This is a genomic window from Streptomyces rapamycinicus NRRL 5491 (assembly GCF_024298965.1).
Taxonomy (GTDB): Bacteria; Actinomycetota; Actinomycetes; order Streptomycetales; family Streptomycetaceae; genus Streptomyces; species Streptomyces rapamycinicus.
Window position 1 is genome coordinate 6344433 of the sequence record NZ_CP085193.1, and the last position, 56302, is coordinate 6400734.

A 56302-nucleotide genomic window follows, 5' to 3' on the forward strand; every position below is an offset into this window, starting at 1 on the left:
CTCTCCAAGCCGATGCCCGATATGGCCAGTGCCGAGGAGGGGGCGTACGAACAGCTAGAACGCGATCAACTGATCAAGGCGATGAGGGGACTTCAGCGCCGTCAGCGCGAGGTTCTCGTGCTGCGCTACTTCGCCGATATGACCGAGGCCCAGGTGGCCGAGACGCTGGGCATTTCGCTCGGCTCGGTCAAGGCGTACGGCTCGCGCGGCATCGCGGCGCTCCGCGTCGCCATGGAGGCTCCGGCATGAACCACAACACATCTGCGACGGACCCGGGGGATTCCGGCCGGCGGCACGGCCACGAGCCGGAATCCAGGGAGCCGACGGGGTCCGGGGAGACCACGGGGCCCATGGAGCCGGTAGAGGCGACGGAGGCCGCGGAGAGCGCGGAGACCGCGGCGGATGGGGAGTCCACGGCGGGCGGGGAGTCCGCCGGGTCCGCGGAGTCTCCGGAGGCCCGTGAGTCGGCCGGGTCCGCGGAGAACCGTGAGCCCGCGGAGTCCGCGGGCACCGAGGAGCGCACCGCGTCCGCCGAGGAGCCCACCGGGTCCGCCGAGGCCGCGGAGGGCAGGAAGTCCGCCGGGGCCGAGCCGGGGCGGGTGACGCCCCTCCGCATTCAGCTGGACGACGACGAGCCCGGTGGTGAGGGCGAGGATGCGCTGCGGCGGCTGCTGCACCGCGCCGTCGACGAGCTCGAGCCGTCCCCCGAGTCCCTCGACCATCTGCGGCGCGCCGTGCCCGCCCGCCGTGCGCGGCGGCGCCAGGCCCTGGTCGGGGCCGCCGCGGCGCTGGTGCTCGGCTGTGCGGCCGTACCGGCGCTGGTGCACGTCGCGACCACCGGCGACAGCTCGAACGGCCGCCCGGCCAACGCCGCCAGCAGCCACCGCACCCCTGAGGCCAGCGGCGGCCGGCACGGCGAGGGCAGCGGCGGCAAGGACGCCGACGGGCCCTCCGACACGGTCGAAGAGCACAAGGGCGGCAAGGGCAAGGACGACGAGAAGGACAAGCCGTCGAAGGGCGAGGAGGGCGGCTCCGGCGGTACGGCCCCCGACCCCACCAACACGCTGAACGCCACCTCTCCCACCTGCAGCCGCGCCCAGCTCACCAGCGGTGGCGCCGGATCGGTCGGAGCGGCCGACGCCGAGGGGCGGGTCTACGGCTCGTTCCGCGTCGTGAACGTCTCGGACCGGGCCTGCACGGTCGAGGGCAGCGGCTCGGTGGGCGCCAGCGCCCAGGGCGGCGCGGACGGCTCGCGGATCCTGGTCGTGGACCATACGGCGGGGGACGCGGCGGCGGGGCTGCCCGACCCCTCCATCCAGCCGGGCACGCTCATCCTCAAGCCCGGCCAGGCGTACGAGGTGAAGTTCGCCTGGATCCCGGCGTCGGGCGGCGGCACCAGCGGCTGCTCCACCACCGGCACCCCGACCCCCGACCCGTCCACGGGCTCGGCCCAGGACGGACCGCAGGACGACCCCAGCACGGGCGATCCGGGCGGCACCCCGGGCGGTGGCGGCGGTGGCGGTGAGCCGCAGGACGCGAGCGTCCTGGTCAGCCACACACCGGAGGCGGGCGACCCGGCCGCGGCGAGCGTGACGGTCGGCGGCGCCTGCGCCGGAACGATCTACCGCACCGGTCTGCTGGCGTCCTAGCGCGCACTGCCTTCCCTCCAAAGCCCGCCGACGTCTCTCCGGAGCCGCGGAGCAGCGGTCTCCCGGGACCTCGAGCCCGACCTCGAGCCCGGGAGCCCCGTGGCGGTCCGGGCGCGCCCTGCGGGCGTCCTGGGGCCGCGGCACGGGGCTCTGTGGGGCGGCCCCGCCGCCGGGGCCGGGACGCGAAGCCCGTACCGTGGGGGTGTGTATCGGTTTCTGCTGACGCCCCGCTGGTGGGTGATCAACGTATTCACCCTGTTGGCGATCCCGGTCTGCCTCTTCATGGGCAGCTGGCAGCTCAGCCGCTTCGAGACGCGTGTCAACACGCACAACCAGCAGCAGGACGAGGCGTCCGCCGCGCGCAAGGCCGCGGCCCGGCCGCTGGGCGATCTGCTGCCGGTCACCGCGAAGACCTCCGGGGAGCGGGCCACCGCCACCGGCCGATACGACACCGCACATCAACTCCTCGTGCCCGACCGGCGGCTGGACGGCCGCGACGGCTTCTATGTGCTGACTCTGCTGCGCGTGGACGAGGTCAAGGACGGGGCCAAGGACGAGGTCAAGGACGGGGCCAAGGACGGGGCCAAGGACGGGGGCAAGGACGGAGCCAGAGGCGAGGGCGAGGGCAAGGACGCGGCCGGGGGCGGCGCCAAGGCGCTGCCCGTCGTCCGCGGCTGGCTCCCCGGCGACGCCGACGATCCGGCGGTCACCGCCAAGGTGCCCGCACCCCCCTCCGGCGAGGTGACCGTCACCGGTGCGCTGCAGGCGTCCGAGCACCAGGGCGGCGACGGGGTGAGCGCGAGCGGCGGCCTCCCCCGCGGTCAGCTGGGCATGATCAGCGCCGCCTCCCTGGTCAATCTGGTGCCGTACCAGGTGTACGACGCCTGGGTCACCTCCGCCGAGGCTCCCGGGGCCCTGAAGCCGGTGCCCCCCACGGCGGCGGAGGGCACCGGGCTCGACATCAAGGCGTTCCAGAACCTGGGTTACACCGGTGAGTGGTTCGTCTTCGCGGGCTTCGTGGTCTTCATGTGGTTCCGGCTGTTCCGCCGGGAGGCCGAGACGGCCCGCGATCTGGCCCTCGGCATCACGCCACCCGAGCCGACGGCTCCGGCGGCGCCGGGTGCGGACCCGACCCCAGATGACGCCGAGCGAACTCGATCTCCAAGCGCAACTGCTTGATCCGCTCCTCGACGACCAGTGAGCCGTGCCCCGCGTCATAGCGGTAGACCTCATGCGGGGTGCCGCGCCGCTCGAGCCGCTCCACATAGTTGTCGATCTGCCGTATGGGGCAGCGCGGGTCGTTCACCCCCGCCGAGATGTAGACCGGCGCCCGCACGTCCTCCACATAGGTCAGCGGGGACGATGCCTCGAACCGCTCCGGCACCTCCTCCGGGGTGCCGCCCAGCAGGGTGCGGTCCATCGCCTTCAGGGCCTCCATCTCGTCGTGGTAGGCCGTCACATAGTCCGCGACCGGGACCGCGGCCAGCCCCAGCGCCCAGGAAGCGGGCTGGGTCCCCAGCCCCAGCAGCGTCAGATAGCCGCCCCAGGAGCCGCCGGCCAGCACCAGCCGCTCGGGGTCGGCGAGCCCGGAGGCCACCGCCCACTCCCGTACGGCCGCGATGTCCTCCAGCTCGATCAGCCCGACCCGGTGCTTGAGCGCGTCCGTCCACGCCCGCCCATAGCCGGTGGAGCCGCGGTAGTTGACCCGCACGACGGCGAAGCCGTGGTCCACCCAGGCCGCGGGGCCCGCCGCGAAGGCGTCGCTGTCGTGCCAGGTCGGCCCGCCGTGGATGTCGAAGACGGTGGGGAAGGGGCCCTCGCCCGCGGGCTTCTGCACCAGCGCGTGCACCCGCCCACCGGGGCCGTCCACCCAGACGTCGGTGACCGGCACCGACTCCGGGGCGGTGAAACCGGGCGGGTCCAGCACCGTCCGCCCGCTCGTCGACCGCACCTGGGGCGGCTTCTCGGCCGACGACCACAGGAACTCCACCGTGCCGTCCGGCCGTGCCGTGGCGCCCGAGATCGTGCCCGCCGGGGTCTCCAGACGGGTCAGCTCGCCGGAGGCGAGGTCGTACCGCCACAGCTCGCTGCGGGCCTGATGGCTGTGCTCGACCAGCAGGGCCGAGCCGTCCGGGAACCAGTCGGCCCCGACGTCACCGGGCAGATCGATCGCCAGCGCGGTCTCCACACCGGTCGTCGGATCCCACACCATGGGCTCCCACCGGCCGCGCCGCTGATGCCCGACCAGCAGCCGGGTGTCGCCCGCCACGGGCGCGAAGCCCATCACAGCCAGGCCCAGCTCCTCCGTGCCGCCCTTGGTGTCGTCCAGCTCCGCGACGGCCGTCCCGTCCGGCCGCAGGACCCGGATCGCCGAGTGCATCGCGTCGCCGTGCTCGGTGTGCTCGACCGCGATCAGCGTCCCGTCATGGGAGAGATCGCCCACTCCGGCGGACTCGCGGTGCCGGTAGATCTCCTCGGACTCGCCACCCGGCCGCACCACATGGATGGTCGAGCCGTCCTCGTCGGTGGACCGTCCGACGACCGCCGTGCCGTCGCGGCCCAGCGCGAGCCCCGCGGGGTAGGAGGGCTCCAGGCCCGGGGTCGCGGGCTCGTCGGCCGGGCGCTCGCCACCCTCGTCGCCCTCGCCGCCGCTGAACGGCTGACGCAGCCACACCCCGAACTCGTCGCCGTCGGTGTCCGAGAACCACCAGATCCACCGGCCGTCCGGCGACAGCACCCCGTCGGTCGTCCCGTTCGGCCGGTCCGTGACCTGCCGCTGGGCACCGGCGGCCCGATCCCATGCGTACAGCTCGTACGTACCCGTGGCGTTCGAGACGAACAGCGAGTGGTCCGGGGCGTCTTCCGCCCAGTCGGGCAGCCCCACTCGCGGCGCCCGGAAGCGCTTTTCCCAGTCCGGCATGGACTCCGTGCTCTCAGTCATGCCCACCATTCTGCTCCGCACCCCGACATGCGCGCTGGCGTCGTCCCGCGCCTGTGGATAACGTTCCCGGCGGGATGGACGCCAGGCCGCACACCGAGGGGGAGCTGATGGCCGACATACGCGCGACGGTGGAGACGTATTGGGCAACGGCCCAGGCCAGGGACTGGCGGGCGTTCGGCGCCACCCTCGCCGACGACGTCCGCTACGAGCTGCCGCAGACCCGCGAGCGGGTGCTCGGCCGGGACGGCGTGGTCCGCTTCAACGCGGAGCACGTGGGTGAGTGGAGCCTGAAGGTCGAGCGCGTCATCACCGACGGCGATCAGGCGGTCTCCTGGGTGAGTTTCAGCGTGGACGAGGAGGAGACGCAGGCGATCAGCTTCTTCACTGCCTCGGCGGACGGCCGGATCCAGACCATCACCGACTTCTGGCCGACGTCGTACGAGCCCCCGCGTGAGCGCGCGCACTTGGTCGAGCGCTTCTGAATACCCTCCCGGTATCCGACGCCGGATACCCGATGTCCGATACCGGATGTCCGATACCGATACCCTCCCGCCCCCTGCCCCTCCGGCCCCCTGTCCCTCCCTTTCGCCCCGTCCCCTTCCCGGGCTCGGCTACTTCAGCAGCACCGGCAGCTCGTCCACGCCGTAGACGATGGAGAGCTTGCGGAACGAGAGCTTCTCCGCCGGTACCGCGAGCCGCATCCCCGGGAACCGCCGTATGAGCGCGGGGTAGGCGGCCCGGAGCTCCATTTTGGCCAGCTCGGCGCCGATGCAGCGGTGGATGCCGTACCCGAAGGCCAGATGAGAGGGGGCCTGCCGGTGCGGATCGACCCGCTCCATGTCCGGGCCCAGCTTCTCGTCCCGGTTGGCCCCGCTCAGTGAGCACAGCACCAGATCACCGGCGGATATCCGGGTGCCCGCGATCTCCATGTCCTCGCGGGCGAACCGCGGGAAGGCCACCTGCACCACCGTGAGATAGCGCAGCAGCTCCTCCACGAACGGGTCCACGACCTCGTCCTGGTCACGTATCGCGGCGAACTGCTCGGGGGCCTGGAGCAGCACCAGCGTGCCGAGCGCCAGCATGCTCGCGGTCGTCTCCAGACCGCCGGTCAGCACCCCGTCTGCGAGCCCGGCCAGCTCATGGTCGTCGAGCTCGTCGCCGTGCTCCTTCACCAGCATGCCGAGCAGCCCGTCGCCGGGCGTCTCACGCTGCTTCCGCACGATCCCGTGCAGATAGGAGAGGGAGTCCGACATCGCGCCGAAGGAGGCGTTCGCCCCGTCGAAGAGGTCGAACCGCGCCGTGCTGTGGCGCTGGAAGTCGTCGCGGTCCTCGTACGGCACACCGAGCAGTTCGCAGATGACCAGCGCGGGAATGGGAAGCGCGAACGACTGCACGAGATCCACCGGGCCCTCGGCCGCGGCCATCTCCTCGAGGCGCTCCTCCACGATGGAGTGGATGCGCGGGGTGAGCCTGCTGAGTCGCCGCATGGTGAATTCGGGCGTCAGCAGGCGTCGCAGTCTCGTATGCGTCGGTGGATCGCTGAAACCGAGGCCTCCCGGATTCTGCTGCGGGGCGACGCCGATGTTCCGTTCCGCGAGGTTGGTGAAATCGGAGCTGAAGCCCTTCGCCTTTCCGAGCACCGCCTTGGTCTCGTCATATCCGGTGACAAGCCAGGCATTGATCCCGAAAGGCAGCCATATCTTGCTGATGGGTTCCTTTGCCCTGGTTCGGGACAGATCGGCAATGGGGTCGAGGCCATCGCGCCTCATCGGTGCCAGTGTGGCGTCCGGGAGGAACGACATCTTGGACAAGTCGAAGCCGTTCTTCTGAATTCTCGTAAAGTACTTGCGGCCCAGCCAGGCGACGATGTTTGAGCGGAGATTCGACATGGCGCAATACTGCCCTGCCGCGCCCGGGTGGCCGTGCCCCGATGCCGGACGCGCCCCGGTGTGATGCGCCACAACGGCGTGTGCGCCCTCCCCGCGTGGGCGCTCGGGGGCAGGCGCACGGGTGGGCATCAACGCGCCGGTGGGTACCAAGGTGGCGCCGACCGCGAAATCGGAGGAAGGTGTAGATATCGGGCGTGAAGCCCGAGCGATGACGGCTGCCTGCGGGAGGCCTGTGGCGCCCCCAGGGATATGAGTGAGGTGAGCGGCCTTGCGGGAGAGGTTCCGTGCTGTCCAGGGCGCGCCCTGCTGGGTGAGTCTGATGGCAGCGGATCTGGACCGCGCGCACCACTTCTACGGAGAGCTCTTCGGCTGGGGCTTCCGCCCCACCCGGCAGGGTCACGGCCGTTACACCATCGCGTACACCGAGGGCGGCGTACCGACCGTCGGCATCGGCGCCTCGTCCCCGTCGGCGGGGGTGAGCCTGCCGGTCATCTGGACCACGTACTTCGCGGCGGACAGCGCGGACGAGGTGGCCTCGCGCGTCCAGGAGCGCGGCGGCACGGTCGCGGTCGGGCCGCTGGAGTTCGGCAGCGGCCGGGTGGCCTGGGCGGCCGACCCGGACGGGGCCAACTTCGGCATCTGGGAGGGCGATCTGACCTCCGCCTGGTGGGGCGAGCGCAGACCTGGCGCGCCCGTATGGCTGGAGCTGCGCACCCGTGACGCCTTCGAGGCGGCGCTCTTCTACGGTCAGGTCTTCGGCTGGGACACCCAGGGGCGGGAGCGCTGCGACGTCCGCTTCGAACACGACCGGGTGGTGCTCCATATCGACGGTAAGGCCGTCGCGGGGCTGCGCGGGGGCGCCATCGAGGCCGCCCCGGACCCGAACGTCCGGCCCCGCTGGCGGGTCTACTTCTGCGTGAAGGACGTCGACGAGGTCGCCGAACGCGCCGAGGAACTCGGCGGCGGCGTCATCTCCCTGCCGGCCGACACCCCCTATGGGCGCGTCGCGGCGCTGCGCGACCCGGAGGGCGGGATCTTCAGCGTGGCGGCCGTGCGGAAAGGGCCCGCGGACGGGGATCCCGGCGGTCGTGGCTGACCGGAGGGGGAGCGGGCTGGGGCCCTCGACGGCTGTGGGCGTCGGCGCCTACGATCGGAAGTACGGCATCGCGTGTCGGTCACCGGCTGGGTGAGGCATGGAGGTGCCCGTGAGATTGCCTTACGGAGGCATTCCACAGTGTCTGTCGAGTTGAATCACACGATCGTCCATTCTCTGGACAACCACGAATCCGCGGAATTCCTGGCGAATATCCTTGGCCTCGAGGTGGGAGAAGAATGGGGCCCGTTCGTTCCGGTGGCGACCAGTAATGGTGTCACCCTGGACTTCGCCACCATTCCCGGCGAGTCGATCGTCATGCAGCATTACGCGTTCCTCATCTCGGACGAGGAGTTCGACGCGGCCTTCGGGCGGATCCGGGAGCAGGGGGTCACGTACTACGCCGATCCCCATCTGAAGCAGCCGGGCGAGATCAACCACCATCATGGCGGGCGCGGGCTGTACTTCATGGACCCGGCCGGTCATGGCATGGAGATCATCACTCGCCCGTACGGCAACGAGGAGTAGCCCGAGCAGTCCGGGGAGGCCGAGTAGTCCCAGGAGGCCCTGAGGCTCCGGACTACGGGTGGGCCGGGGCGCCGTACGCCCCGGCCCACCCGCTCAGTCCTCCTCCGCCCGCTCGCGGTCCCGGCGCTCCCGCCACGCCCGTACGGCCTCGTCGATGTCGAACGGCGCGAGATTGAGCGGCGGGCCGGGCGGGGGCCGCCGGATCGCCTCACGGATCTTGTCATTGACCTCCGAGAGGATCTCCCGCACCATCCGTTCCGACGGTGCCTTCTCCACGGCGGCGAGCGCGTCCTCCGCCTCTTTTCGCAGTACAAGTGACGGTGGCAGAAACGACAGATTCTCGCGAGCCATCTTCTCCTTGACCCACCACAGGTCGTCATAGGGCTTGTCGAGGTTGGGGAGGGGTTTTCCCTTCCCCTGGAGGTTGGCGAACGCGCCGCGTTCCTCCGCCTCGCGGATCTGCCGGTCGGCCCACGTTTCGAAACTGATGCCCGGTGGCTTTCGCTCGGTCACCCTCAGATTCTCCCTCAGGCTGCACGAAACGCGCCACCGGCCGTATGGGAACGGGAGGTCAGAGGTGGGAGGCGAGGACCGGCAGCAGATCCTGGAACGTCCGCCCGGTGGCGGGTGCACCGATCGCCGACATCTGCCAGGCGCTGCCCGCTCCGCCCCCACTCGCGCGGTGAACCTTGGCCATGATCTGGGCCGTGTACGGGCCGCCGCCGCTCAGCGTGTAGCGGGCCAGCTCCTGGCCGTTGGTCTCGTCGACCAGACGGCAGAAGGCGTTCTGGACCTCGGCGAAGGTCTGCCCGGAGAAGGAGTTCACCGTGAACAGGATCTGATCGACATGGACCGGAACACGCTGCAGATCGATCAGGATCGATTCGTCGTCACCGCCCTGGCCCGCGCCGCCGACGAGGTTGTCGCCGGTGTGCCGTACGGATCCGTCGTCGCTCGTCAGATGCTGGAAGAACACGACGTCCACGGCCTCGCGTCCGGCGAAGAGCACGGCCGAGGCGTCCAGGTCGATCTCCTTGGCGGTCAGCCGGGCGAGGAACCCCTTACGCGGTGCGGCCTGCCAGCCCAGGCCCATGCGCACCGCGGTGAGCTCACCCCCGTCGGACTTGGTCAGGCTGATCCGCTGGCCCTTGGCCAGGTTTACCGTCATGTGGTTCCTCTCTCGCTCTGCTGACTCGTCCGGGACGGGCTGTGTGACCTCTCCAGCCGGTCGCGCAGGAACGGCAGGATGCCGCGGTGAAGAAGGGCCCTCAGCCAGGCGTCGCGAGCCGTGGCCACGGCCGCGTCATCCCGGCGCCTGAGGTGGGGCGGGTGCGTGGGTGGATGCCGGTGAAGACGTAGCCGCCCATGAGGGCGCGGACGCGGACACGGGCGCTGGTCGGGGGCCGGGGTTCGGTGGCGTACGGCGGTGACGAGCAGGCAGGCCACCCCCACCACCAGAGTGAACGCCGCGATCGTCGCGCTGGTCAGCCCGGCGGTCAACAGCGCGTCGGCCAGGTCGCGTTGGGAGTCGAGGAGTCCCAGCAGCCCGCCGAGGAGCAGAAAGGCCGCGGTCGAGGCCCCGGCCAGAGCCGGTGTGAGGACGGCGAGCACCGGCAGCAGTCCACGGACGCCTGCCGAGGGGGTGGGTGAGCCGGACAGGGCAGACGCGGTGGACACCGTGGACACCGTGGACGCGGTCGTCGTCGCGGCGGCGCGTTGCCGGAGGTACGCGGCGTATTCGGGCGCGGCGGCCGTCGCGATCAGCTCGCTCGCCACGAGCGCCTGGGCGCGCAGCCGTTGGATGTCCGCGTCCCCGGTGGCCCCGTCGCGCCGCAGGGCCTCACGGATCTCCGCCGTACGCAGCGCCTGGTGCAGCGCCCGCTCGAAGTCGGGCCTGTCCTCGGTCTGTAAGCCGGGTGGGGCGGTCATGTCCGCGCTTCCTCGATGAGCTCGATGAGTGGCAATGAACCGGCCGCCGGGCCCGCCTCAGGGGGAAAGGCCGGGCCCGGCGACCGCGGGAGGGCGTCAGTCAGAGATTGACGCCGAAGTCGGAGGCGATGCCCGCGAGCCCCGAGGCGTACCCCTGGCCGACCGCGCGGAACTTCCACTCCGCGCCGTTGCGGTAGAGCTCGCCGAAGACCATCGCCGTCTCGGTCGCGGCGTCCTCGCTCAGGTCGTAGCGGGCGAGTTCGACGTTGTCGGCCTGGTTGACCACCCGGATGAAGGCGTTCTGGATCTGGCCGAAGTTCTGGCCGCGGCTCTCCGCGTCGTGGATGGAGACCGGGAAGACGATCCTGGCGATCTCGGCGGGCACGGCGGTCAGGTTGACCTTGATGGCCTCGTCGTCGCCCTCGCCCTCACCGGTGAGGTTGTCGCCGGTGTGCTCCACGGAGCCGTCGGGGCTGGTGAGGTTGTTGTAGAAGACGAAGTGCCGGTCGGACGCGACCTTACCGGCCTCGTCGCACAGCAGCGCGCTCGCGTCGAGGTCGTAGTCGGCGCCCGTCGTCGTCCGCACGTCCCAGCCCAGGCCGACGAGAACGGCGCTCAGACCCGGCGCCTCCTTGCTCAGCGAGACATTGCCGCCTTTGGACAGGGAAACTCCCACAATCTCCTCCTCGTGCTCGATGGACCGGAGTCAAAATCTACAGCACTGTAGAAGTTGACGGGGCGAGGGATGGAGGGGTTGGCGAGATCTGGGCGGGACGCAGACGAGGCGGGACGAGGGGAGGCAGGGCGAGGGGGAGGCAGGGCGAGGGGCGGCGGGGCGAAAGCGGGCCGGGGCGCGGGCGAGGCGAGACGGGGCGAAGTCGGTGGCCCATCTGGCCCATCTGGCCCACCGACTCACGCACACCACCGCCCCACCACCCCCCCGCCGCCCATAGGGCCTACCCGGTGGCGAGCGACACCTCGGTCGACTTGATCAGAGCGGTGACCCGGCTGCCCTCGGCGAGCCCCAGCTCCGTCGCCGCGTCCTGGGTGATGGCGGCCGTGAGCTCCTGGCCGCCGCCGATGTCGATGACGACGGTGGCCATGGCGGCCCCGAGAGTGAGGCGGCTGACGGCGCCCGGGAGGCGATTGCGGATGCTCAGCCCCGAGACCTCCCCGGTGGCCAGCGCCACCTCGGTGGCCTTGGCCAGCGCCGTCACCTCGGAACCCGCTCCGATGCCGAGTTCCCTCACGGCGCTCATGGTCATGGCGGCCGTCACCATCTGCCCCCCGGACAGCCGCCCCTGGACCGTGGCCATGGCCTCGCCAGGCGTCACGGACACGACGGTGGCGGGGAGCTGATTGCGGATGCTGAGGCTCATGTGTGCACCACCCCGGAGGCGGAGGTCGAGGGCCTGATACCGCTCACCCTAGGCACCCGCCCGAGGATCCGCGCGCCGAGCACACCGGCCCGGCCCCATACGCCGCCCAGGGCTGGGCGGCGCCCCCGCACCCCCTCAGCCGCACCCAGCCACCCCACCCCCCACGTACGATCGGACGAATGTGCCGCTCTCCCGCCGACCTCGTCCGTGAATTCCACCTGGCCTTCGGCCTCGACGCCCGTGAGACCCCCACCGAGGTCTCGCCCACCGCCAGGACCTCCTGGCCGAGGAGTGCGCCGAAGTGGCCGAGGCGAGCGCCCACAGCGCCCTCGGCCACCTCGCCCACGAACTGGCCGACGTCGTCTACGTCGCCTACGGCACCGCCCTGGTCCACGGCATCGACCTCGACGAGGTGATCGCCGAGATCCACCGGGCCAATATGACCAAACTCGGCCCCGACGGCCGCCCCACCCTCCGAGCCGACGGCAAGGTCCTCAAGGGCCCCCACTACCAGGCCCCCGACATCCCGGCCGTCCTCCGCCGCCAGGGCTGGACCGACGCGGCCGAATAGGTGTCCCGTCCGGCCGGGGCGACTGGAAATCCTCGGTGCGGCGACCGATGGTGATCGCTAACGTGCTCGAAATGGTGACCTACGACGAGCTCACGCAACCGGAACGCCGAGTGTGGGATGCCTTTCCAGCCGGCGTCGCTGTCGACTTCCGCGCCGCGCCCGAGGAGGACCCGGCGGAAGGCGTGGGTTGGGGGTCGGCGCGAACGGTGCGGGGCGAGGTGCTGCGCGCTCTTCTGCTCAGTCACCCCACCACCGCTGGGGAGGTGGCGAAGGTCGACGTCCGGGGAGCGCGGATCTCGGGACAACTGGACCTGCGGCATGGGGACATCACCTGCCCTGTGCACCTGACCCACTGTTACTTCGACGCCGAACCCGATCTGTACGCCGCTCGCCTCGGCGAGCTGCACCTGTGGCGGTCCGTCCTGCCGGGACTGGCCGCGGTCGGAACCCAGTTCGACAGCTTTGTCGCACTGAGCGAGTGCCGAGCGACCGGAATGGTCAGCTTCAGCTTGGCCCGGATCGCGCGCACCCTCTACCTGGACCAGCTGCGGGCCGAATCAGCCCATGCCGAGGAGCAGGGAGTCGCCGTCGCGCTGAACCACACGGTGATCGGCGACGCGGTCGTGGCTACCGGGATGTCCGCCCGTGGCGAGGTCCGCTTGGACGGAGCAACGGTGACCGCTCAGGTTTCGCTGTCTTCGGCCCGGTTGCACAATCCCGGTGGCATGGCGCTGAACGCCGAAGGGCTCACGGTGGGGTCCGACCTGACCGTGCGCGGACTGTACGCCCAGGGCCGCATCACATTGCGCAGCGCCCGTATACCCGGGCAACTGGACCTGACAGAGGCCCGCCTGTCCAACCCTGACGGTATGGCACTGCGCGTCAGCGGCGCCGTCATCGGCGAAATGTGGCTGCGCGGCGCCGCCCCGATCGACGGCATCGTGAATCTCCGCCGCACCCAGCTCCAATTGCTCTACGCGGAACCGGCGTTGTGGCCGGAGCAAGTCCGGCTCGGCGAGCTCACCTACACCACTCTCCTGCCACATCTGCCCGCAGCCGATCGGCTGCCGTTGCTGGAGCGCGAGGAGTACCTGCCACATGCCTACCAGCAGTTGGCCGCCGCCTATCAGCGCGTCGGCGACGACGCGGCCACACGCCTGGTACAGCTCGCCAAGCACCGACGCCACCGCACGACTCTCCCCGCGTACGCCCGAGCGTGGAGCTGGGCCCAGGACATCACCGTTGGCTACGGATTCCGCCCTCTCCGCGCGGCTGCCTGGCTCGGCGCACTCCTGCTGATCGGCACCCTCACCTACGCCCTGCGCAACCCCGCTCCGCTCAAGCCGGGAGAGGCCCCCGACTTGAACCCGCTGTTCTACACCTTCGACCTGCTCCTGCCGATCATCGACTTCGGCCAAGAGCGCGCCTACGCGCCGCACGGTTGGTCTCAGTGGCTGAGCTACGCGCTGATCATCAGCGGCTGGCTCCTCGTGACCACGATCGTCGCCGGCATCACCCGAGCCATCAGCCGGTCTTAAGGCATGTTCGACGAATCCGGGGCCTCATGGCGAACAACGGCGGTTGCCACTCCAATAGCCCGGAAACGAGTCAGGGGCCCGATCCGCTTTCGCGGATCAGGCCCCTGACCTGGTGTTCCTTCAGTCGGGGTGGCGGGATTTGAACCCACGACCTCTTCGTCCCGAACGAAGCGCGCTGCCAAGCTGCGCTACACCCCGAAGCAACGAGCTCTACTTTAGCGGACCTGTGGCCAGAGACGAAATCCGGTTTTCGAGGTCCCGCAGGTCGGGGCGGTCCGGTGGGTGGGGTGGGGTCAGGGGGTCTGGGGGGTGAGGGTGAGCAGAGTGGCTTCCGGGGGGCAGGCGAAGCGGACCGGGGTGTAGCGGTTGGTGCCGCAGCCCGCGGAGACGTGGAGGTAGGAGGTGTGGCCGCCGGCCTGGTGCTGGGAGAGGCCCTTGACCCGGCGGGCGTCGAGGTCGCAGTTGGTGACCAGGGCGCCGTAGAAGGGGACGCACAGCTGGCCGCCGTGGGTGTGCCCCGCGAGGATCAGGGGGTAGCGGTCCGCGGTGAAGGCGTCGAGGACACGCAGATACGGGGCGTGGACCACGGCCAGGGAGAGGTCGGCGCCCGACTCGGGGCCGCCGGCCACCTCGGCGTAGCGGTCGCGCTTGATGTGGGGGTCGTCGAGGCCGGTGAGGGCGATCTCGATGTCCTCCAGCTTCAGCCGGCCGCGGGTGTTGGACAGCCCGACCCAGCCGGCCGCGTCGAAGGCGTCGCGGAGCTCCGTCCACGGGTTGTGAATGGCGCCGACGACCGGGGGGTTGCCGTTCAGGCCGTGCTTTCCGCTGGCCTTCTCCAGCAGATAGCGGGCGGGGTTGCGCGGCTTCGGGCCGTAGTAGTCGTTCGAGCCGAAGACATACGCACCGGGGAACTCCATCAGCGGGCCCAGCGCGTCCAGGACCTCCGGCACGCCCTCCGGGTCCGAGAGGTTGTCCCCGGTGTTCACCACGAAGTCGGGGCGCAGTCCGGCCAGGGACTGGAGCCAGCGCTGCTTCTTGCGCTGGCCGCTCACCATGTGGATGTCGGAGACCTGCAGGACACGCAGGGGGCGCATCCCGCGTGGGAGCACCGGCACGGTGATCCGCCGGAGCCTGAAGGACCGGACTTCGAAGCAGGCGGCGTAGGCGAGACCGGCCGCGCCGACCGCCGTGATTCCCAGGGGTACTCCGTATCGCGCGCGCATGTCGTCCATGGTCGCAGAACGCCGTCGCGGGAGAAATCTTCGGGTGATTCCCGGCCAGTGCTGGCACACTCGACGCCATGACCACCACGCTCAAGTCCAGGCTGCAGGGCGATCTCACCGCGGCGATCAAGGCGCGCGACGAGTTGCGCTCCTCGACTCTCCGGCTCACCATCACCGCGATCACCAAGGAAGAGGTCGCGGGCGAGAGCGCACGTGAGCTGTCCGACGCCGAGGTGGAGAAGATCGTCGCGCGGGAGGCCAAGAAGCGCCGTGAGGCCGCCGAGGCGTTCGAGAAGGGTGGACGCGCCGCGCAGGCTGAGCGGGAGAAGGCGGAGGGCGAGGTGCTCGCCGAGTATCTGCCGAAGCCCCTTACGGATGACGAGCTGAACGCCCTGGTGGCCGAGGCCGTGCGGGAGGCCGCGGCGGGCGGCGCGGAAGGGCCGCGGGCCATGGGCGCCGTGATGAAGATCGTGAACCCGAAGATCGCGGGGCGGGCGGAGGGCGGCCGGGTCGCCGCCGCGGTGAAGCGGCAGCTCGCGGGCGGGTAGTCCCCGCTCGGAGGGCGCCTTGTCGCGTTGTGTTATGGGCCGCGTGCTCAGCGTGCTCCGTGTGCTCAGCGTGCTCCGTGCGTTCCGCCATTGGGCGCATACGTAAGAAGGGCGCACACATAAAGAGTGGGTGCACATATAAGAGGTGCACATATAAGAAGGGGGCCGGACATCTCCGTCCGGCCCCCTTCAGCGCTCGATCACGAGCCACCGCTACCGCGGGAAGTTCCAGCCACCGTTCCCGTTGCCGTTCCCGCCGTTCCCATTGCCGCCGCCGATCAGGTCCGGCGGCAGGGAGATGTCCGGCCACGGGTTGTCCTGGCCGCCGTTGTCGCCGTTGTCGTTGCCCCTGTCGCGGCCCGGCTTGTGGTCGCCCGGCTTCTTGCCGTCGTGGGGCTTGCGCTGGTTCGGGTCCTTGATCTGGACGTTCACGAAGTTCGGCGCCGGCTTGCCGTCGAGCGCGCCGCTCATCGCGTCCTTCCAGATCGGGCCGGGGGTATCCGCGCCGTAGACCTTGTCGTGGGGGACGCCGCCGATGGTGATGTTCTCCATCTTGACGCCCTTGGAGCCCGGGCCGCCGACCCACACCGCACCGGCCATGTTCGGGGTGTAGCCGACGAACCACGCGGCCCTGCGCTCGTCCGTCGTACCCGTCTTACCGGCGCTCGGGCGGCTCTGGAGCCCGGCCTGCTTGCCGGTGCCGTCCTCGACCACTCCGCGCAGCAGCGTGTTGATGGTGTCCGCGGTCTTCTCCGACATCGCGCGGGAGCACTTCGACTGTGGGACCTTCAGCTTCTTGCCGCCGGGGCCGGTGATCGACTCGATGAAGACCGGGGAGCAGTAGACACCGCGGTTGGCGAAGGTCGCGTAGGCGTTGGCCATCGTCAGCGGGGAGAAGCCCTCGGAGCCGAGGGTGACCGAGGGCACCTGGTTGTGCTCCTGGCCGTCGGCGCGCTTCGCCCCCATCTTGTCGGCCATCTGCGTCACCGGGCAGACCCCGATGTCGCTGATCAGCTGGACGAAGTAGGTGTTGACCGACTTGGCGGTCGCCTCCTTCATCCCGTACGGGCCGACCTCCTTCTCGTTCTCGTTCTCGACGGTCGCGCCCTCGTCGTTGCTCCAGGTGCCCTTGCAGGTGGTGACCGGGCTCGGATACTTCATCTTGTACGGCGAGGAGTAGCGCTGGTACGGCTTCTTGCCCTGCTCGATGGCGGCCGCCGCGGTGATCGGCTTGAACGTGGAGCCGACCTGGAAGCCGTAGTTCGAGCCGCCCATGGACTTGTCCGCGGACAGGTTGATCTGGGTCTCGTTCTCGCCGAAGCCGTACGGCCTGGACTGGCCCATCCCCAGCACCTTGCCGGTGCCCGGCTCGACCAGCGTCACCGCGGTGGCCACCGGGTCGGACTGGTAGACATGCTTCTTGATCGACGTCTGGACCGACTCCTGGGCCTGCGGGTCGAGCGTCGTGCGGATCGTCAGTCCGCCCTGGGTCCAGCGCTTGGCGCGCGCCTCCGCGGTCTTGCCGAAGGTCGGGTCGTTGAGCAGGGTCTCGCGGACGTAGTCACAGAAGAACCCGGCGCCCTTGACGGCCGTGATGCAGCCGCTCCTGGGCATGCTGACCTTGAGGCCGAGCGGCTTCTTCTGGGCCGCGGCGGCCTGCGCCGGAGTGATGTCCTTCACCTCGGCCATGCGCCGCAGCACGGTGTCGCGGCGTGCCTTGGCGGACTTCGGGGCGTTGATCGGGTCGTAGCGGCTGGGCGACTGGACGAGACCGGCCAGCAGCGCCGCCTGCTCCAGCTTCAGATCCTTGGCGGACTTGCTGAAGTAGCGCTGGGAGGCCGCCTCGATGCCGTATGCCTGCTGCCCGAAGAAGGTGATGTTCAGGTAGTTCTCGAGGATCCGCTTCTTGCCCAGTTCCTTCTCGACCTTGATCGCGTACTTCAGTTCCTTGATCTTGCGGCCGATGGACTGCCGGGTGGCCTGGGCGACCTTCTCCTTGTCGTTGCCCGCCTCCTCGACGAACACGTTCTTCACATACTGCTGGGTCAGGGTGGAGGCGCCCTGGGAGACCCCGCCGTCCTGCGCGTTGCTGTTGACCGCGCGCAGCACGCCCTTGAGGTCGACCGCCCCGTGCTCGTAGAAGCGGGCGTCCTCGATCGCGACGATCGCCTGCCGCATGTACGGCGAGATGTCGTTCAGCTCCACGATCGTCCGGTCGCGCGAGTAGACCTTCGCGATCTCCCCGCCCTTGGCGTCCAGGATCGTAGTCCGCTGGCTGAGCGGCGGTGTCTTGAGATTGGCCGGAATTCCGTCGAACTCCTCGACCGTTCCCTTGGCCGCGAGGCCGAGCGCCCCGACGGCGGGAAGCGCGAGCCCGGCCATCACGGCACCGGCCAGCGCGCTGACGCCGAGGAACTTGGCGGCCTGTTGAGCGGCGGACAGCCCTCCGCTCGAGCGCGTGTTTCCCATAGGACGCAGCCTACGTCTCGAATCGCCGGACAGGGGACCGGGTGTTCGCATAAGCTGTTTCACGCCAGTCACAGCTGTGTGGCTGAGCCACACCTCCACCCTCACTCAAGTGAGTGATGAGACCTGCCCGGATTGCGGCCCCTGTCCTGAGCTGCCCGTTGTTCGGTGCGTGAACTGCCCGGATTTGCACTAGTAATCGCAAATGTCGTCAGCTCACTCCGTTGGGTGATCTGCCGCGTACCCATAGTCCGTTCGGACCATCCAAGATTGGGCCTGCAGGGGGTGTTGCGCTGTGTCTCGCTTCCGTAACGTCCTCAACTGGCGACGGTGAATATGCCGTTTGTCGCCGTGGGGGAGCTCCGATTCGGGAGAGGACGGCGCCAGCATGGGCTGGGTAACCGACTGGAGTGCGCAGGCCGCCTGCCGCACTACTGATCCAGATGAACTGTTCGTCCAGGGCGCGGCACAGAACAGGGCCAAAGCGGTCTGCACCGGATGCCCGGTGCGCACCGAGTGCCTTGCGGATGCCTTGGACAACCGCGTGGAGTTCGGTGTGTGGGGAGGGATGACCGAGCGCGAGCGGCGAGCACTGCTGCGCCGCCGGCCGACGGTGACCTCCTGGCGCAGGCTCCTGGAGACCGCGCGCATCGAGTACGAGCGCAGCGCGGGGATTCTGCCCTTCGACGACGAGGACTACGAGCGCTTCGCCGCGGTCGGATAGTTCGCCATCACCTCACCCACCTCTCGTCTCGGCACGAGTGGGGGTGCGAGTACGGGCGCGCCTCGTCAGGGGCGGGTACGGGTACGCGCACGCCTCCGAGCACGACCGCGGCCCTGGCCGCGGTCGGCCGTGGGGCTGTGGGGGCGCGTGTGACACGGCGTCGGGTGACCTGGCTCCCTGTGGCATGGCATGGTGGTGACATGGCCTGGTAGTGACATGCCAACAGGCCATCGCGGACCGGGGGTTGGTCCGCCGCCTAGGCCATTGGTGCCGCCTTCGGCCACCGGTGACGCCCTGGGCTGACGGCTCGGCCACGGCTCGGCCGACGGTGACTGTGGCCTGCCTGCCCGCGTGTGGGCCGTGGGTTTGTCTGTGGGTGCCGTAGGCCGCCAGCCGGGCAGCCGTGTCCGCCGGAGCCCCGGAACCTGAGACCCCGGAATCTGAGGCCCCGAAGCCCGAGGCGGAACCTGATACCTCGGAGCCCCAGGCCCAGCTGTGGCGCCCGTGCGCCATGCGGTCCATCACCGCTGTCGCTGTTCGCTGTGCGTGCTGTCTGTCGTGCTGTTGTGCGTCTCCGTCCATGCGAGGGCGGCCGACCGCCCGGCGGGCACCGACTCAGCCCGCCACGCGATTGGTCCGCTCCGGCGGGACCGCGAGGCGTTCGCCGATCGCCCGCAGCCCTGCCAAGTCGTGTACGTCGCCAGGGAGTGCGGCCACTTGGGCCACCGGAACCTCGGGGTGGAGCGCCGTGAAGCGGTCGTGTGTGCGCTGCTCGCGTCCGAGCACCTGCATACGCTCCGCGTGCAGCCGAAGCAGTCCCGCGGCGAGCCGCTCCGCCGACGAGTCCGCCGACGTGGGGGAGACGTCGGGGTCCACTGCCGAGGGGTTCCGCGCTTGAGCATTCCCTGAGGGGGGATCGACAAATCCGCTGTCGGCAAGATTTTCTGCCCCGGCGCCGTTCTTGGCCGGATCGATTCCCTCCGCGGCGTTCGCGAGCGCATCGTCCGGATCCGCGGGCTCGACCGCCAGGGTCAGGATCTCCGCGGCGGCCAACGCACGTTCCGCCGACAGCTGTTCGGCCCCGCTGCCGTGCACCCGGTTCAGTACCAGTCCGGCCAGCGGCATCTGGTCCGCGGCCAGCCGTTCCACGAAGTACGCGGCCTCCCGCAGGGCGTCCCGCTCGGGCGCGGCCACCACGAGGAAGGCCGTACCCGGAGCCTGTAGGAGCCGGTAGGTGGCCTCCGCGCGAGTACGGAATCCGCCGAACATGGTGTCCATCGCGGCAGCAAACGTCTGAACGTCGCGCATCAGCTGCCCGCCGAGCACCTTGCTGACCGTGCCCGTCATCATCGAGACGCCCACGTTCAGGAACTTCATCCCGGCCTTGCCGCCCACCTTGGCCGGGGCCATCAGGACCTTGATGAACTTCCCGTCCAGGAAGGAGCCGAGACGTTTCGGCGCGTCCAGGAAGTCCAGCGCCGACCGGCTGGGCGGGGTGTCGACGATGATCAGGTCCCATTCGTCGCGGGCCCGGAGCTGGCCGAGCTTCTCCATGGCCATGTACTCCTGCGTACCCGCGAAACCGGCCGAGAGCGACTGGTAGAAGGGGTTCGCGAGGATCGCCCGGGCGCGCTCGGGGTCGGCGTGCGCCTCCACGAACTCGTCGAACGTCCGCTTCATGTCGAGCATCATGGCGTGCAGTTCGCCGCCGTTCCCGCCGCCGACGCTCTCCACCCGGCGCGGGATGTTGTCCAGCGCGTCGATGCCCATGGACTGCGCGAGCCGGCGAGCCGGGTCGATGGTGAGGACGACGGCCTTACGGCCGCGCTCGGCGGCCCGTACCCCCAGGGCGGCGGCGGTGGTGGTCTTACCGACGCCACCGGAGCCGCAGCACACCACGATGCGGGTCTGCGGATCGTCCAGCAGGACATCGATGTCCAGCCGGGGTGCCACGTCCATGCTCATGCCGCCTCCTGCGTACGACTCGTTGTCCGTGGCGCCCTTACGGCGGGCGCCGCTCACGCCGGCCACTGCTTGCGCAGATCCGCCGCGAGCCGGTACAGCCCGGCCAGGTCGATGCCATCCGTGAGCAGCTCCAACTCGTGCAACGGCAGTCCCAGGCCGGTCAGCTCGGCGCGCTGCGCCCGCTCCAGCGCCACCCGCTCGGCGTGCTCGCGCGCCTGCTCCAACAGCGGGTCGACCAGCCGTTCGGCCATGCCGCCGCGGCGCGCACCGCCCAGGCCCGCCTGGGAGAGCGCCTTGGCGACGGCCGCGCGCTGCCCATTGGCGGCCACCTCGACGGCCTCGTGGTCGAGGATCGCGGGGCGGACCATGTTGATGATGACCCCGCCCGTCGGAAGGCCGTCGGCGTGCAGCTCGGCGATGCCGTCCGCGGTCTCCTGGACCGGCATCTCCTCCAGCAGGGTCACCATGTGGACCGCGGTCTGGGGGGACTTCAGGACGCGCATCACGGCCTGGGCCTGATTGTGTATCGGGCCGGTCCTGGCCAGCCCGGCCACCTCGTGGTTGACGTTCAGGAAGCGGGTGATGCGGCCGGTGGGCGGCGCGTCCATGACCACGGAGTCGTAGACGAAGCGGCCGTCCTTGCCCTTACGGCGCACCGCCTCGCACGCCTTGCCGGTCAGCAGGACGTCCCGCAGCCCCGGGGCGATGGTGGTCGCGAAGTCGATCGCGCCGAGCTTCTTGAGGGCGCGCCCGGCCGAGCCCAGCTTGTAGAACATATGGAGGTAGTCCAGAAGTGCGAACTCCGGATCGATCGCCAGAGCGTGCACCTCCCCGCCGCCCGGTGCGGTGGCGATCTTCCGCTCCTCGTAGGGCAGCGGCTCCGTCTCGAAGAGCTGCGCGATGCCCTGGCGGCCCTCGACCTCCACCAGCAGGGTTTGCCTGCCATCGGCCGCGAGGGCCAGCGCGAGTGCGGCGGCGACCGTGGTCTTGCCGGTTCCGCCCTTGCCACTGATGACATGGAGCCTGCTCACAGTGGGGAGCCTAACCAGTCCCCCCTCGCCCTACGCACCAGGGCCCGGCGGAGAGGCATTACAGTCGGCCCCATGACCAAGTGGGAATACGCGACCGTACCGCTGCTCGTGCACGCCACGAAGCAGATTCTGGACACCTGGGGCGAGGACGGCTGGGAGCTGGTCCAGGTGGTCCCCGGCCCGAACCCGGAGCAGCTGGTGGCCTATCTGAAGCGGGAGAAGGGCTGATGGCGGGCGGCACGGTCGAGGGCAGGCTCGCCGGGCTCGGTCTGACGCTCCCCGGGGTCGCGGCGCCCCTGGCCTCCTATGTGCCCGCGCTCCGCACCGGCCCGTACGTCTACACCTCGGGCCAGCTGCCGCTGGTCGAGGGGAAGCTGGCCGTGACCGGCAAGGTCGGCGCGGAGGTCACCCCCGAGGAGGCCAAGGACCTGGCGCGGGTCTGCGCGCTGAACGCGCTGGCCGCCGTGAAGTCGGTCGTCGGCGACCTCGACCGGATCGTGCGGGTCGTGAAGGTCGTCGGCTTCGTCGCCTCCGCACCGGACTTCACCGGCCAGCCTGGTGTCATCAACGGCGCGAGCGAACTGCTGGGCGAGGCCCTGGGCGACGCGGGCGTGCACGCGCGCAGCGCGGTGGGCGTGGCGGTGCTGCCCCTGGACGCGCCGGTCGAGGTCGAGATCCAGGTCGAGGTCGCGGACTAGCGGACGCCGGGTCGCGGACCGGCGAGCGGCCCCGCCGGCGGACCGGCGGACGCACGCGCGGGCGTACGTGGACGCGGACGGGTGTGACGGCCGGTGCGCGGACCGACCCTGGCGTGGCGCCGCGGGGGCCACTCGAACATCAGCCCGTAAGCGCATAGCATCCGGCCATGTCCACTACGAATGGCCAGTGGTACCCACCCGAGTGGCCAGAGCGGATCCGGCTCCTGTCGACCGGTGAGCTCACACCGGTGGCACCGCGCCGGGCCGCCACCGTCCTGCTGCTGCGGGACGGACCGTACGGAACGGCCGGGCAGCACGCACCACAGGACGCACAGGGCGGGGACGGGGAGCACACACCGGACGAGCCCGACGCGGCGGAGCAGCCCGGCACGGCGCGGGAGTCCGCGGGGGCGCCGGAGCCCGCAGAGGCCGCGGAAGGCTCTGAAACGCCCCCAGAGGGCGTGCAGGACGCGGCGGGAGGGGCCACCGGCCCCGCCGTCTACATGTTGCGCAGACGCGCCTCCATGGCCTTCGCCGGAGGCGCGTACGCCTATCCGGGCGGGGCCGTGGACCCGCGCGACGAGCGGATGGTCACCTGGGCCGGCCCCTCGCGGGCGCAGTGGGCGCGGCGGCTGGGCCTGGACCCGAGCGAGGGGACGCAGGCGCAGGCCATCGTGTGCGCGGCGGTCCGCGAGACCTTCGAGGAGGCGGGGGTGCTGCTGGCGGGCCCGACGCCGCACACCGTGGTCGCGGACACGACGGGGGACGACTGGGAGGCGGACCGCGCGGCGCTGGTCGCCCGGGATCTGTCCTTCGCGGAGTTCCTGGACCGCCGGGGGCTCGTGCTCCGCTCGGACCTGCTGAGCTGCTGGGCGCGCTGGATCACCCCGGAGTTCGAACCGCGCCGCTACGACACCTGGTTCTTCGTGGCTGCGCTGCCGCGGGGGCAGCGCACCCGTAATGCCTCCACGGAGGCGGACCGGACCGTCTGGATCCGTCCGGGTGACGCGGCCGACGGCTACGACCGGGGCGAGCTGCTGATGATGCCGCCCACGATCGCGACGCTGCGCCAGCTCGCGGGCTACGGCTCGATCGCCGACGCGCTGGCCGCCGCGACGGACCGGGACCTGACGCCGGTGCTGGCCCGGGCGCGGGTGGAGAACGGGGAGCTGGTGCTGAGTTGGCCGGGCCATGATGAGTTCACCAAGCACATCCCGGGAGCCACGGGGGGACCTTCCGCATGACGTACGCATCCGCTCTGCCCGGCCAGCCGCGCGGGGGCACCATCGGTGGCCCGGCCACCGACCGGGCCGTCTGCGTCCTGGCGCCGAACGCTTCGCCCATGACCCTGGACGGCACCAACACCTGGATCGTCGCCGAGCCCGATTCCGACCTCGCCGTCGTCATCGACCCCGGGCCGCTGGACGACACCCATCTCGAGGAGGTCATCGCGACCGCCGAGCGGGCGGGCAGGCGGATCGCGCTGACCCTGCTCACCCATGGCCACCCGGACCACGCGGAGGGCGCGGCGCGCTTCGCCGAGCTGACGCGGACGTCCGTAAGGGCGCTGGATCCGGCGCTGCGGCTGGGGGACGAGGGACTGGAGCTGGGGGACGTCATAACCACCGGCGGTCTGGAGCTGCGGGTGGTGCCCACGCCCGGTCACACCGCCGACTCGCTGTCCTTCCACCTTCCGGCCGACGGCGCGGTCCTTACGGGCGACACGGTGCTCGGGCGGGGCACGACCGTCGTCGCGCATCCGGACGGGCGGCTCGGCGACTACCTGGACTCGCTGCGGCGGCTGCGCTCGCTGGCGGTGGACGACGGGGTGGACACCGTCCTGCCGGGCCACGGACCGGTGCTGAACGACGCCCGGGGCGCCGTGGAGTACTACCTCGCGCATCGCGCCAACCGGCTCGCGCAGGTGGAGACGGCGGTCGAGGACGGCTACGGGACGCCGTCGGAGGTCGTGGCGCATGTGTACGCGGACGTGGACCGGTCCCTGTGGCCGGCGGCGGAGCTGTCCGTCCGGGCCCAGCTGGACTATCTGCGCGAGCACGGGCTGATCTGAGGCCGGCGTCCGGAGCCTCGTGGGCCCGCGGCTTGTGGGGCCGGCCGTTCATGAGTGCCGTAAGGGGCCCGCCGGAATCCGGCGGGCCCCTTACGGTCGGTCTTCGCGTTTCCGTCCGGCGTCAGCGGGAGCGCTTGGCCAGCCGCTCGACGTCCAGCAGGATCACCGCGCGCGCCTCCAGACGCAGCCAGCCGCGGCCCGCGAAGTCGGCGAGGGCCTTGTTGACGGTCTCGCGGGAGGCGCCGACCAGCTGGGCCAGCTCCTCCTGGGTCAGGTCGTGGACGACGTGGATGCCCTCCTCCGACTGCACGCCGAAGCGGCGCGAAAGGTCGAGCAGGGCCCTGGCGACCCGGCCGGGGACGTCGGAGAAGACCAGGTCGGACATCTGGTCGTTGGTCTTGCGCAGGCGCCGGGCGACCGCGCGCAGCAGCGCGGAGGCGACCTCGGGCCGGGCGTTCAGCCACGGCTGGAGATCGCCGTGGCCGAGGCCGAGCAGCTTGACTTCGGTGAGGGCGGTGGCGGTGGCGGTGCGCGGGCCCGGGTCGAACAGCGACAGCTCGCCGATCAGCTCGCCGGGGCCGAGCACGGCCAGCATGTTCTCGCGGCCGTCGGGAGAGGTGCGGTGGAGCTTCACCTTGCCCTCGGTGACCACGTACAGGCGATCGCCGGGGTCCCCTTCGTGGAAGAGTGCGTCACCCCGCGCGAGGGTGACCTCTCCCATGGAGGCGCGCAGCTCAGCGGCCTGCTCGTCATCGAGCGCCGCGAAGAGCGGGGCGCGCCGCAGAACGTCGTCCACGAGTCTCTCCTTGTCGACATGCACAGGGGACCGACGTCCCCATGATGCCGGACGGTAAAACAGTGCGATCAATCACAAGTTTGACGCACTGGCCTGCCGAGCTGTGCGGCAGGGGTCCGATTGGGGGCCTCTTCACGGCGGCCGGGCCGGATGTCAGTGGGTGGGCTTAGGCTGGCCGGGTGTCCAATACGCCGGTGAGAGCACAGGGCAAGGGGGCCGGACGGGTGACCGCACCTCGTAATTCCGCTGTGGGCGAACAAGGTTCCGCCGACTCGACAGAAGCCTCGAAACCGCATAAATCGGTCAAGGGCTCGAAGGGCGCCCGCCCCGAGTCCCGGCTCGCCCTCGTCCGCCGCGCCCGGCGCATCAACCGCGAGCTCGCCGACGTGTATCCGTACGCCCACCCCGAGCTGGACTTCGAGAACTCGTTCCAGCTGCTGGTGGCCACGGTCCTGTCGGCCCAGACCACCGATCTGCGGGTCAACCAGACCACCCCCGCGCTCTTCGCCGCCTATCCGACGCCCGAGGACATGGCCGCCGCCGACCCGGAGGCGCTGGAGCAGCTGATCCGGCCCACCGGCTTCTTCCGCGCCAAGGCCAAATCGCTGCTCGGCCTGTCCGCCGCCCTGCGCGACCGGTTCGGCGGCGAGGTCCCGGGCCGGCTCGAGGACCTGGTCACCCTGCCCGGTGTCGGCCGTAAGACGGCCAATGTGGTGCTCGGCAATGCCTTCGGAGTGCCGGGCCTGACCGTGGACACCCACTTCGGGCGGCTGGTGCGGCGCTGGAAGTGGACCGCCCAGGAGGACCCCGAGAAGGTCGAGGCGGCGATCGCCGCGCTCTTCCCCAAGAGCGAGTGGACGATGCTCTCGCACCGCATCATCTTCCACGGCCGCCGCGTCTGCCACGCCCGCAAGCCCGCGTGCGGCGCCTGCCCGATCGCCCCGCTCTGCCCGGCGTACGGGGAGGGCGAGACCGACCCGGACAAGGCGAAGAAGCTGCTGAAGTACGAGATGGGCGGCCAGCCTGGCCAGCGCCTGCGCCCGCCGTCCGACTACCCCGGCCGTCCCGCCGCCCCTCTGGGGGCCGCCGAGTGACGAGCACGTACGGGGAAGTGGAGGTCAGCGTCCAGGGGCTGCCCGAGTGGCTGCTCCCGGTGGCCCGGCTGGCCGAGACGATCGAGCCGCGCCAGCTGAGCCGGTTTCTGCCGCCCGCGCATGGCGGAGGCCGCCCCTCCGCCGTGCTGGTGCTCTTCGGCGAGGGCCCCGGTGGCCCGGAGCTGCTGCTCATGGAGCGCTCCGGCTCGCTGCGCTCGCACGCCGGTCAGCCCTCCTTCCCCGGCGGTGCCCTCGACCCGGAGGACGGCGATCCGGAGGAGGAGGGTCCGCTGCGCGCTGCGCTGCGCGAGGCCGAGGAGGAGACCGGGCTCGACCCCTCGGGGGTCCAGGTCTTCGCGGTGCTGCCGCGGCTCTACATCCCGGTGAGCGGCTTCGTCGTCACCCCGGTGCTGGGCTGGTGGCGCCGGCCCACCCCGGTCGGGCCGGTGGACCCGGCCGAGACGGCCCGGGTCTTCACGGTTCCCGTGGCGGATCTCACGGACCCGGCGAACCGGGCCACCACCGTCCACCCCAGCGGCCACCGCGGGCCCGCCTTCCTGGTGGGATCAGCTCTGGTCTGGGGTTTCACCGCCGGAGTGATCGATCGCATCCTGCATTACGCGGGGTGGGAGCGACCGTGGGACCGAGCCAAGCGCGTCCCACTCGACTGGCGCGCGTGAGACGGTGTTCCGGTGAATGTGCTGGACATCCTGCTGCTGCTCGCCGCCGTGTGGTTCGCGATCGTCGGCTACCGCCAGGGTTTCGTCGTCGGCGTGCTGTCGGTGACGGGGTTCATCGGAGGTGGGTTGATCGCGATCTATCTGCTGCCGCTCATATGGGACGGCACCACCGACGACAAGGCATCCCCCGGCACCGTCGGTGCCGTGGTGGCGATCGTCCTGGTGATCGTGTGCGCCTCGGTCGGCCAGGCGGCCACCACCCACCTGGGGAACAAGCTGCGGCGGTACATCACCTGGTCACCGGCGCGCGCCCTGGACGCGACCGGCGGCGCGCTGGTGAACGTCCTGGCGATGCTGCTGGTGGCCTGGCTGATCGGCTCGCTGGTGGCCCAGACCTCGCTCCCCACCCTGGGCAGGGAGGTCCGCGACTCCAAGGTGCTGCTCGGGGTGTCCCGCGTCGTTCCCGACGAGGCGAACACCTGGTTCACCGACTTCTCCTCCGTGCTCGCGCAGAACGGCTTCCCGCAGGTCTTCTCGCCCTTCGCCAACGAGCCGATCACCACGGTGCCGCAGCCCGACCCCGCGCTCGCCCAGTCGCCGGTGGCCACGCGGGCGCAGGAGAGCATCGTCAAGGTCGTCGGCACCGCTCCAAGCTGCGGCAAGGTCCTCGAGGGCAGCGGCTTCGTGTTCGCCCCGAACCGGGTCATGACCAACGCCCATGTCGTCGGCGGCGTCAGCGACCCGACCGTGCAGATAGGCGGCGAGGGCCGGCTCTACGACGCCAAGGTCGTGCTCTACGACTGGAAGCGCGATATCGCGGTCCTCGATGTGCCCTCGCTGCAGGCCCCGGCGCTGCAGTTCGCGCAGGACGACGCGCGCACCGGTGACGGCGCGATCGTCGCCGGTTTCCCGGAGAACGGCGCCTTCGACGTGCGCGCCGCCCGCGTCCGCGGCCGTATCGAGGCCAATGGCCCCGACATCTACCGCCGCTCCACCGTGCACCGCGATGTGTACTCGCTGTACGCGACGGTGCGGCAGGGCAACTCCGGCGGTCCGCTGCTCACCCCGCAGGGGCGGGTGTACGGCGTGGTCTTCGCCAAGTCACTCGACGACGCCAACACCGGATACGCGCTGACGGCGGACGAGGTGAGCGAGGACATCCAGAAGGGGCGCACGGCCGACCAGCCGGTGGACAGCCAGGGGTGTGCTCTCTAGTTTCCGGTGTCGCCGTGGCCCCGGGCCGCGCCCGGGAAACTGCTAGCGGCCGCGTGGATGGCGCAGTCGCGCCGAGACCCACCGGGCCCGGCGGCGGATGATGCGGGGAATCCCGATGTTCGGGTCATGGCCTTGGGTAGGCCCGGAGCCGCCCCGCTCGGAAACACTCAGCGCGGCATTGGCAGTAGCGGCGGCCTCGGGGCCGCGGCTGTTTGGTGCGTCACGGTAGTCGTGCGTCCAGCCCATACCTCGGTGTGTGCCCCTGACCCAAGGTCCGTAATCGCCGCTGGCTGCGGCAATTGGCCTATGCTCCAGGCAATTGGCTGTTCGAAAAACAGATGTTCGCCCATGCGTGGAAACGTGGTCGGAATGCGTACGTCCGATGACGCTCAGCGGTCGGGTTCGGGGTCCTTCAGCCAGTTGATCAGCTCGGTGGAGAAGGCCCGGGGGTCCTCCTCGTGCGGGAAGTGGCCGAGCCCGTCGAACAGCCGCCAGCGGTAGGGCGCCTCGACATACTCACCGGAGCCCGCCGCGCTGCGGGTGCGCGTCACCGGGTCGAGTGACCCGTGCAGATGCAGGGTCGGCACCCGCACCGGCCGCTTCATCCGCCGGTTGAACTGGAAACCGTCCGGCCGCGCCAGCGACCGCACCATCCAGCGGTACGGCTCGATCGAGCAGTGCGCGGTCGAGGGGATGCACATCGCCCGCCGGTAGACCTCCACCGCCTCGTCCTCGGGCAGCCGCGGTCCGGACCAGTCCCGGATCAGCCGCCCCACCGCCGCCGCGTCGTCCGCGACCAGCTGGCGCTCGGGCAGCCAGGGCCGCTGGAAGCCCCAGATATGGGAGCTGGCGGCACTCTGCTTGACGTCCGCGACCATAGCCGAGCGCCAGCGGCGGGGATGCGGCATCGAGGCCACCGCGAGCCGCCGCACCAGCTTCGGCCGCATCACGGCGGCCGTCCACGCCAGATATCCGCCCAGGTCATGGCCGACGAGCGCGGCGTCCGGCTCACCCAGCGAGCGGATCACACCGGTGATGTCGAGAGCGAGGTTGGCCGGGTCGTAGCCCCGGGGCGTACGGTCGCTGCCGCCCACTCCGCGCAGATCCATCGCGACCGCGCGGTAGCCGGCGTCGGCGAGCGCGGGCAGCTGGTGCCGCCAGGTCCACCAGAACTGCGGAAAGCCGTGCAACAGCAGTACCAGCGGGCCGTCACCCAGCTCGGCGATGTGGAAGCGCGCGCCGTTGGCCGCGACATCCCGGTGGGACCAGGGGCCGTCGAGCCGTACGACCGACGCGGAGGTATCAGGGACGGTCATGCCGACGAGCGTGTCACATCCCGCGCCGGGCGTCCGCCATTGCTCCCGGCACGCGGATGCGGCTTGACGCTCCCCAGTACGGCGGCCGTCTCCTTGGACGAGGAAATCGACCGCTTCGGCGCCTTGACCTTCTTGAACTTCAGCAGTGCCAGCAGACCCAGGATCCCGGCGAACAGCCAGTAGATCCCGCCCACGATCAGGAAGCACCAGGCGAGGCCGAGGCCGGTCCACGAGCGCATGCCGTAGGCGAGGGCGAAACTCAGCACCGGCAGCGAGAACAGCAGCAGCACCCCGGCCGCCATCCCCGCGCCGCTGCCGACCGCGGCCTTCTTGGCCCCCACCCGGAGCTCGGCCTTGGCCAGCGCGATCTCGTCGTGCACCAGCGCCGACAGCTCGGTGGTCGCCGTCGCCACCAGCTGGCCGAGGCTGCGGTTGCCGCCGTCGTCGGCTGCGCTCATCGCCATCTCCCTCTGCTCTTGTGCGTCTTACCGCTCATGTCTTGTGCGTCTTGCGCTCGCGCTGCGCCGTTCGTGCTTGGTACGTCGTCAGTGCTCGGCACGTCGTCGGTGCTTGCTACGTCTTCTGCGCATTTCTGCGGGTGTCAAGCCTCTCAGATCATGCCGGACCATCGTCGCTGGAGTCGTTCGCGGCAGCCACTTCGGCAAGCCGCCGGTGCTCGGCGGCCTTTGCCTCGTGAATGGCGGCCATCCGCAGGTGGTACGCGGGGCTGTCGAGCTCGTAGATATCCGGGATGCCGTCCATGTCCTCGTCCCGCTCCTCCTCCTGACACAGCCGCTGGTACTTGGTGTTGCGCAGTTTGAGGAGGATCCCGGCGAACAGGGCGGCGGTCAGCGAGCCGATGAGGACCGCCGCCTTGACCTCCTCGGCGAGCGTGGGGTCGCCGAGGAAGGCGAGTTCGTCGATGAGGAGGGAGACGGTGAAGCCGATTCCGGCGAGGGCGGCCACGGCGAAGACATCCGCCCAGGCCAGGTCTTCGTTCAGCTCGGCCCTGGTGAAGCGGGCGGCGCACCAGGAGCCGCCGAAGACGCCGACGGCCTTGCCCACGACGAGGCCGAGGACCACGCCGAGGGTCTCCGGGCGGGTGAAGACATCCGCCACGGCGCCGCCGGAGAGCGGCACCCCGGCCGCGAACAGCGCGAACAGCGGCACCGCCACCCCCGCCGACACCGGGCGCACCCGGTGCTCGACGCGCTCGGCGGGAGAGCGCTCCTCACCCTCCCGTACGGTGCAGCGCAGCATCAGGCCCATCGCGACGCCGGCGATGGTGGCATGCACACCGCTGGCGTGCATCAGCGCCCAGATCACCACGGCGAGCGGGACGTATATCCAGGCCGTCCGGACGCCCTTGCGGTGCAGCAGCCAGAAGAGGGCTAGCGCGGCGACCGACAGGATCAGGGCGACGAAGTTGATGTGCTGGGTGAAGAAGATCGCGATGATGACGATCGCGCCGAGGTCGTCGACGACCGCGAGAGTGAGCAGGAAGGCGCGCAGCGCGGCGGGCAGCGCGGTGCCGATCACGGCGAGGACGGCGAGCGCGAAGGCGATATCGGTGGCGGTCGGCACGGCCCAGCCCTTGAGACTGCCGCCGCCGCTCACGCTGACGATGACATAGACGAGCGCGGGTACGACCATGCCGCAGACGGCGGCGATCACGGGCAGCGCGGCGGCCTTGGGGTCGCGCAGCTCGCCCGCTACCAGCTCGCGCTTGAGCTCGATACCCGCGACGAAGAAGAAGATCGTCAGCAGGCCGTCGGTGGCCCAGGAGGCGACCGAGAGATGCAGATGCAGCGCCTGTGGGCCGAAGGAGAAGTCCCTGATGTCGCCGTAGACACCGCTGAGGGGGGTGTTGGCGAGGACCAGCGCCACGATGGCGGCCACCAGGAGGATCACACCGCCGACGGTCTCGGTGCGCAACGCGTCGATGACGAACGTCCGCTCGGGCAGCGACAGGCGTCCGAGAAACTTGCGGCTGGTGGGCGCGGCCACGGGCGGGCCTCCTGGGGGTCGAGGTGCGGATACACGTGTGGCGTATGCCGACCAGACTTCCCGGCGCTCCTGTCCATCATCTTGTCGCAATTTTTGCGCGGCAGCCACCTGCGGCAGCCACCTGCGGCAGCCACCTGCGGCGATCACCTGTGGCGGCCATCTGCGGCGGCCGCGCGTGACGGCCACCTGCGGCAGCCACCGCGAAGGGGCGCCCCCGCCAGGCGGGAACGCCCCTCGTCTGTTCGGCGCAGGTGCTGGGATCAGTCCTCGCTGGGGGCGGAGGGCAGCTTGCTCTGGATCAGCTCCATGACGGAGGAGTCGGTGAGCGTGGTGACATCGCCCAGCGCCCGGTTCTCGGCGACATCGCGCAGCAGACGCCGCATGATCTTGCCGGAGCGGGTCTTGGGCAGCTCGGCCACCGGCAGGATCCGCTTGGGCTTGGCGATCGGGCCGAGCTGCTTGGCCACATGCGCCCGCAACTCCTCGACCAGGCCCTCGTCCTCGGCCGCGGTGCCGCGCAGGATGACGAATGCGCAGATGGCCTGGGTGGTCTGCGGGTCGGTGGCGCCGACGACCGCCGCCTCGGCGACCTTGGGGTGCGAGACGAGGGCCGACTCGACCTCGGTCGTGGAGATGTTGTGTCCGGAGACCAGCATCACATCGTCGACCCGGCCGAGCAGCCAGATGTCGCCGTCGTCGTCCTTCTTGGCGCCGTCGCCCGCGAAGTAGCGCTTGTCGAAGCGGGACCAGTAGGTGTCCAGGTAGCGCTGGTCGTCGCCCCAGATGGTGCGGAGCATGGACGGCCACGGCTCGGTGAGCACCAGATAGCCGCCATGGCCGTTCGGCACCTCATTGGCCTCGTCGTCCACGACGGTGGCGGCGATGCCCGGCAGCGCGACCTGGGCCGAACCGGGCTTGGTGGCGGTGACGCCCGGCAACGGGCTGATCATGATGCCGCCGGTCTCGGTCTGCCACCAGGTGTCGACGACGGGAGTGGTGTCCGCGCCGATGTGCTTGCGGTACCAGACCCATGCCTCGGGGTTGATGGGCTCGCCGACGGAACCGAGGATCCGCAGCGAGGAGAGGTCGAACTTGGCCGGGATGTCGTCGCCCCACTTCATGCAGGCGCGGATCGCGGTCGGGGCGGTGTACAGGATGGTGACCCCGTACTTCTGGACGACTTCCCACCAGCGGCCCTGGTGCGGGGTGTCCGGGGTGCCCTCGTAGAGCACCTCGGTGGCGCCGTTGGAGAGTGGGCCGTAGACGATGTAGGAGTGGCCGGTGACCCAGCCGACGTCCGCCGTGCACCAGAAGACATCGGTCTCCGGCTTGAGGTCGAAGACGGCGTGGTGGGTGTAGGAGACCTGGGTGAGGTAGCCGCCGGAGGTGTGCAGGATGCCCTTCGGCTTACCGGTCGTGCCCGAGGTGTAGAGGATGAACAGCGGGTGCTCGGCGTCGAACGCCTCGGGGGTGTGCTGCTCCGGCTGGCGCGCCACGATCTCGTGCCACCAGACGTCGCGGCCCTCGCTCCAGTCCACCTCCTGGCCGGTGCGGCGGACGACCAGCACATTGCGCACGTTCTCGGTGCCGGGCCGGGTGAGCGCCTCGTCGACGGCGGGCTTGAGCGCGGACGGCTTGCCACGGCGGTAGCCTCCGTCGGAGGTGATGATGACCCGGGCGTCGGCGTCCTGGATACGGGTGGCGAGAGCGTCGGCCGAGAAACCGCCGAAGACCACCGAATGCGGGGCGCCGATGCGGGCGCAGGCCAGCATCGCGACCACGGTCTCCGGGATCATCGGCATGTAAATGGCGACCCGGTCACCCGACCGGACACCCAACTCGGTCAGTGCATGGGCCGCTTGGGAGACCTCCCGCTGCAACTCGGCGTAGGTGAGGGAGCGGGTGTCGCCGGGCTCGCCCTCGAAGTGGAGGGCCACCCGGTCGCCCAGGCCGTTCTCGACATGCCGGTCGACGCAGTTGTACGCCACATTGAGCTTGCCGTCGGCGAACCACTTCGCGAAGGGCGGGTTCGACCAGTCGAGTGTCTCGGTCGGCGCGGTCGCCCAGGACAGCCGACGGGCCTGCTCGGCCCAGAAGCCCAGGCGGTCCACCTTCGCCCGCTCATACGCCTCGGCCGTGACATTGGCGTTCGCGGTCAGCTCGGCGGGCGGCGCGAAGCGACGCTCCTCCCGAAGAAGGTTGGCCAGGCTCTCGTTACTCACGACATCTCCCATTCCCAGGGTGTCCGTTGTGTCCCAGGCCATAGCTCATCAGCCAACGGCACACCCTGACAAGGGCTGTCGCCGAAAATTGGTTTAGACCTCTAGTCGTGTACGTCACCGTCCCAGCTCCAGGGCGCCCTGGACGGGGTCGCCGCCCCGCTCCGCCACGCCGGAACGGCCGCTTCCGACCCGGGTGGGGGCCGCCGTGGTGGCGAGGCAGACGGGCATCGGCGCGCCATGGTCCGACCCGCCATGGTCCGGGTGGACGGGCAGAAACCTCGTCGTACCCGTGTCCAGGACATACGCCTGGGCCTCCGCCACCTGGAAATACATTCCGTGCAGCGCCAGCCCGCCCTCCGCCACCCGCCGTGCCACACAGCCGTGCTCCATCAGATGGTCGAGCTGCTGTCTCACATTGACCAACGCCAGCCGCTCCACATCGTCGGCGATCGCCCGGCTCGACAGGGCGACCTCGCCGCGCCCCAGCCGACCGATCCGCTCCATCCGTGCCAGCGCCGGTCTACCGTGGCGCAGCCAGCGCTCCAGCGGCGTCCGGTCCCCATTGGGGGACGCCCCGGGCCCGTCCGGGGGCGCCCCAGGGCCGCCGGATGCCCCGGCCCCGCCGGTGGACGTCCCGGGCTGGGACGGTGTGCGGACCGGCGCCGATGAGTCGAGCAGTGCCTGCATCGCACCGCATCCGGAGTGGCCGCACACCGTGATGCTGCTGATCTTCAGCACCTCCACCGCGTACTCGATCGCCGCCCCCACCGAGTCGCAGGAGTCATCGGCGCCCGGCGGTGGCACCAGATTGCCGACATTGCGCACGGTGAACAGATCTCCTGGGCCGCTGGAGGTGATCATGCTGGTCACCAGGCGGGAGTCGGCGCAGGTGAGGAAGAGCTGGCTGGGTCGCTGCCCCTCCCGCGCCAGCCGGGCCAGCTCATCGCGGACCAGCGGTGCCGTATGGCGCTGGAACGCGCTCACCCCGCCGAGCAGCTGACCCCCCGCGTCGCCGCCGGCGGCGACGCTCGCTCCGATGCCCGCGGCCGCCGGGGCCGGACGGGTGCAGTGGTGATCACGCCAAGGCGTCCACGGCCGGCAGGCCCGGGCGCCGTCCGCCTCCGCGACCCGCCGCGCCGCCTGTCCATCGGCCGCTGCCCGCCCGGAGCCCGCCGTAAGCCCGGAGTCCGAAGGCCGCCCGGAGCCCGAGGGCGGCCGGGAGCCCGAGGGCCGGAGGAGCACTGTGAGGAGGGTGATCGCGAGGGCCGCCACGGCGGCCATGAGTCCGGCCCGGAACGGGGCACCGCAGGCCGACGCGATGCCCAGTGAGACGGAGGCGATACCCAGTGAGAGAGGAACGGCGAACCGGAAGAGGGCGGCCGAGGCGGGGAGATCTCCCTGTCTGAAGTGGGAGACCCGGTGGATCCGGTCCAAGAGCTTCAACATTCCCGTCTCCTCCGGGGCTTCGGTCGCGGATGGGCGCGCGGCCGTGGGTCACGGCGTACTGCGGTACTGACTTCCAAGCGTTGGTAAATGAATCGTAATGCTGAGTAAAGTCGCTGGGAAGTCTTTTGGGGGAGAGTGGGTCAGTATTCCCTCTATGGGGTGAATAGTCATTTAAAACGCCTTGTTATCCCCTGTCTCTTTCTCCACTCATGCGAGTTTTGCTCCTATCCGACCGACCGGATCTCCCGGGATGGAGCGCGATACGAGGAACGAGGTGGAGGCATGAGGGTCGGAGGAGGCGGAAGGGCCAGGAGCTCATCGGCGGTCGGGCACCCTGTCTCCAGGGGCAGAAGAACCTGATCCGGGCGGTCGCGAAGCTGGGCTGGCGCTATGACGCGAGCTCACCCGGCGGGCTTCAGGTCTGGCCCCGCAGGATCCACGGCATCTGGGACTTCCCGCTGCAGCAGATCCCGGTGCCGGGCCGCGCGTTCGAGACGCTCTCCATGGACTACAACTTCCTCGCCAACAAGCCGCGCAAGAAGAAGGGCAAGCGGCCCAAGCGCTCCACCTGGGGCCGTCCGATGCGCGACGGCATGCTCGCCGCCTTCGACCGGGCGTACGAGGGCAACCGGGCGCCGCTGTTCATCGGCAATCACTTCGAGTCCTGGAACGGCGGAACGTATATGCGTGCCGTGGAGTACGTCATCAAGAAGGTCTGCCCGCGCAAGGGGGTCCGCTGCGTCTCCTTCAAGCAGCTGGCCGACTGGCTGGATGCGCAGAACCCCCGCGTCCTGGAGAAGCTGCGGGTGCTGGACGTCGGGATGCGGCCACCGGGTGACTGGAAGAACTACCTGGCCGCCGAGCCGGGGCGGACGTCCGATCGCGAAACGGCTCATGAGCGGACGTCCGGGCACCACGCGCGGACGGCTAAGCGGGAGCGGGAGTAGCCGCCGAACTCTCCTCCGGCGCGAACTCCCGCAGCCCGAAGGCGGGGTCGACCTGGGCGGCGAGGTCGGCACCCGTCTTCGCGTTCCCCCAGCTCTGCGCGTTCTTCAGATGGAAGTGCACCATCTGACGGGTGTACCGCTGCCAGTCGCGCCGCTCGTACGAGGCGTCGACCGCGCCTTGCAGTGTCCGCAGTGCCTCGCGATTCGGCGCCTCCAGCTCCTCGAACCGGGGCGCACGGCCCTTCTCCACCGCCCGGATCCAGTCTGAGTAGCCGAACGTGACCAGCAGGTCATCGCCCACCTCCGCGCGGAGGAAGTCCAGGTCGTCCGGGCCCTGCACCTTGTTGCCGACCACCCGGAGCGCCACATCGAAGTCGTGGGCGTACTCCTTGTACTGGCGGTAGACGGAGACGCCCTTACGCGTGGGCTCGGCCACCAGGAACGTCATGTCGAAGCGGGTGAAGAGACCGGAGGCGAAGGAATCGCTGCCCGCCGTCATGTCGACGACGACGAACTCGCCGCGCCCGTCGACCAGATGGTTCAGGCAGAGCTCGATCGCCCCGACCTTGGAGTGGTAGCAGGCGACACCGAGGTCGGATTCGGTGAAGGGGCCGGTCGCCATCAGCCGCACCGACCCGTTGTCGAGCGGCAGGGTGCGGGCGCAGGCCTGGTAGATGGGGTTGTCCTCGCCGATCCGCAGCAGCCTCGAGCCCTCACCCGGCGGGGTCGTCTTGATCATGGTCTCGGCGGAGGAGATCCGGGGGTTCGTACCGCGCAAGTAGTCCTTGATCAGCGGTAGATGGGCGCCCATCGCGGGCAGTGCGGCGGCCTCCGCCTCGTCGAGCCCGAGCGCCACCCCCAGATGCTGATTGATATCGGCGTCGACGGCGACGACGGGGGCGTGGGTGGCGGCGAGATGGCGGATGAACAGCGACGACAGCGTGGTCTTGCCGCTTCCACCCTTGCCTACGAAAGCGATCTTCATGTTCACCTAGCGTAGGTGAGTGATCCCGGGCCATGAGGGATTTACGTGAAGAACACCACTCCAACGAGGGGCGCCCGGCGCGAGGTGCGTAGTGTCGTACTCATGAGTACGTCAGCTGATCCGCTCGCCACCCTGGCCGCGCTGCCCGGCGTGGCCGAGTCCGTGAACGCCGTACGGACCGCCGTGGACCGGGTCTATGGGCACCGGGTGATGCGTCGGCGCAGCAATGAGGTCACCTCCGAGGCGGCGTTGCGCGGGGCACGGGGCTCCGCCGCGCTGGCCGGTGCGGACTGGGCCCTGGAAGAGGTGCGCCGGCGCACCGACTTCGGAGCCGAGGGCGAGCCGCGCACGGTGGGGGCGGCGCTACGGCTGACCGCCGAGGCGGGGCAGCTGCTGAGCATCTGGCGGCAGTCGCCGCTGCGGGTGCTGGCCCGGCTGCATCTGGTCGCGGCGGGCGGGGCGGAGGGCGACGAGAGGATCGGCCGCCCGCGGCATTCGGGTGAGCCGGTGGACGAGCCGCTGATCGGGTCCGATCTGCCGCTGCCGAACGCGGACGAGGTCGCGGGGCGGCTCGATGGGCTGGCCCGGCTGCTGCTCGCGGGCAGCGAGGCTCCGGCGCTGGTGACGGCGGCGGTGGTGCATGGCGAACTGCTCGCCCTGCGACCCTTTGTCTCCCGCAATGGCCTGGTGGCGCGCGCGGCCGAGCGGATCGTGCTGGTCGGCAGCGGTCTCGATCCGAAGTCCGTCTGCCCGGCCGAGGTGGGGTACGCGGAGCTGGGCGCCGCGCCGTACATGGCGGCGCTGGAGGGCTATGCGTCCGGGACGCCGGAGGGGATGGCGGTGTGGATCGCGCACTGTGGACGGGCGGTTGAGCTCGGGGTGCGGGAGTCCACGGCGGTCTGCGAGGCCCTGCAGCGCGGGGCGGCCTGACGCGGATGGGCGTGGTCTGGTGTCGGAGGGGCGCGGGCTGACGCGGGAGGGCGCGGTCTTGCGTCGCAGGGGAGCGGGCTGACGCGGGACGGGTGCGGACTTACGCGCGACGGGGCGGTCTGACGTTGGACCAAGGCGGACCGGCCCCGGACAAGAGTTGCGGCGGTACCACGTGGGCACCGCCGCTGGCACAGCTGCCGGGTTACCATGCGTGCAATCTCATTCGCCCATCAGGTCGGGAACTTCTGCCCGTCACCTGGTGCGGCTGGCCCGTAATCGACGGGTCGACGTCGCGTGGGTGCTCAGCATCTGTGCTCGGTCCGTGGGGCCTTGGCGTCTGGGGCTTTCCTCCCGGATACCCCTGGTCTCGCGGGCCGTCGATTCCTTTGTACTCCTGCGAGAGGTCAATCGGAACCCCTCACCGCAGATCTTTGCTGTTACCCCTAAATGCGGGCATAAAGGGCGCGGCGCCGATTGGTGTACCACAGCAGTCCGGCGGTGGCGGCGGCCGCGCCGACGGCCGCCGCAACGGCGAGAACCGGGCGCGGTGGCATGGAGAGCGAGGGCCTGCGCTGCTTCAGCCGCACCGGGCGGTTGAAGCAGAGCACCGGCCAGCCGCGGGTCCCCGCCTCGCGCCGCAGCGCCCGGTCCGGGTTGACCGTATGGGGGTGGCCGACCGACTCCAGCATCGGGAGATCGGTCACCGAATCGCTGTAGGCGTAACAGCGCGACAAGTCGTAGCCCTCCGACTCCGCCAACTCGGCGATCGCCTCCGCCTTGGTCGGGCCATAGGCGTAGTACTCCACCTCTCCGGTGAACACTCCATCCTCGACCACCATGCGGGTGGCCACCACGCGGTCCGCGCCCAGGAGCTCGCCGATCGGCTCGACCACCTCAGCCCCGGAGGTGCTGACGATCACCACATCGCGGCCGGCGGTGTGATGCTCCTCGATGAGCGAGGCGGCCTCGTCGTAGATGATGGGGTCGATGAGATCGTGCAGGGTCTCCGCGACGATCTCCTTGACCTGCTGGACATTCCATCCCCGGCAGAGTGCGGAGAGGTACTTGCGCATCCGCTCCATCTGCTCGTGATCGGCGCGGCCGGCGAGGAAGACAAACTGTGCATAGGCAGTACGCAGTGCGGCCCGGCGGTTGATCAGCCCACCCCGGTAGAAGGACTTGCTGAAGGTGAGAGTGCTTGACTTCGCAATGACCGTCTTGTCCAGGTCAAAGAAGGCAGCTGTCCGAGGCAAGGAGTGGTTTTCCACGACGCCGAGCATAGGGCCCACCATTCGGCGTAAGCTCAGGCGCGTGGGTTTGCCTGAGAAGGCTCTCGGGTACACCATGGAAGTCACGGATCGTTCGCGACCGTGCTAACCCGGCCCGACTCCTCCCCCCCCCGAGTCGGCCGTGGGGACGACCCCCGCTCTCCCCCCCGGCGGGGGTCGTCGCATGTCCGGACGCATTTTCGGCGTTCTCATGAGATCTTGCTCCCCTTCCTCGGGCCCATGCGGCCCCGCCTCTCCACAGCTTGAGCGGTAACTGTACGTAATCGCTAGGCTGCTCTCCGGAAGTCACTGGTTTAGGTGACTGGGATATTCACAACTGATGAGTTGTCCACGGTTTTGGACCAAGATCCCCAAGATTTTCTGGATCGCAGCACGGTGATTCTCAGCGATGCTCGCACTCGCCGTTCGCGGGAGTGAGAGCGCGTAACGGATATGGGAGGGGATCGTGACTGCATCCATCACACCGGAACGCCCTTCGGCGACCGAAGGACAGCGAAGCAGACCGCTCATCGTCACCGAGGACGAGGCACTTCTCGATGATCTGCTGCGGCTGTGCGCGGCCGCCGGAGCGGAACCGGAAGTGGCGCATGGCGCGCTCACCCGCCGGGGCAGCTGGGAGGCCGCACCGCTGATTCTGGTCGGCGACGACTCGGCCGCCCGGCTGACCGACCGGGCACGCAGACAAGGGGTGCTGCTCATCGGGCGCGATCTGGACGACCACGGCATCTGGCGGCGGGCGGTGGCGCTCGGCGCGGACAATGTGGCGTTCCTGCCCGATGCCGAGACCTGGCTGGTGGACCGGATCGCCGATGTCGCCGAAGGCGTGGGACGGCAGGCCCTGACCGTCGGGGTCATCGGCGGCCGCGGCGGCGCGGGCGCCTCCACCCTCGCCTGCGCCCTGGCGGTCACCGCGGCCCGCTCCGGCCGGCGCACCATGCTGATTGATGCCGATCCGCTGGGCGGCGGGCTCGATGTGCTGCTCGGCGGCGAGGGGACGCAGGGGCTGAGATGGCCCGCCTTCGCCGAGTCGCGGGGGCGGGTCGCCGGAAGCGCCCTGGAGGAGTCGCTGCCCGAGCTGCACGCGCTGCGGGTGCTCAGCTGGGACCGTGGCGATTCGGTCGTCATCCCGTCGGCCGCGATGCGGGCGGTGCTGGCCGCGGCCCGACGGCGCGGCGGGGTCGTGGTGGTGGATCTGCCGCGCCGCGTCGACGACGCGGCGGCCGAGGCGCTGTCCCAGATCGACCTCGGGCTGCTGGTCGTCCCGGCGGAGCTGCGAGCTGTCGCGGCCGCCCACCGGGTGGCGTCCACGGTGGGCATGGTGCTGCGGGATCTGCGCGCGGTGGTGCGTGGCCCGTGCGGGCCGGAGCTCGGCGACGAGGAGATCGCGGAGCTGCTCGGGCTGCCGCTGGCCGGTCAGCTGCCACCGGAGCCCGGTCTGGCGGACGCGTTCGAGGGCGGGGAACCCCCGGGCGGCAGCCCCCGTGGACCGCTCGGCCGGTTCTGCGCCGAGTTCTGGGCGCGCGCCCTCACCGACGAAGGAGGTGTCACCGCATGAGCGCCGTATCGCCGGATCTGCTGGACGCGGTGCGGCTGCGGCTGGCCGGGAGCGGCGCGGAGCCCACGCCCGCGCGGGTGGCGTCGGCCCTGCGCGAGGAGGGTCGGCTGCTCGGCGACACCGAGGTGCTCGGGGTCGTGGAGGCGCTGCGCTCGGAGCTGGTCGGCTCCGGCCCCCTGGAGCCGCTGCTGGCCGCCCGCGATGTCACGGACGTCCTGGTCACCGCCCCTGACGAGGTGTGGGTGGACCGCGGCTCGGGGCTGGAGCGCACGGATGTCACCTTCGTGGACGCGGCCGCCGTGCGCAGGCTCGCGCAGCGGCTCGCCGCGGTGGCCGGGCGGCGGCTGGACGACGCCCGGCCATGGGTGGACGCCCGGCTGCCGGACGGGACCCGGCTGCATGCGGTGCTCCCTCCGGTCGCGGTCGGCTCGACCTGCCTCTCGCTGCGGGTGGTGCGCCCCCGGGCGTTCTCCCTCGCGGAGCTGGAGGCGGCCGGGACGGTGCCGCCGGACGGCGCGCGGCTGCTGCGGGCCATGCTGGACGCCCGGCTGTCCTACCTGATCAGCGGCGGGACGGGCTCGGGGAAGACAACGCTGCTGAGCACCCTGCTCGGGCTGGTCGGGCACCAGGAGCGGATCGTCCTCGCCGAGGACTCGGCCGAGTTGCGGCCCGACCATCCGCATGTGGTCCGGCTGGAGACCCGCCCCGCCAACCAGGAGGGCCGGGGCCAGGTCACCCTGCGGGATCTGGTGCGGCAGGCGCTGCGCATGCGCCCCGACCGGCTGGTGGTCGGCGAGGTGAGAGGCGCTGAGGTCACCGACCTCCTGGGAGCCCTGAACACCGGCCATGAGGGTGGCTGCGGCACTGTCCACGCCAATACGGCGGCCGATGTGCCCGCGCGGCTGGAGGCGCTCGGCTCGACCGCCGGTCTGGACCGGGCCGCGCTCCACAGCCAGTTGGCGGCGGCGCTGTCGGTCGTGGTCCATCTGGTGCGCGACCGCGCCGGGCGGCGCAGGATCGCCGAGCTGCATGTGCTGGACCGGGACCGGGCGGGTTTCGTCACGACCGTCCCCGCGGCCGTCTGGAGCCCCGAGGGATTCGAGCGGGCGGCCGGCTGGCAGCGGCTGCAGCGGCTGTGCGCACGGGGCGGAGGCGCGGCATGACGGGCGCGGGAGCGGACCCGGGGGCGTTGACGCTCTGCGCAGTGACGCTGTGCGTGGGGGCGGCCTTATGGTTGCTCACCGGGCGGGACCGGGAGCTGCGCCGGGCCAGGCTGCTGTTTGCGGGCGGCGGACCCGTCGAGCCCGCGGGAGCCGACCCGGTGCGGCGACTGTCCGAGACCGCCGCCTGGCTGCGGGAGCGCTGGCGGGTCAAGTACGGCGGGCGGATGGGGCGTGAGCTGCTGTGCCTGCCGGTCGGATGTGTGATCGCGCTGCTCGGCGCGTCGGTTCTGCCGCTGCTCGGGGCGGTGCTGGCCACTCCGGTCGTCGGCCGGTGGCTGCGGTCCCGGCGGGGCGAGCGGGATCGTGTGCGCCGCGCCACCGGGGTGATCCAGCTCTGTGCCACCGTGGCGGGCGAGCTGCGGGCCGGGCGCCATCCCGGCGAGGCGCTGCTGGCGGTGGACCCGGGGCATCTGAGGGAGCGTTGGGGGCTGGTGACGGCCGCGGCGCGGTTCGGCGGGGATGTGCCGGACGCGCTGCGGAGGGTGGCCCGGTTGCCGGGCGCCGAGGGGCTGACCGGGGTCGCCGCCTGCTGGCAGGTGGCGGTCGACGAGGGGGCGGGCCTGGCGGCGGGTCTCGACCGGGTGGCGGCGGCGCTGCGCGCCGAGCGGGACCAGCGGGAGAGCCTGGACGCCAAGCTGGCGGGCGCCAAGGCCACCGCCCTCGGGCTGGCGGTGCTGCCCATCGTCGGGCTGGTACTGGGCGGCCTGATGGGCTCCGATCCGCTGCATGTGCTGCTGCACACCCCGGCCGGGCTGATCTGTCTGCTGCTGGGCGGCCTGCTGGAGTGGGCGGGCCTGGTCTGGACCGGCCGGATGGTGCGAGCCGCGCGTGAGCCGGGGCGGCGGCAAGGGGATCCGCACCTGGGCCGAGGCCCAGCGGATCGCCGGGGTGGCCGATGAGCGCCGGTGTTTTCCACAGCCTGGGGATTTCGCTGTCCCTCCTGGCGGCGGCCCTGTGCACGGCGATGGCGATGGCCGAGGCCCGTCGGGAGCGATGCGCCCGACGACGGCTGGCGGCGCTGCTTCCGGGCGCGGAGCACAGGCGGCCGCGGCGGGCCCGGCCGTGGCGGCGGTGGCGCGCCGGGTCCGGTGCGGGCGCTCTGCCCGCCTGGGCCGCCCCGGGCGGCGCGCTGACGATCGCCGTAGTCCTCGTCGGAGGGCCGCCGGGGTGGGTGCTGGGCCTCGCTGCGGCCTGCGGCCTCTGGCGGTGGCAGCGGCGCCGCCGGGCCACGGCTGGGCGGCCCGGCGGTGACCGGCACCTCGAGGCCCTCGCCGCGGGCCAGATTCCGCTGGCCGCCGATCTGCTGACGGCCTGCCTGGCGGCCGGAGCGGGCCCGCGGAGGGCGGCGGAGGCGGTGGGAGGTTCGCTCGGCGGCCCGGTCGGCGAGCGGCTCGCCCAGACCGCGGCGGAGCTGCGGCTGGGCGGGGAACCGGCCCACGCGTGGGGGCGCATCAGCGCCCTGCCCGGAGCGCAGGGGCTGGCACGCGCTCTGGAACGCGCCGGGACAACGGGCGCTCCAGCGGTGGAGCCGGTGTCCCGGCTGGCGGCCGAATGCCGGGCCGAGCAGGGGCGGGAGGCGATGAGACGGGCCGACCGCACCGGTGTGCTGGTCAACGCGCCGCTCGCGGGCTGCTTCCTCCCCGCGTTCCTGCTGGTCGGTCTGGCCCCGGTGATGATCGGGCTGGCCCGCGGCCTGGCGGGCGACGGCCCCTGAGCACGGGCGGGACCACGGCGACAACACAGCGAACGACAGCGGCACCAACGACCGGCGGCACCAACGAGAGCCGCACGAGCGGCGGCTGCACGACATCAGCACGGCGAACGACGACAGCACGACGAACGACGACACCGCGGTCGGTGACACCGCGGACAGGACAAGGGGGGCCGACATGGTGAAGCAGTGGTGGGTACGGCGGTACGCGGCGGCGCGGGCGAAGGCCGAGGCGGGCATGACCACCGCCGAGTACGCGATGGGAACGATCGCGGCATGCGGTTTCGCCGCGGTGCTCTACAAGGTGGTGACCAGCGGGGCCGTCAGCGATGCGCTGCAGTCGGTCATCGGGCGGGCGCTCGATGCGCAGTTCTGAGTCGCCGGGGACGGGGGAGCGGACGGGCCCGCGCGTCAGGAGCGGCGCGCGGGGCACCCCGAGGGCCAGCAGCCCCTGGAGGGCTCACGGCGCCCGGAGGGTCCGCGGCGGCGTCCCAAGGGTCAGTGGCGTCCCGAGGGCCCCGTGCGTGCCCAGGGCGGGCGTCCTGGGGGCCCGGGGCCCCGCGCGGGACAGCGGCTACGTAACGGCGGAGGCGGCCGTAGCGCTCCCAGTGCTGGCGCTCTTCGCCCTGATGCTGATCTGGGGGTTGATGGCCGCGTCCGCGCAGCTTCAGTGCGTGGACGCGGCCAGGGCCGGGGCGAGGGCGGCGGCGCGTTCGGAGCCGGAGGCGGACGCGATGGCCGCCGCCCGCTCGGCCGCCCCTGATGGGGCTCGGGTCGAGCTGTGGCGGGAGGGGGACCTGGTGCGGGTGCGGGTCCGGACCCACGCCACCGGTCCCGGTCCGCTGGCGGTGAATCTGCGCGGCGAGGCCGCCGCGCTCGCCGAGGACTCGGTGGGCGCGGGCGATGCGATGGGCAGCGTCGGTGGGGGCGGCGAGATGGGCAGGATCGGCGCGGACGGCACGGGCGGTGCGTCCCGGGAGGCGTTCCCGTGAGCCCGGGAGGCGGTCCCATGAGCCCGGGCGGAGGTCCCGCGAGCCCGGGAGGCGGTCCTGTGAGAAGGGCGGACGACCGGGGGTCGGCCACCGTCTGGACCGCGGTGGCCGCGACGGCGCTGTGCGTGGTGTTCGCGGCCGTGCTGGCGGCCGGGCAGGCCATGATGGCGCGCCATCGGGCGGGTGGCGCCGCAGATCTGGCGGCGCTCGCGGCGGCGGACCACGGCCTGGAGGGGACTCGTACGGCGTGCGGCCTCGCCCGTCGGGTGGCCTCCGCGCAGGGGGCGCGCGTGGTGCGCTGTGCCCTGAGCGGTGAGATCGCGGATCTCACGGCGGAGGTGCGCACCGGCCCGTTCACCCTCCGGGCCCGGGCGCGGGCGGGGCCCGCGGGCACTCCCGTCACCGGGGTCACCGGATCGCTGCCCCCAACGGGTGGCGGGGAGCGCTCACTCGGCGGTCGGCGGCTGCTCCGGGGCGCCGGCGAGCAGGGTCGTCAGCAGGCGGATGGCGGCCTTCTTGTCCAGCGGGTCGTTGCCGTTGCCGCACTTGGGCGACTGGATGCAGGACGGGCATCCCGCCTCGCACTCGCAGACGGCGATCGCCTCGCGGGTGGCCGCCAGCCAACGGGCGGCCGTGTGGAAGGCGCGCTCGGCGAAGCCCGCACCACCCGGGTGCCCGTCGTAGACGAAGACGGTGGGCAGCAGCGTGTCGGGGTGCAGCGGGATGGACACCCCGCCGATGTCCCAGCGGTCACAGGTGGCGAAGAGCGGCAGGATGCCGATCGAGGCGTGCTCGGCGGCGTGCAGGGCGCCGCCGAGGGCCTGGGGATGCACCCGGGCCTCATCGAGCTGGTCGTCGGTCACCGTCCACCACACCGCCCGGGTGCGCAGGGTGCGCGGCGGAAGGTCCAGCTTGGACTCGCCGAGGACCTCACCGGTGATCAGTTTGCGGCGCAGGAAGGAGACCACCTGGTTGGTGACCTCGACCGAGCCGAAGCACAGCCGCGCGTCCCCCCACGGGATCTCGGTGGTGGTCTCCAGGATGGAGATCGCCGTGGTGTCGCGGGCCGTGGTCGAGTAGGGCGGAGTGGCCTCCTCCACCAGGGCGACCGAGTCGTCGAGGTCGAGCTGCTTGACCAGATAGCTCCGGCCCTGGTGGAGGTGGACGGCGCCCTCGTGGACGGTGGTGTGGGCCGCCGCGGCGTCCACGGTGCCCAGCAGCCGCCCGGTGGCCGCCTCCACGACCTGGACCGGGCTGCCGCCCGCCCCGCGGATGTCGGTGAGGTCGGCGGCGCGCTCACGGCGGGTCCAGTGCCAGGCCTTCGCCCGTCGGCGCAGCAGCTTGCGCTGCTCCAGCTGTGGCATCAGCTCCTCGGTGGCGGGCCCGAAGAGCTCCAGGTCGGGCTCGGTGAGCGGAAGCTCGGCCGCGGCCGCGCACAGGTGCGGCGCGAGGACGTAAGGGTTGTCCGGGTCCAGGACGGTGGACTCCACCGGTTGCCGGAAGAGGGCGTCCGGGTGGTGGACGAGATAGGTGTCCAGCGGGTCGTCCCGGGCGACCAGGATCGCGAGGGCCCCTTCGCCGGTGCGCCCGGCCCGCCCCGCCTGCTGCCACAGGGAGGCGCGGGTGCCGGGATAGCCCGCCACGACCACGGCGTCCAGCCCGGCGATGTCCATCCCCAGCTCAAGGGCGGTGGTCGCGGCGAGCCCCAGCAGTTCACCGGAGTGCAGGGCCTTCTCCAGGGCGCGGCGCTCCTCGGGGAGATAGCCCCCGCGATACGCGGCGATCCGGTCCGGCAGCGAGCGGTCCACCTCCGCGAGCCGCTCCTGGGCGATGAGCGCGATGAGCTCCGCGCCCCGCCGGGAGCGCACGAAGGTGACCGTACGGACGCCCTGGACGGCCAGGTCGGTGAGCAGGTCGGCGGACTCGGCCGTGGCCGTGCGCCGCACCGGGGCGCCCTGCTCGCCGTGGAGTTCGGTCAGCGGCGGCTCCCAGAGGGCGAAGACGACCTCGCCGCGGGGCGAGCCGTCCTCGGTGATCTCCGCCACCGGCACGCCGGTCAGCCGGCAAGCGGCGACCGCCGGGTCGGAGGCGGTGGCGGAGGCGAGCAGGAACACGGGCGAGGAGCCGTAGCGGGCGCAGACGCGGCGCAGCCTGCGCAGCACCTGGGCCACATGGGAGCCGAAGACACCCCGGTAGGTGTGGCACTCGTCGATCACCACATAGCGCAGCGCGCGCAGGAAGGAGGACCACCTGGGGTGGCCGGGCAGGATGCCCCGGTGGAGCATGTCGGGGTTGGTGAGCACGTAGTTCGCGTACTGCCGGACCCACTCGCGCTCCTCGACGGGCGTGTCGCCGTCGTAGACCGCCGCCCGGATGCCGGTGCCCAGCGGGGCGGTGAGGGCGGCCACCGAGCGCCGCTGATCGGCGGCCAGCGCCTTGGTGGGGGAGAGGTACAGGGCGGTCGCCCCCCGGCCGTTGGGCTCCTCCGAGCCGTCCAGCACGGTGCTGAGGACGGGGGCCAGATAGGCGAGGGACTTGCCGGAGGCGGTTCCGGTGGCCACGACCACGGATTCGCCGCGCAGCGCGTGTTCGGCCGTACGCGCCTGGTGGGCCCAGGGGCGCTCGATGCCGACCCCGCGAATGGCGTTGATCACCTCTGGCCGGATCGCCGAGGGCCAGTCGGCATGGGTTCCCGGGCGTGGGGGCAAGTGCTCCGTATGAGTGATGCGCGTGCTCCGGCTCGCCCCGGTGCTCAGGCGACCGAGGACGGCCCGGGGTGAGGGGCGTATGCCCGCCTGCCGCGGGATTTGGTTGTCGGCCATCGACACCGAGTGTGTCACTGGTCTGACGGACAATGGTCTCAAGGCGTCGTGCACGCCTGCTGGTAAGTGATTGAATGCCATCGCGGCTGCCGATCCATGGGGGGCGACCGCTCGATGCAAGGTGCTGGAGGATCCGTGGACCTGTCCCTGTCGACTCGGACCGTCGACGACCGCACGGTCGTCGAGGTCGGTGGCGAGATTGATGTATACACCGCGCCCAAGCTGCGCGAGCAGCTGGTCGAGCTTGTCAACGACGGCAATTACCACCTGGTCGTCGACATGGAGGGCGTCGACTTTCTCGACTCCACCGGACTCGGCGTGCTCGTCGGCGGGCTCAAGCGAGTGCGGGCCCACGAGGGCTCGCTGCGCCTGGTCTGCAACCAGGAGCGCATTCTGAAGATCTTCCGCATCACCGGCCTGACCAAGGTGTTCCCGATTCACACCTCGGTCGAGGACGCTGTCGCGGCGACCGACTGACAAGATCGCCGAAGGAAGACACAGAAGGGGGTTCCGGGCGGCGCTCGCCCGGCCCTCCCCATACGCACGCCCATACGCCCGAGGGGGATGGCATGGCCACCGTCGAACTCCGCTTCAGCGCGCTGCCCGAGCACGTCAGGACCGCTCGTCTTGTCGCGGCGGCCGTGGCGCGCCGGGCGGGGGTGGATGAGGCCGTGCTCGACGAGGTGCGGCTCGCGGTCGGCGAGGCCTGCACACGTGCGGTCGGGCTCCACCTGAGCAATGGGGTGGAGGCACCGGTGCGGGTGATCCTGACCGAGGAGGAGAAGAAGTTCTCCATCGAGGTCGGTGACGAATCCCCGACCTCGGCCGCCCTGGCGCCCGGCTCCCATCCAGAGGCGGACGACGAGGCCGAGGGCGAGGACGAGATGGGTCTCGCCGTCATCAGTGGGCTCGTCGACGATGTCGAGGTGACGACCAGCGAGACCGGTGGAGTGATCCGGATGAGCTGGCCGACATCGCCCCAGCCTCTGGTGTCCTAGCCCAAGCCAGGCCTTTGGCGGCCTGGCCCACCGGTTCGGGTTCCGCCCTTACCGGGCTGGGCCATGTCCGTGCCGGTTCGGGTTGCGCCCGTACCGGATTGAGCCATGTCCGTGCCCGTTCGGGTCCTGCCTTCGCCGGTTCAGGCCATGTTCCAGCGGCCGGGCCTTGCCCCGCCCCGGGGCCCGGAGCGGGCTGAACTTGCCATGGCCGCCGAATCGGGCCCATCGATGGGTCATCTGCCCGTCATCCCTCGCCCGATCTTCCGGACCACCGGAGCGGCCGTTTCAAGATCGCCGGTCCGGCTGTCGGCGTGCCCGCGCCCGCTCCGCGGCATCGTCCCGGCGCACCCCTGGCGCACTCCACGGCGCGTCTCTCGGCGCGCGCTTTTTCGATCTCGGGCGTAGGCTCTGAACAGCGCTTTTCTCGGTGCGGCGCAACTGCCGCAAGATCGCCATTAAGATCATCGATATAGATCATTTATAGAGATCACTTTACATCCGTCACCGAATTGTCGACCTTCCTTCTTCCGAAGGAATTCGTACCGCCAAACCTATTGATCTTCGCTGGTGCGGGGGAATTCCCATTCCGGCGCCCTGTTTTGATCGTGTGACGCTCCCTACAATCCGTCCACATCTCGAGCTCAGGACGCCTGAGCGCGGCGGCTCTTCTGCGGTCGCAGAACTGCTGCGCGCCCATGTGCCAAACGTCAAGGAGGACGAATGGCGGGGCCTCTCACCCCTCATCAGCTGGACCTCACCCCAACCCTGGCCGCCGCAGAGCTGACCGACGACAACCGTGTGATCGTGCTGGTGATCGCCGCCGTCGCGATCGCGGCGCTCGCGGTCGCGGTGGTGCTGGTACGACAAGTCCTCGCGGCCGGCGAGGGCACGGACAGTATGAAGAAGATCGCCGAAGCCGTTCAGGAAGGCGCCAATGCCTATCTGGCCCGGCAGCTGCGCACCCTCGGTGGATTCGCCGTGGTGGTGTTCTTCCTGCTCATGCTGTTGCCGGCGGACGACTGGCCGCAGCGCATCGGGCGTTCGGTGTTCTTTCTGATCGGTGCGGCATTCTCGGCGGCGACCGGCTATATCGGGATGTGGCTCGCGGTGCGCAGCAATGTGCGCGTCGCGGCCGCCGCCCGCGAGGCCACCCCCGAGCCCCCCACCACACCCGTCAATGGCGATTCGGCCGCTTCCTCGCCCGGTAAGCCGAGCGTGGATCTCACGGCCGTCTCGCACAAGGCAATGAAGATCGCATTCCGTACCGGCGGTGTGGTGGGCATGTGCACCGTGGGCCTCGGACTGCTGGGCGCCTCCTGCGTGGTGCTGGTCTACGCGGCCGACGCGCCCAAGGTGCTGGAGGGCTTCGGACTCGGCGCCGCGCTGATCGCGATGTTCATGAGGGTCGGCGGTGGCATCTTCACCAAGGCCGCCGACGTCGGCGCCGACCTCGTCGGCAAGGTCGAGAAGGGCATCCCCGAGGACGACCCGCGCAACGCCGCGACCATCGCGGACAACGTTGGCGACAACGTCGGGGACTGCGCCGGTATGGCCGCCGACCTCTTCGAGTCGTACGCCGTCACCCTGGTGGCCGCGCTGATCCTCGGCAAGGCGGCCTTCGGTGACTCCGGGCTGGCCTTCCCGCTGCTCGTCCCGGCCATCGGCGTGGTCACCGCCATGATCGGGATCTTCGCCGTGGCTCCGCGCCGCTCCGACCGCAGCGGGATGAGCGCCATCAACCGGGGCTTCTTCATCTCCGCCCTGATCTCGATGGCGCTGGTGGCGATCGCGGTCTTCGCCTATCTGCCGTCCAGCTACGCGGATCTCGACGGCGTCACCAACCGCGAGATCCTCGGTCACAGCGGTGACCCGCGGGTGCTCGCGCTCGTCGCGGTCGCCGTCGGCATCGTGCTGGCCGCGCTCATCCAGCAGCTCACGGGCTACTTCACCGAGACCACCCGGCGTCCGGTGCGGGACGTCGGCAAGACCTCGCTGACCGGCCCGGCCACGGTGGTGCTCTCCGGTATCTCGCTGGGTCTGGAGTCCGCCGTCTACTCGGCGGTGCTGATCGGGCTGAGCGTCTACGGCGCCTTCCTGCTCGGCGGCACTTCGATCATGCTGGCGCTGTTCGCCGTGGCGCTCGCCGGTACCGGTCTGCTCACCACGGTCGGCGTGATCGTTGCCATGGACACCTTCGGCCCGGTCTCCGACAACGCCCAGGGCATCGCCGAGATGTCCGGCGATGTCGAGGGCGCGGGCGCGCAGGTGCTCACCGACCTGGACGCGGTCGGCAACACCACCAAGGCGATCACCAAGGGGATCGCCATCGCGACGGCGGTGCTCGCGGCGGCCGCGCTCTTCGGCTCGTACCGCGACGCCATCGCCGAGGCGGTGAGCGACGTGCACACCTCCGTGGCCGGGGAGATGAATCTGAACCTGGACATCTCGCAGCCCAACAACCTCGTGGGTCTCGTCCTCGGCGCCGCCGTCGTCTTCCTCTTCTCCGGGCTGGCGATCAACGCGGTGTCGCGGTCGGCCGGTGCGGTGGTCTTCGAGGTGCGGCGGCAGTTCCGCGAGAAGCCCGGGATCATGGACTACAGCGAGAAGCCGGAGTACGGCCGGGTCGTCGACATCTGCACCAAGGACGCGCTGCGCGAGCTGGCCACACCGGGTCTGCTCGCCGTCATGGCGCCGATCGCCGTCGGCTTCACCTTCGGGGTCGGCGCGCTCGGCTCGTTCCTGGCGGGCGCGATCGGCACCGGCACGCTGATGGCCGTCTTCCTCGCCAACTCCGGCGGCGCCTGGGACAACGCCAAGAAGCTGGTCGAGGACGGTCACCACGGCGGCAAGGGGAGCGAGGCCCATGCCGCGACGGTGATCGGCGACACGGTCGGCGATCCCTTCAAGGACACCGCGGGTCCCGCGATCAACCCGCTGCTGAAGGTGATGAACCTGGTGGCGCTGCTGATCGCCCCCGCGGTGGTCAAGTTCTCCTATGGGGACGACGCCAGCCCGGGGCTGCGCGCGGCCGTCGCGGTGATCGCCGTCGTGATCATCGTGACCGCCGTCTACATCTCCAAGCGGCGCGGGATCGCCGTAGGTGACGAAGACAACTCCGAGCGCGTGGCGAAGTCAGCCGACGCGGCGGTGGTGTCCTAGCCCCGGAGGCGGCAAGGGGGCCGGGAAAGCCCCCGCGACATGCGGGCGGGCGGTGTGCGACAGCACATCGTCCGCCCGCTTCCCTGTCCGCGGTGTGCCATCCGCTCGATGAGGCCATGTCCACAATGAGCGTGGTGCAAATGCGCCTAAAGATATTCATACGGGACGCTCTCGCGGTGGGCTTCGCCGGATGGACGTGTATGTTCCGGGGCCGAGAGCCATGGAAGGGACCAATCCGGTGAACAAGAAGCTTGTGGCTGCACTGTCCGGCGGTGCGGCACTTGTACTGGCACTGACCGGCTGCGGGGGCGGCGACGACGACAAGAAGGTCAACGACTGGGCCAAGTCGGTCTGTGACGAGGTGCAGCCTCAGCTGAAGAAGATCCAGGGCGCCAACACCGCGATCCAGGGTGCCGCCGACGAGCAGGACTCCAAGAAGCTGCAGCAGACCGACTCCAAGGCGTTCCAGGAGATCTCCGAGTCCTACGGGGCGCTCGCCAAGGCCGTGAACAAGGCGGGCCCGCCGCCCGTGGACAGCGGCGACAAGACCCAGAAGCAGGCGGTCAAGGAGCTCAACGCCACTTCGGGGTCGTACACGAAGCTGAAGTCGGCCATCGACAAGCTGGACACCTCGGACAAGTCCAAGTTCGCCCAGGGGCTCGCGGGCGTCGCCGATGAGCTCGACAAGCTCAGCAAGTCGGGTGACCAGGCCCTGCGGAAGCTCCAGGAGGGCAAGGTCGGCTCGGCGATGGCCAAGCAGCCCGGCTGCCAGAAGCCGAAGACGGCCGGCGGCGGCGCGACGCAGTCCTAGCCGGCCCTCGCTGGTCCTCGTAGCCTCGTAGCCTCGTAGCCCCGTAGGCCTCGTCGTCCTCGTAGGCCTTTCGGGCGGTCCCCGTAGCCCTTACGTGGACCGTCCCGGGGTTCTGCCGCCAGGGGGCCAACGCCGCCCTCTGACGCACCCTTTGTCGGCCCGTCACCCGGGTCGGCGCGGGCGATGTCGTCCCGATGCCGACTGCCGTCGCCCGCTGTCGGTGGTTGCCCCGACAATGGGGGGCGTGAGTACGCACCAGCCCTCGTTCCGCCTCCCCACCGCCGACCCCGAGCGCACCGCACGCCTGCGCGAGGCGCTGTCGGCCGCCTCCTTCACCGCCGACGGCCTGCTGGACCTCTTCGGCCCGTCCGCCTACACGGCCCTGGCGCGCGGGGAGACCGTCCCGGCGCTGCGCGCCACCCGGGGCGGGAGCGGCCCGCTGGAGACCCTGGTGCGGCTCTTCCTGTTGCAGCGCCCCGTGGCGTACGGCCGGGCGGCCGCGGCCCTCCCGGCCGAGGACTGCCTCGCCGACGGCTGGCTGGTGCGCGACGGCGACGAGGTGCGCGGGAGCGTGGACGTGCGGCCCTACGGCGGGCCCGAGGGCCAGGACTGGTGGATCGTCTCCGACCTGGGCTGCGCGGTCGGCGGTGCGGCTGGGATCGGTGGCCCGGGCGGGGCGCGCGGCCGTGAGGACCGCTCGCGGCTCGTCCTCGGGGTCGGCGGAGCGTCCACCACGCTCGCCGGTCTCACCGTCCCCGCGCCCGTGGACCGGGTCCTGGACCTCGGCACCGGTTCCGGCATCCAGGCGCTGTACGCGGGCCGCCACGCCTCCCGAGTGACCGCCACGGACCGCAATCCGCGCGCCCTGGCCATCGCCCGGCTCACCCTCGCCCTGTCCGGGGCGCCGGAGCCGGATCTGCGGGAGGGGTCGCTGTTCGAGCCGGTCCGGGACGAGACGTACGACCTGATCGTCTCCAACCCGCCCTTCGTGATCTCCCCGCGCTCCCCGGAGGGCAGCGAGCTGGTCTACCGGGAGGGCGGGATGTCCGGGGACGAGCTGTGCCGCACCCTCGTCCAGCGGTCCGCCGGGCATCTCGCCGACGGCGGCTGGTGTCAGCTGCTCGCGAACTGGCAGCACGTCGAGGGCGAGGACTGGCGCGAGCGGCTGGCCTCCTGGGTCCCGCCCGGCTGTGACGCGTGGATCGTGCAGCGCGAGGTGCAGGACGTCACCCAGTACGCCGAGCTGTGGCTGCGCGACGCCGGTGAGCACCTGGCCGGTCCCGAGGCGTACGCGGCGCGCTACGACGCGTGGCTGGACGAGTTCGAGGCGCGGAAGACCACGGCCGTCGGCTTCGGCTGGATCACCCTGCGCAAGTCCGGCGCCGACCGGCCCTCGGTCACCGTGGAGGAGTGGCCCCATCCGGTCGAGCAGCCGCTGGGGGCCGAGGTCATGGCCCACTTCGACCGGCAGGACTTCCTGCGCACGCATGACGACGCGGCGCTGCTGACCACCCGCTTCCGGCTGGCCGACGAGGTCGTCCAGGAGCAGGTGGGCCCGCCCGGGGCCGAGGACCCCGAGCATGTGGTGCTCAGGCAGCACCGGGGGATGCGGCGCGCGACGAAGGTGGACACGGTCGGGGCGGGTTTCGCGGGTGTGTGCGACGGCACACTCAGCGCGGGCCGGATCCTGGACGCCATCGCCCAGCTGCTCGGGGAGGACCCGGTGGTGCTGCGCGACCGCACCCCGGAGTCGATCCGGCTCCTGGTCGAGCAGGGCTTTCTGCGAGCGGTGGACGACGACGGCATGGAGACGACGGCATAAAAGACGACGGCATGGAGATGTCATGACGGCATAGGGGCGCCATGGCCGCCATCGGGGCCGGATGGGAGCGCGCCGCGCATGTACTGGGGGCGTGCGCCGGTGGTACAGCGCTCCCTCCCGCGCCCCCGTATGGCAGGAAGCTGCCGCCGGGGGCGCCGGAGGGGCCGCCCCGGGCGGGTGCGGGCGGGGCCCGGTGAGGCGACGCGCGCTGTTCACCCGGGGTTAGCGCTCACGCCTCCCGCGCGTGCCACGCTCCCGCCATGGAGAGCGGACCTGCGATCTTCGCCGGAACGGCATTCGTGTTGTTCGGCGCCGCGCTGCTGCTGTGGACGGCGGCGCGCCTGAGGCTGCGTGTGCCGGTCGCACACGGTGTGAGTCCTGTCGCTTCCGCGGCGCTCTCCCTTCTCTTCGGCATCGCCGCGCTGGGCGGCGGAATCTGGTGCCTGGGTTACGCCTGACAGGGCCTTCCACGCTGCCTCGTGCCGGTCCGGGCGGCAGACAGGACGGTTGTCGGGTTACCGTTCGAGTGGCGTTGCGGGCTTTTTCCGTTTGACACGGGGGCGGGATGTACCGTCACACTCCGCAGCGTCACCGTAGAGGGAGGCCGTGAGCGTTACCTACGCGGCACTGCCCGTTCACCGAGAGTCGACCGGAGAGAAGAGCGAAGTTGTCCCCGACCACCAGCGAGACCGCGCAGGGCGGCCGCCGACTCGTCATCGTCGAGTCGCCTGCCAAGGCGAAGACGATCAAGGGCTACCTCGGCCCGGGCTACGTGGTCGAGGCCAGCGTCGGGCACATCCGGGACCTGCCGAACGGTGCGGCCGAGGTCCCCGACAAGTACACCGGCGAGGTCCGGCGCCTCGGCGTGGACGTCGAGCACGACTTCCAGCCCGTCTATGTGGTCAACGCTGACAAGAAGAGCCAGGTCAAGAAGCTCAAGGAGCTGCTCGCCGACTCCGACGAGCTCTTCCTGGCCACCGATGAGGACCGCGAGGGCGAGGCCATCGCCTGGCACCTCCAGGAGGTCCTCAAGCCCAAGGTCCCGGTGCGCCGGATGGTCTTCCACGAGATCACCAAGGACGCCATCCGGGCCGCCGTGGCCAACCCGCGCGAGCTGAACCAGCGCCTGGTCGACGCGCAGGAGACCCGCCGCATCCTCGACCGCCTCTACGGCTACGAGGTCTCGCCGGTCCTGTGGAAGAAGGTCATGCGCGGCCTGTCGGCGGGCCGGGTCCAGTCGGTCGCCACCCGTCTCGTCGTCGAGCGCGAGCGCGATCGCATCGCCTTCCGCTCCGCCGAGTACTGGGACCTCACCGGCACCTTTGCCACCGGCCGGGCCGGTGACGTCAGCGACCCCGGCACCTTCGGTGCCCGCCTTACGGCCGTCAACGGCCTCCGGGTCGCCCAGGGGCGCGATTTCACCTCGCTCGGGCAGCTCAAGGAGGGCCTCAACGTCCTCCACCTGGACGAGGCGGGTGCCCGCTCCCTGGCCGCGGCCCTCGTCGACACCGCCTTCGCGGTGCGCTCGGTCGAGTCCAAGCCGTACCGCCGCTCGCCGTACGCGCCGTTCCGCACCACGACCCTGCAGCAGGAGGCCAGTCGCAAGCTGGGCTTCGGTGCCAAGGCCACCATGCAGGTCGCGCAGAAGCTGTACGAAAACGGCTACATCACCTATATGCGTACGGACTCCACCGTCCTGTCGGACACGGCGGTGGCGGCGGCCCGGGCGCAGGTCACCCAGCTGTACGGGGCCGACTACCTGCCCGACAAGCCGCGCACCTACGCGGGCAAGGTCAAGAACGCCCAGGAGGCGCACGAGGCCATCCGCCCCTCGGGAGACCGTTTCCGCACCCCGGCGGAGACCCGCCTCACCGGCGACCAGTTCCGGCTCTACGAGCTGATCTGGAAGCGGACCGTCGCCTCCCAGATGAAGGACGCGATCGGCAACTCGGTCACCGTCAAGATCGGCGGGCAGGCGAGCGACGGCCGGGACGCCGAGTTCTCCGCCTCCGGTAAGACGATCACCTTCCACGGCTTCA

50 protein-coding genes, 1 tRNA gene and 4 pseudogenes (2 of these 55 only partly in view) are annotated in these 56302 nt (G+C 70.9%); 33 read left to right on the forward strand and 22 right to left on the reverse strand.

Annotated elements, in window-relative coordinates; all coding sequences use genetic code 11:
- The 3 genes from LIV37_RS26645 to LIV37_RS26655 all read left to right on the forward strand — a co-directional run.
- On the forward strand, positions 1 to 249 hold the final stretch of the coding sequence (locus LIV37_RS26645) for a SigE family RNA polymerase sigma factor (RefSeq protein ID WP_037956857.1). The gene continues 327 nt to the left of window position 1, outside the view; the window shows 249 of its 576 coding nt (coding positions 328–576); the start codon falls outside the window, past its left edge; its stop codon occupies positions 247 to 249.
- A 101-nt stretch (positions 250 to 350) separates the two neighbouring features.
- Positions 351 to 1649 carry a DUF4232 domain-containing protein gene (locus tag LIV37_RS26650; RefSeq protein WP_020870194.1) on the forward strand — a complete coding sequence of 433 codons (1299 nt, stop codon included), beginning with the start codon at positions 351 to 353 and terminating at the stop codon, positions 1647 to 1649.
- 204 nt (positions 1650 to 1853) lie between these two features.
- Positions 1854 to 2828, forward strand: coding sequence for an SURF1 family protein (locus LIV37_RS26655; protein ID WP_121824477.1), 975 nt, complete (start codon positions 1854 to 1856; stop codon positions 2826 to 2828).
- Here LIV37_RS26655 and LIV37_RS26660 read toward each other — a convergent pair.
- Positions 2734 to 4599: a S9 family peptidase gene (locus LIV37_RS26660; protein ID WP_020870196.1), complete on the reverse strand. Its 1866-nt coding sequence runs from the start codon at positions 4597 to 4599 to the stop codon at positions 2734 to 2736. The genes LIV37_RS26655 and LIV37_RS26660 overlap by 95 nt on opposite strands.
- A 98-nt stretch (positions 4600 to 4697) precedes the next feature.
- On the opposite strand from LIV37_RS26660, the gene LIV37_RS26665 reads away from it, so the two are divergent.
- A complete protein-coding gene (locus LIV37_RS26665) occupies positions 4698 to 5072 on the forward strand; it encodes a nuclear transport factor 2 family protein (protein ID WP_121825251.1) in 375 nt (124 codons plus the stop codon).
- 129 nt (positions 5073 to 5201) lie between these two features.
- Here LIV37_RS26665 and LIV37_RS26670 read toward each other — a convergent pair whose 3' ends face one another.
- Complete coding sequence (locus tag LIV37_RS26670) at positions 5202 to 6479, reverse strand: cytochrome P450 (protein WP_121824476.1); 1278 nt, start codon at positions 6477 to 6479, stop codon at positions 5202 to 5204.
- Between the two features lie 319 nt (positions 6480 to 6798).
- Between LIV37_RS26670 and LIV37_RS26675 the strand changes: the two genes are divergently transcribed.
- On the forward strand, positions 6799 to 7575 hold the full coding sequence (locus LIV37_RS26675) for a VOC family protein (protein ID WP_020870199.1): 777 nt from the start codon (positions 6799 to 6801) through the stop codon (positions 7573 to 7575).
- 138 nt (positions 7576 to 7713) lie between these two features.
- Positions 7714 to 8100: a VOC family protein gene (locus LIV37_RS26680; protein ID WP_121824475.1), complete on the forward strand. Its 387-nt coding sequence runs from the start codon at positions 7714 to 7716 to the stop codon at positions 8098 to 8100.
- 93 nt (positions 8101 to 8193) lie between these two features.
- Here LIV37_RS26680 and LIV37_RS26685 read toward each other — a convergent pair whose 3' ends face one another.
- The 5 genes from LIV37_RS26685 to LIV37_RS26705 form a co-directional block, all read right to left on the reverse strand.
- Complete coding sequence (locus tag LIV37_RS26685) at positions 8194 to 8613, reverse strand: DnaJ family domain-containing protein (RefSeq protein WP_020870201.1); 420 nt, start codon at positions 8611 to 8613, stop codon at positions 8194 to 8196.
- 58 nt (positions 8614 to 8671) lie between these two features.
- Positions 8672 to 9268, reverse strand: coding sequence for a TerD family protein (locus tag LIV37_RS26690; RefSeq protein ID WP_020870202.1), 597 nt, complete (start codon positions 9266 to 9268; stop codon positions 8672 to 8674).
- The gene (locus tag LIV37_RS26695) at positions 9265 to 10029 is read right to left on the reverse strand and encodes a hypothetical protein (protein ID WP_020870203.1); all 765 of its coding nucleotides are present in this window, start codon (positions 10027 to 10029) and stop codon (positions 9265 to 9267) included. Before LIV37_RS26695 ends, LIV37_RS26690 begins: the two co-directional genes overlap by 4 nt.
- A 100-nt stretch (positions 10030 to 10129) precedes the next feature.
- Complete coding sequence (locus LIV37_RS26700; RefSeq protein WP_020870204.1) at positions 10130 to 10705, reverse strand: TerD family protein; 576 nt, start codon at positions 10703 to 10705, stop codon at positions 10130 to 10132.
- Between the two features lie 280 nt (positions 10706 to 10985).
- Positions 10986 to 11408: a TOBE domain-containing protein gene (locus tag LIV37_RS26705; protein ID WP_020870205.1), complete on the reverse strand. Its 423-nt coding sequence runs from the start codon at positions 11406 to 11408 to the stop codon at positions 10986 to 10988.
- A 179-nt stretch (positions 11409 to 11587) separates the two neighbouring features.
- On the opposite strand from LIV37_RS26705, the pseudogene LIV37_RS26710 reads away from it, so the two are divergent.
- Positions 11588 to 11979 (forward strand): annotated as a pseudogene (locus tag LIV37_RS26710) (pyrophosphohydrolase domain-containing protein).
- Positions 11980 to 12050: 71 nt separating this feature from the next.
- Positions 12051 to 13517: a membrane-associated oxidoreductase gene (locus tag LIV37_RS26715; RefSeq protein ID WP_214663827.1), complete on the forward strand. Its 1467-nt coding sequence runs from the start codon at positions 12051 to 12053 to the stop codon at positions 13515 to 13517.
- Positions 13518 to 13641: 124 nt separating this feature from the next.
- Here LIV37_RS26715 and LIV37_RS26720 read toward each other — a convergent pair.
- Both LIV37_RS26720 and LIV37_RS26725 read right to left on the reverse strand, forming a co-directional pair.
- Positions 13642 to 13715 (reverse strand) — tRNA-Pro (locus LIV37_RS26720).
- 95 nt (positions 13716 to 13810) lie between these two features.
- A complete protein-coding gene (locus LIV37_RS26725) occupies positions 13811 to 14740 on the reverse strand; it encodes a metallophosphoesterase (RefSeq protein WP_185057996.1) in 930 nt (309 codons plus the stop codon).
- 77 nt (positions 14741 to 14817) lie between these two features.
- Here LIV37_RS26725 and LIV37_RS26730 point away from each other — a divergent pair, with 77 nt between their 5' ends.
- Positions 14818 to 15288, forward strand: coding sequence for a GatB/YqeY domain-containing protein (locus LIV37_RS26730; protein WP_020870209.1), 471 nt, complete (start codon positions 14818 to 14820; stop codon positions 15286 to 15288).
- Between the two features lie 213 nt (positions 15289 to 15501).
- On the opposite strand, the gene LIV37_RS26735 is transcribed toward LIV37_RS26730, so the two are convergent.
- A complete protein-coding gene (locus tag LIV37_RS26735; RefSeq protein ID WP_020870210.1) occupies positions 15502 to 17757 on the reverse strand; it encodes a transglycosylase domain-containing protein in 2256 nt (751 codons plus the stop codon).
- Positions 17758 to 18142: 385 nt separating this feature from the next.
- Here LIV37_RS26735 and LIV37_RS26740 point away from each other — a divergent pair, with 385 nt between their 5' ends.
- The gene (locus LIV37_RS26740) at positions 18143 to 18478 is read left to right on the forward strand and encodes a WhiB family transcriptional regulator (RefSeq protein WP_020870211.1); all 336 of its coding nucleotides are present in this window, start codon (positions 18143 to 18145) and stop codon (positions 18476 to 18478) included.
- Positions 18479 to 19093: 615 nt separating this feature from the next.
- Here LIV37_RS26740 and bagB read toward each other — a convergent pair.
- On the reverse strand, positions 19094 to 20443 hold the full coding sequence (gene bagB / locus LIV37_RS26745; protein WP_121825249.1) for an ATPase BagB: 1350 nt from the start codon (positions 20441 to 20443) through the stop codon (positions 19094 to 19096).
- A 53-nt stretch (positions 20444 to 20496) separates the two neighbouring features.
- The gene (bagA, locus tag LIV37_RS26750) at positions 20497 to 21474 is read right to left on the reverse strand and encodes an ATPase BagA (protein WP_020870213.1); all 978 of its coding nucleotides are present in this window, start codon (positions 21472 to 21474) and stop codon (positions 20497 to 20499) included.
- A gap of 72 nt (positions 21475 to 21546) precedes the next feature.
- Here bagA and LIV37_RS26755 point away from each other — a divergent pair, with 72 nt between their 5' ends.
- From LIV37_RS26755 to LIV37_RS26770, 4 genes are all read left to right on the forward strand, one after another.
- Positions 21547 to 21702, forward strand: coding sequence for a Sp36 family protein (locus tag LIV37_RS26755; RefSeq protein ID WP_020870215.1), 156 nt, complete (start codon positions 21547 to 21549; stop codon positions 21700 to 21702).
- The gene (locus tag LIV37_RS26760; protein WP_020870216.1) at positions 21702 to 22172 is read left to right on the forward strand and encodes a RidA family protein; all 471 of its coding nucleotides are present in this window, start codon (positions 21702 to 21704) and stop codon (positions 22170 to 22172) included. Before LIV37_RS26755 ends, LIV37_RS26760 begins: the two co-directional genes overlap by 1 nt.
- A gap of 167 nt (positions 22173 to 22339) precedes the next feature.
- Positions 22340 to 23416 carry an NUDIX hydrolase gene (locus tag LIV37_RS26765; RefSeq protein WP_121824474.1) on the forward strand — a complete coding sequence of 359 codons (1077 nt, stop codon included), beginning with the start codon at positions 22340 to 22342 and terminating at the stop codon, positions 23414 to 23416.
- Complete coding sequence (locus LIV37_RS26770; RefSeq protein ID WP_020870218.1) at positions 23413 to 24243, forward strand: MBL fold metallo-hydrolase; 831 nt, start codon at positions 23413 to 23415, stop codon at positions 24241 to 24243. Before LIV37_RS26765 ends, LIV37_RS26770 begins: the two co-directional genes overlap by 4 nt.
- A 121-nt stretch (positions 24244 to 24364) precedes the next feature.
- On the opposite strand, the gene LIV37_RS26775 is transcribed toward LIV37_RS26770, so the two are convergent.
- Positions 24365 to 25039 carry a Crp/Fnr family transcriptional regulator gene (locus LIV37_RS26775; protein ID WP_014061749.1) on the reverse strand — a complete coding sequence of 225 codons (675 nt, stop codon included), beginning with the start codon at positions 25037 to 25039 and terminating at the stop codon, positions 24365 to 24367.
- Between the two features lie 224 nt (positions 25040 to 25263).
- On the opposite strand from LIV37_RS26775, the gene nth reads away from it, so the two are divergent.
- The 3 genes from nth to LIV37_RS26790 are packed head-to-tail and all read left to right on the forward strand — an operon-like array spanning position 25264 to position 28028.
- Complete coding sequence (gene nth / locus LIV37_RS26780) at positions 25264 to 26133, forward strand: endonuclease III (RefSeq protein WP_121824473.1); 870 nt, start codon at positions 25264 to 25266, stop codon at positions 26131 to 26133.
- Positions 26130 to 26813, forward strand: a complete 684-nt coding sequence (locus LIV37_RS26785; protein ID WP_185057997.1) for an NUDIX hydrolase — start codon at positions 26130 to 26132, stop codon at positions 26811 to 26813. Before nth ends, LIV37_RS26785 begins: the two co-directional genes overlap by 4 nt.
- Positions 26814 to 26825: 12 nt before the next feature.
- Entirely contained in the window at positions 26826 to 28028 is a 1203-nt protein-coding gene (locus LIV37_RS26790; RefSeq protein WP_020870221.1) for a MarP family serine protease, read from the forward strand.
- A 42-nt stretch (positions 28029 to 28070) separates the two neighbouring features.
- Here the strand turns inward: LIV37_RS26790 and LIV37_RS26795 are convergent, their stop codons facing one another.
- The 6 genes and pseudogenes from LIV37_RS26795 to LIV37_RS26820 all read right to left on the reverse strand — a co-directional run.
- Positions 28071 to 28274, reverse strand: a complete 204-nt coding sequence (locus LIV37_RS26795) for a hypothetical protein (protein WP_078956796.1) — start codon at positions 28272 to 28274, stop codon at positions 28071 to 28073.
- 143 nt (positions 28275 to 28417) lie between these two features.
- Positions 28418 to 29344, reverse strand: coding sequence for an alpha/beta fold hydrolase (locus LIV37_RS26800; protein ID WP_020870222.1), 927 nt, complete (start codon positions 29342 to 29344; stop codon positions 28418 to 28420).
- A complete protein-coding gene (locus tag LIV37_RS26805; protein WP_020870223.1) occupies positions 29341 to 29802 on the reverse strand; it encodes a phage holin family protein in 462 nt (153 codons plus the stop codon). The genes LIV37_RS26800 and LIV37_RS26805 overlap by 4 nt, the downstream gene beginning before the upstream one ends.
- A 157-nt stretch (positions 29803 to 29959) precedes the next feature.
- Positions 29960 to 31351 carry a Na+/H+ antiporter NhaA gene (nhaA, locus tag LIV37_RS26810; protein ID WP_020870224.1) on the reverse strand — a complete coding sequence of 464 codons (1392 nt, stop codon included), beginning with the start codon at positions 31349 to 31351 and terminating at the stop codon, positions 29960 to 29962.
- A 260-nt stretch (positions 31352 to 31611) separates the two neighbouring features.
- Positions 31612 to 33573, reverse strand: a complete 1962-nt coding sequence (gene acs, locus LIV37_RS26815) for an acetate--CoA ligase (RefSeq protein ID WP_121825248.1) — start codon at positions 33571 to 33573, stop codon at positions 31612 to 31614.
- A gap of 114 nt (positions 33574 to 33687) precedes the next feature.
- Positions 33688 to 34749: pseudogene (locus LIV37_RS26820) on the reverse strand (carbonic anhydrase); the annotation flags it as partial.
- A 578-nt stretch (positions 34750 to 35327) separates the two neighbouring features.
- On the opposite strand from LIV37_RS26820, the pseudogene LIV37_RS26825 reads away from it, so the two are divergent.
- Positions 35328 to 35966, forward strand: a pseudogene (locus LIV37_RS26825) (polysaccharide deacetylase family protein); the annotation flags it as partial.
- Here the strand turns inward: LIV37_RS26825 and LIV37_RS26830 are convergent.
- On the reverse strand, positions 35947 to 36951 hold the full coding sequence (locus tag LIV37_RS26830) for an ATP-binding protein (protein WP_020870229.1): 1005 nt from the start codon (positions 36949 to 36951) through the stop codon (positions 35947 to 35949). The pseudogene LIV37_RS26825 and the gene LIV37_RS26830 overlap by 20 nt on opposite strands.
- A gap of 102 nt (positions 36952 to 37053) precedes the next feature.
- Here LIV37_RS26830 and LIV37_RS26835 point away from each other — a divergent pair, with 102 nt between their 5' ends.
- Positions 37054 to 37881: a Fic family protein gene (locus LIV37_RS26835; RefSeq protein WP_020870230.1), complete on the forward strand. Its 828-nt coding sequence runs from the start codon at positions 37054 to 37056 to the stop codon at positions 37879 to 37881.
- Positions 37882 to 38324: 443 nt separating this feature from the next.
- Here the strand turns inward: LIV37_RS26835 and LIV37_RS26840 are convergent, their stop codons facing one another.
- Positions 38325 to 39161, reverse strand: coding sequence for an HAD family hydrolase (locus LIV37_RS26840; RefSeq protein ID WP_020870231.1), 837 nt, complete (start codon positions 39159 to 39161; stop codon positions 38325 to 38327).
- A 454-nt stretch (positions 39162 to 39615) separates the two neighbouring features.
- Here LIV37_RS26840 and ssd point away from each other — a divergent pair, with 454 nt between their 5' ends.
- From ssd to LIV37_RS26875, 7 genes and pseudogenes are all read left to right on the forward strand, one after another.
- Positions 39616 to 40725, forward strand: a complete 1110-nt coding sequence (ssd, locus tag LIV37_RS26845; RefSeq protein WP_020870232.1) for a septum site-determining protein Ssd — start codon at positions 39616 to 39618, stop codon at positions 40723 to 40725.
- The gene (locus LIV37_RS26850) at positions 40722 to 41888 is read left to right on the forward strand and encodes a TadA family conjugal transfer-associated ATPase (RefSeq protein ID WP_020870233.1); all 1167 of its coding nucleotides are present in this window, start codon (positions 40722 to 40724) and stop codon (positions 41886 to 41888) included. Before ssd ends, LIV37_RS26850 begins: the two co-directional genes overlap by 4 nt.
- Positions 41885 to 42847: a type II secretion system F family protein gene (locus tag LIV37_RS26855; protein ID WP_121824472.1), complete on the forward strand. Its 963-nt coding sequence runs from the start codon at positions 41885 to 41887 to the stop codon at positions 42845 to 42847. The genes LIV37_RS26850 and LIV37_RS26855 overlap by 4 nt, the downstream gene beginning before the upstream one ends.
- Positions 42844 to 43662 (forward strand): type II secretion system F family protein, encoded by an 819-nt coding sequence (locus LIV37_RS26860; RefSeq protein ID WP_121824471.1) that lies wholly within the window; start codon positions 42844 to 42846, stop codon positions 43660 to 43662. The genes LIV37_RS26855 and LIV37_RS26860 overlap by 4 nt, the downstream gene beginning before the upstream one ends.
- 175 nt (positions 43663 to 43837) lie before the next feature.
- On the forward strand, positions 43838 to 44035 hold the full coding sequence (locus LIV37_RS26865; RefSeq protein ID WP_020870236.1) for a DUF4244 domain-containing protein: 198 nt from the start codon (positions 43838 to 43840) through the stop codon (positions 44033 to 44035).
- Between the two features lie 166 nt (positions 44036 to 44201).
- Entirely contained in the window at positions 44202 to 44651 is a 450-nt protein-coding gene (locus tag LIV37_RS26870) for a TadE family type IV pilus minor pilin (protein WP_214663832.1), read from the forward strand.
- A gap of 17 nt (positions 44652 to 44668) precedes the next feature.
- A pseudogene (locus LIV37_RS26875) lies at positions 44669 to 44977 on the forward strand (Rv3654c family TadE-like protein); the annotation flags it as partial.
- 120 nt (positions 44978 to 45097) lie between these two features.
- On the opposite strand, the gene LIV37_RS26880 reads toward LIV37_RS26875, so the two are convergent.
- The gene (locus tag LIV37_RS26880; protein ID WP_167525794.1) at positions 45098 to 47554 is read right to left on the reverse strand and encodes a DEAD/DEAH box helicase; all 2457 of its coding nucleotides are present in this window, start codon (positions 47552 to 47554) and stop codon (positions 45098 to 45100) included.
- Positions 47555 to 47608: 54 nt separating this feature from the next.
- On the opposite strand from LIV37_RS26880, the gene bldG reads away from it, so the two are divergent.
- From bldG to topA, 7 genes are all read left to right on the forward strand, one after another.
- Complete coding sequence (gene bldG / locus LIV37_RS26885) at positions 47609 to 47950, forward strand: anti-sigma factor antagonist BldG (RefSeq protein ID WP_014061729.1); 342 nt, start codon at positions 47609 to 47611, stop codon at positions 47948 to 47950.
- 92 nt (positions 47951 to 48042) lie between these two features.
- Entirely contained in the window at positions 48043 to 48471 is a 429-nt protein-coding gene (locus LIV37_RS26890) for an ATP-binding protein (protein ID WP_020870239.1), read from the forward strand.
- A gap of 720 nt (positions 48472 to 49191) precedes the next feature.
- Entirely contained in the window at positions 49192 to 51630 is a 2439-nt protein-coding gene (locus LIV37_RS26895) for a sodium-translocating pyrophosphatase (protein ID WP_020870240.1), read from the forward strand.
- Positions 51631 to 51868: 238 nt separating this feature from the next.
- A complete protein-coding gene (locus LIV37_RS26900) occupies positions 51869 to 52441 on the forward strand; it encodes a small secreted protein (protein ID WP_243146161.1) in 573 nt (190 codons plus the stop codon).
- Positions 52442 to 52676: 235 nt separating this feature from the next.
- Positions 52677 to 54263 (forward strand): N5-glutamine methyltransferase family protein, encoded by a 1587-nt coding sequence (locus LIV37_RS26905; protein WP_020870242.1) that lies wholly within the window; start codon positions 52677 to 52679, stop codon positions 54261 to 54263.
- Between the two features lie 260 nt (positions 54264 to 54523).
- Positions 54524 to 54721: a hypothetical protein gene (locus tag LIV37_RS26910; protein ID WP_121824468.1), complete on the forward strand. Its 198-nt coding sequence runs from the start codon at positions 54524 to 54526 to the stop codon at positions 54719 to 54721.
- 209 nt (positions 54722 to 54930) lie between these two features.
- Positions 54931 to 56302 carry the start of a type I DNA topoisomerase gene (gene topA, locus LIV37_RS26915; protein WP_020870244.1) on the forward strand. It continues 1493 nt past the right edge of the window, so only the first 1372 of its 2865 coding nucleotides appear in the window; its start codon is at positions 54931 to 54933; the stop codon falls past the right edge of the window.

What these genes read in the sequence shown, in the direction of transcription:
- LIV37_RS26650 (WP_020870194.1), top strand. Translation starts at nt 351, where the DNA reads ATGGAGCCGGTAGAGGCGACGGAGGCCGCGGAGAGCGCGGAGACCGCG.
- LIV37_RS26660 (WP_020870196.1), bottom strand. Translation starts at nt 4,599, where the DNA reads ATGGTGGGCATGACTGAGAGCACGGAGTCCATGCCGGACTGGGAAAAG.
- LIV37_RS26665 (WP_121825251.1), top strand. Translation starts at nt 4,698, where the DNA reads ATGGCCGACATACGCGCGACGGTGGAGACGTATTGGGCAACGGCCCAG.
- LIV37_RS26670 (WP_121824476.1), bottom strand. Translation starts at nt 6,479, where the DNA reads ATGTCGAATCTCCGCTCAAACATCGTCGCCTGGCTGGGCCGCAAGTAC.
- LIV37_RS26675 (WP_020870199.1), top strand. Translation starts at nt 6,799, where the DNA reads ATGGCAGCGGATCTGGACCGCGCGCACCACTTCTACGGAGAGCTCTTC.
- LIV37_RS26690 (WP_020870202.1), bottom strand. Translation starts at nt 9,268, where the DNA reads ATGACGGTAAACCTGGCCAAGGGCCAGCGGATCAGCCTGACCAAGTCC.
- LIV37_RS26695 (WP_020870203.1), bottom strand. Translation starts at nt 10,029, where the DNA reads ATGACCGCCCCACCCGGCTTACAGACCGAGGACAGGCCCGACTTCGAG.
- LIV37_RS26705 (WP_020870205.1), bottom strand. Translation starts at nt 11,408, where the DNA reads ATGAGCCTCAGCATCCGCAATCAGCTCCCCGCCACCGTCGTGTCCGTG.
- LIV37_RS26715 (WP_214663827.1), top strand. Translation starts at nt 12,051, where the DNA reads ATGGTGACCTACGACGAGCTCACGCAACCGGAACGCCGAGTGTGGGAT.
- LIV37_RS26725 (WP_185057996.1), bottom strand. Translation starts at nt 14,740, where the DNA reads ATGCGCGCGCGATACGGAGTACCCCTGGGAATCACGGCGGTCGGCGCG.
- LIV37_RS26730 (WP_020870209.1), top strand. Translation starts at nt 14,818, where the DNA reads ATGACCACCACGCTCAAGTCCAGGCTGCAGGGCGATCTCACCGCGGCG.
- LIV37_RS26735 (WP_020870210.1), bottom strand. Translation starts at nt 17,757, where the DNA reads ATGGGAAACACGCGCTCGAGCGGAGGGCTGTCCGCCGCTCAACAGGCC.
- LIV37_RS26740 (WP_020870211.1), top strand. Translation starts at nt 18,143, where the DNA reads ATGGGCTGGGTAACCGACTGGAGTGCGCAGGCCGCCTGCCGCACTACT.
- bagB (WP_121825249.1), bottom strand. Translation starts at nt 20,443, where the DNA reads ATGAGCATGGACGTGGCACCCCGGCTGGACATCGATGTCCTGCTGGAC.
- LIV37_RS26755 (WP_020870215.1), top strand. Translation starts at nt 21,547, where the DNA reads ATGACCAAGTGGGAATACGCGACCGTACCGCTGCTCGTGCACGCCACG.
- LIV37_RS26760 (WP_020870216.1), top strand. Translation starts at nt 21,702, where the DNA reads ATGGCGGGCGGCACGGTCGAGGGCAGGCTCGCCGGGCTCGGTCTGACG.
- LIV37_RS26765 (WP_121824474.1), top strand. Translation starts at nt 22,340, where the DNA reads ATGTCCACTACGAATGGCCAGTGGTACCCACCCGAGTGGCCAGAGCGG.
- LIV37_RS26770 (WP_020870218.1), top strand. Translation starts at nt 23,413, where the DNA reads ATGACGTACGCATCCGCTCTGCCCGGCCAGCCGCGCGGGGGCACCATC.
- LIV37_RS26795 (WP_078956796.1), bottom strand. Translation starts at nt 28,274, where the DNA reads ATGGGCTGGACGCACGACTACCGTGACGCACCAAACAGCCGCGGCCCC.
- LIV37_RS26800 (WP_020870222.1), bottom strand. Translation starts at nt 29,344, where the DNA reads ATGACCGTCCCTGATACCTCCGCGTCGGTCGTACGGCTCGACGGCCCC.
- LIV37_RS26805 (WP_020870223.1), bottom strand. Translation starts at nt 29,802, where the DNA reads ATGAGCGCAGCCGACGACGGCGGCAACCGCAGCCTCGGCCAGCTGGTG.
- LIV37_RS26830 (WP_020870229.1), bottom strand. Translation starts at nt 36,951, where the DNA reads ATGAAGATCGCTTTCGTAGGCAAGGGTGGAAGCGGCAAGACCACGCTG.
- LIV37_RS26835 (WP_020870230.1), top strand. Translation starts at nt 37,054, where the DNA reads ATGAGTACGTCAGCTGATCCGCTCGCCACCCTGGCCGCGCTGCCCGGC.
- LIV37_RS26840 (WP_020870231.1), bottom strand. Translation starts at nt 39,161, where the DNA reads ATGCTCGGCGTCGTGGAAAACCACTCCTTGCCTCGGACAGCTGCCTTC.
- LIV37_RS26850 (WP_020870233.1), top strand. Translation starts at nt 40,722, where the DNA reads ATGAGCGCCGTATCGCCGGATCTGCTGGACGCGGTGCGGCTGCGGCTG.
- LIV37_RS26855 (WP_121824472.1), top strand. Translation starts at nt 41,885, where the DNA reads ATGACGGGCGCGGGAGCGGACCCGGGGGCGTTGACGCTCTGCGCAGTG.
- LIV37_RS26860 (WP_121824471.1), top strand. Translation starts at nt 42,844, where the DNA reads ATGAGCGCCGGTGTTTTCCACAGCCTGGGGATTTCGCTGTCCCTCCTG.
- LIV37_RS26865 (WP_020870236.1), top strand. Translation starts at nt 43,838, where the DNA reads ATGGTGAAGCAGTGGTGGGTACGGCGGTACGCGGCGGCGCGGGCGAAG.
- LIV37_RS26880 (WP_167525794.1), bottom strand. Translation starts at nt 47,554, where the DNA reads ATGGCATTCAATCACTTACCAGCAGGCGTGCACGACGCCTTGAGACCA.
- LIV37_RS26890 (WP_020870239.1), top strand. Translation starts at nt 48,043, where the DNA reads ATGGCCACCGTCGAACTCCGCTTCAGCGCGCTGCCCGAGCACGTCAGG.
- LIV37_RS26895 (WP_020870240.1), top strand. Translation starts at nt 49,192, where the DNA reads ATGGCGGGGCCTCTCACCCCTCATCAGCTGGACCTCACCCCAACCCTG.
- LIV37_RS26905 (WP_020870242.1), top strand. Translation starts at nt 52,677, where the DNA reads ATGGGGGGCGTGAGTACGCACCAGCCCTCGTTCCGCCTCCCCACCGCC.
- LIV37_RS26910 (WP_121824468.1), top strand. Translation starts at nt 54,524, where the DNA reads ATGGAGAGCGGACCTGCGATCTTCGCCGGAACGGCATTCGTGTTGTTC.